Origin of the sequence: Kitasatospora sp. NPDC059146, from assembly GCF_042786665.1 — a bacterium.
In the GTDB taxonomy this organism is placed as follows: domain Bacteria; phylum Actinomycetota; class Actinomycetes; order Streptomycetales; family Streptomycetaceae; genus Kitasatospora.
The window spans coordinates 1-48,235 of sequence record NZ_JBHZCY010000030.1 but is presented as its reverse complement, the minus strand read 5'-3'; the positions used below and the strand labels follow the sequence as shown (position 1 = coordinate 48,235).

41 protein-coding genes are annotated in these 48,235 nt (G+C 73.6%); 21 read left to right on the top strand and 20 right to left on the bottom strand.

What is annotated here, in order from left to right; all coding sequences use genetic code 11:
- Nucleotides 1-379: 379 nt before the first annotated feature.
- From ACFXPX_RS15940 to ACFXPX_RS15930, 3 genes are read right to left on the bottom strand one after another with little or no spacing between them, the layout of a single operon-like run.
- A complete protein-coding gene (locus ACFXPX_RS15940) occupies nucleotides 380-2,152 on the bottom strand; it encodes a trypsin-like serine protease (protein ID WP_380589831.1) in 1,773 nt (590 codons plus the stop codon).
- 46 nt (nucleotides 2,153-2,198) lie between these two features.
- Complete coding sequence (locus ACFXPX_RS15935; protein ID WP_380589834.1) at nucleotides 2,199-2,720, bottom strand: hypothetical protein; 522 nt, start codon at nucleotides 2,718-2,720, stop codon at nucleotides 2,199-2,201.
- Between the two features lie 43 nt (nucleotides 2,721-2,763).
- A complete protein-coding gene (locus tag ACFXPX_RS15930) occupies nucleotides 2,764-3,258 on the bottom strand; it encodes a hypothetical protein (protein WP_380589836.1) in 495 nt (164 codons plus the stop codon).
- A gap of 418 nt (nucleotides 3,259-3,676) precedes the next feature.
- Here ACFXPX_RS15930 and ACFXPX_RS15925 point away from each other — a divergent pair, with 418 nt between their 5' ends.
- The 4 genes from ACFXPX_RS15925 to ACFXPX_RS15910 all read left to right on the top strand — a co-directional run bounded on the left by ACFXPX_RS15925 (nucleotide 3,677) and on the right by ACFXPX_RS15910 (nucleotide 10,298).
- A complete protein-coding gene (locus ACFXPX_RS15925; protein WP_380641669.1) occupies nucleotides 3,677-7,939 on the top strand; it encodes a polymorphic toxin-type HINT domain-containing protein in 4,263 nt (1,420 codons plus the stop codon).
- Nucleotides 7,918-8,421 (top strand): Imm1 family immunity protein, encoded by a 504-nt coding sequence (locus tag ACFXPX_RS15920; protein WP_380589841.1) that lies wholly within the window; start codon nucleotides 7,918-7,920, stop codon nucleotides 8,419-8,421. The genes ACFXPX_RS15925 and ACFXPX_RS15920 overlap by 22 nt, the downstream gene beginning before the upstream one ends.
- A gap of 187 nt (nucleotides 8,422-8,608) precedes the next feature.
- Entirely contained in the window at nucleotides 8,609-9,502 is an 894-nt protein-coding gene (locus ACFXPX_RS15915; RefSeq protein ID WP_380641667.1) for a hypothetical protein, read from the top strand.
- Nucleotides 9,503-10,010: 508 nt separating this feature from the next.
- Nucleotides 10,011-10,298, top strand: coding sequence for a hypothetical protein (locus tag ACFXPX_RS15910; RefSeq protein ID WP_380641665.1), 288 nt, complete (start codon nucleotides 10,011-10,013; stop codon nucleotides 10,296-10,298).
- A gap of 44 nt (nucleotides 10,299-10,342) precedes the next feature.
- On the opposite strand, the gene ACFXPX_RS15905 is transcribed toward ACFXPX_RS15910, so the two are convergent.
- From ACFXPX_RS15905 to ACFXPX_RS15895, 3 genes are all read right to left on the bottom strand, one after another.
- Nucleotides 10,343-13,333, bottom strand: coding sequence for a BTAD domain-containing putative transcriptional regulator (locus ACFXPX_RS15905; RefSeq protein ID WP_380641663.1), 2,991 nt, complete (start codon nucleotides 13,331-13,333; stop codon nucleotides 10,343-10,345).
- 161 nt (nucleotides 13,334-13,494) lie between these two features.
- Nucleotides 13,495-14,661, bottom strand: a complete 1,167-nt coding sequence (locus ACFXPX_RS15900; RefSeq protein WP_380641661.1) for an alanine--tRNA ligase-related protein — start codon at nucleotides 14,659-14,661, stop codon at nucleotides 13,495-13,497.
- 127 nt (nucleotides 14,662-14,788) lie between these two features.
- On the bottom strand, nucleotides 14,789-15,826 hold the full coding sequence (locus ACFXPX_RS15895) for a helix-turn-helix transcriptional regulator (protein ID WP_380641659.1): 1,038 nt from the start codon (nucleotides 15,824-15,826) through the stop codon (nucleotides 14,789-14,791).
- A 184-nt stretch (nucleotides 15,827-16,010) separates the two neighbouring features.
- Here ACFXPX_RS15895 and ACFXPX_RS15890 point away from each other — a divergent pair, with 184 nt between their 5' ends.
- From ACFXPX_RS15890 to ACFXPX_RS15880, 3 genes are all read left to right on the top strand, one after another.
- Complete coding sequence (locus ACFXPX_RS15890) at nucleotides 16,011-16,928, top strand: MBL fold metallo-hydrolase (RefSeq protein WP_380641657.1); 918 nt, start codon at nucleotides 16,011-16,013, stop codon at nucleotides 16,926-16,928.
- A gap of 123 nt (nucleotides 16,929-17,051) precedes the next feature.
- The gene (locus ACFXPX_RS15885) at nucleotides 17,052-18,491 is read left to right on the top strand and encodes a carboxylesterase/lipase family protein (protein ID WP_380641655.1); all 1,440 of its coding nucleotides are present in this window, start codon (nucleotides 17,052-17,054) and stop codon (nucleotides 18,489-18,491) included.
- A gap of 82 nt (nucleotides 18,492-18,573) precedes the next feature.
- Nucleotides 18,574-19,440, top strand: coding sequence for an NAD-dependent protein deacetylase (locus tag ACFXPX_RS15880; RefSeq protein ID WP_380641653.1), 867 nt, complete (start codon nucleotides 18,574-18,576; stop codon nucleotides 19,438-19,440).
- 22 nt (nucleotides 19,441-19,462) lie between these two features.
- On the opposite strand, the gene ACFXPX_RS15875 is transcribed toward ACFXPX_RS15880, so the two are convergent.
- Nucleotides 19,463-20,296, bottom strand: coding sequence for a hypothetical protein (locus ACFXPX_RS15875; RefSeq protein WP_380641651.1), 834 nt, complete (start codon nucleotides 20,294-20,296; stop codon nucleotides 19,463-19,465).
- A gap of 181 nt (nucleotides 20,297-20,477) precedes the next feature.
- On the opposite strand from ACFXPX_RS15875, the gene ACFXPX_RS15870 reads away from it, so the two are divergent.
- On the top strand, nucleotides 20,478-21,905 hold the full coding sequence (locus ACFXPX_RS15870) for an amidase (protein ID WP_380522667.1): 1,428 nt from the start codon (nucleotides 20,478-20,480) through the stop codon (nucleotides 21,903-21,905).
- 24 nt (nucleotides 21,906-21,929) lie between these two features.
- On the opposite strand, the gene ACFXPX_RS15865 is transcribed toward ACFXPX_RS15870, so the two are convergent.
- The 5 genes from ACFXPX_RS15865 to ACFXPX_RS15845 all read right to left on the bottom strand — a co-directional run bounded on the left by ACFXPX_RS15865 (nucleotide 21,930) and on the right by ACFXPX_RS15845 (nucleotide 24,734).
- Entirely contained in the window at nucleotides 21,930-23,045 is a 1,116-nt protein-coding gene (locus tag ACFXPX_RS15865) for a mechanosensitive ion channel family protein (protein WP_380641649.1), read from the bottom strand.
- Nucleotides 23,046-23,095: 50 nt separating this feature from the next.
- Nucleotides 23,096-23,305, bottom strand: coding sequence for a hypothetical protein (locus ACFXPX_RS15860; RefSeq protein WP_380594533.1), 210 nt, complete (start codon nucleotides 23,303-23,305; stop codon nucleotides 23,096-23,098).
- A 63-nt stretch (nucleotides 23,306-23,368) separates the two neighbouring features.
- Nucleotides 23,369-23,764: an SsgA family sporulation/cell division regulator gene (locus ACFXPX_RS15855; protein WP_380522664.1), complete on the bottom strand. Its 396-nt coding sequence runs from the start codon at nucleotides 23,762-23,764 to the stop codon at nucleotides 23,369-23,371.
- Between the two features lie 99 nt (nucleotides 23,765-23,863).
- Entirely contained in the window at nucleotides 23,864-24,232 is a 369-nt protein-coding gene (locus tag ACFXPX_RS15850; protein ID WP_375891607.1) for a PRC-barrel domain-containing protein, read from the bottom strand.
- A gap of 55 nt (nucleotides 24,233-24,287) precedes the next feature.
- Nucleotides 24,288-24,734, bottom strand: a complete 447-nt coding sequence (locus ACFXPX_RS15845) for an SRPBCC family protein (protein WP_380594537.1) — start codon at nucleotides 24,732-24,734, stop codon at nucleotides 24,288-24,290.
- A 208-nt stretch (nucleotides 24,735-24,942) separates the two neighbouring features.
- Between ACFXPX_RS15845 and ACFXPX_RS15840 the strand changes: the two genes are divergently transcribed.
- The 3 genes from ACFXPX_RS15840 (at nucleotide 24,943) to ACFXPX_RS15830 (ending at nucleotide 27,121) form a co-directional block, all read left to right on the top strand.
- Nucleotides 24,943-25,866, top strand: coding sequence for an RNA polymerase sigma factor SigF (locus tag ACFXPX_RS15840; protein ID WP_375891604.1), 924 nt, complete (start codon nucleotides 24,943-24,945; stop codon nucleotides 25,864-25,866).
- Between the two features lie 151 nt (nucleotides 25,867-26,017).
- A complete protein-coding gene (locus ACFXPX_RS15835; protein ID WP_380641647.1) occupies nucleotides 26,018-26,461 on the top strand; it encodes an STAS domain-containing protein in 444 nt (147 codons plus the stop codon).
- Between the two features lie 186 nt (nucleotides 26,462-26,647).
- Nucleotides 26,648-27,121, top strand: coding sequence for an ATP-binding protein (locus ACFXPX_RS15830; protein ID WP_380641645.1), 474 nt, complete (start codon nucleotides 26,648-26,650; stop codon nucleotides 27,119-27,121).
- Between the two features lie 76 nt (nucleotides 27,122-27,197).
- On the opposite strand, the gene ACFXPX_RS15825 is transcribed toward ACFXPX_RS15830, so the two are convergent.
- Together ACFXPX_RS15825 and ACFXPX_RS15820 are read right to left on the bottom strand one after the other, a co-directional pair.
- Entirely contained in the window at nucleotides 27,198-27,899 is a 702-nt protein-coding gene (locus ACFXPX_RS15825) for a hypothetical protein (RefSeq protein WP_380641643.1), read from the bottom strand.
- Nucleotides 27,896-29,140 carry a 2-isopropylmalate synthase gene (locus ACFXPX_RS15820; RefSeq protein ID WP_380522659.1) on the bottom strand — a complete coding sequence of 415 codons (1,245 nt, stop codon included), beginning with the start codon at nucleotides 29,138-29,140 and terminating at the stop codon, nucleotides 27,896-27,898. The genes ACFXPX_RS15825 and ACFXPX_RS15820 overlap by 4 nt, the downstream gene beginning before the upstream one ends.
- A 294-nt stretch (nucleotides 29,141-29,434) precedes the next feature.
- Here ACFXPX_RS15820 and ACFXPX_RS15815 point away from each other — a divergent pair, with 294 nt between their 5' ends.
- Both ACFXPX_RS15815 and ACFXPX_RS15810 read left to right on the top strand, forming a co-directional pair.
- Nucleotides 29,435-30,109 carry a hypothetical protein gene (locus ACFXPX_RS15815; protein WP_380641641.1) on the top strand — a complete coding sequence of 225 codons (675 nt, stop codon included), beginning with the start codon at nucleotides 29,435-29,437 and terminating at the stop codon, nucleotides 30,107-30,109.
- 95 nt (nucleotides 30,110-30,204) lie between these two features.
- Entirely contained in the window at nucleotides 30,205-31,836 is a 1,632-nt protein-coding gene (locus ACFXPX_RS15810; RefSeq protein WP_380641639.1) for a multicopper oxidase family protein, read from the top strand.
- A gap of 49 nt (nucleotides 31,837-31,885) precedes the next feature.
- On the opposite strand, the gene ACFXPX_RS15805 is transcribed toward ACFXPX_RS15810, so the two are convergent.
- Nucleotides 31,886-33,616 (bottom strand): methyltransferase, encoded by a 1,731-nt coding sequence (locus tag ACFXPX_RS15805; RefSeq protein ID WP_380641637.1) that lies wholly within the window; start codon nucleotides 33,614-33,616, stop codon nucleotides 31,886-31,888.
- Between the two features lie 51 nt (nucleotides 33,617-33,667).
- The gene (locus ACFXPX_RS15800; protein ID WP_380641635.1) at nucleotides 33,668-34,936 is read right to left on the bottom strand and encodes a 4-hydroxybenzoate 3-monooxygenase; all 1,269 of its coding nucleotides are present in this window, start codon (nucleotides 34,934-34,936) and stop codon (nucleotides 33,668-33,670) included.
- Between the two features lie 221 nt (nucleotides 34,937-35,157).
- Between ACFXPX_RS15800 and ACFXPX_RS15795 the strand changes: the two genes are divergently transcribed.
- The 6 genes from ACFXPX_RS15795 (at nucleotide 35,158) to ACFXPX_RS15770 (ending at nucleotide 41,034) form a co-directional block, all read left to right on the top strand.
- Nucleotides 35,158-36,030, top strand: a complete 873-nt coding sequence (locus ACFXPX_RS15795) for an SIS domain-containing protein (RefSeq protein WP_380522654.1) — start codon at nucleotides 35,158-35,160, stop codon at nucleotides 36,028-36,030.
- Between the two features lie 79 nt (nucleotides 36,031-36,109).
- Complete coding sequence (locus ACFXPX_RS15790; RefSeq protein ID WP_380641633.1) at nucleotides 36,110-36,976, top strand: ketose-bisphosphate aldolase; 867 nt, start codon at nucleotides 36,110-36,112, stop codon at nucleotides 36,974-36,976.
- A 147-nt stretch (nucleotides 36,977-37,123) separates the two neighbouring features.
- On the top strand, nucleotides 37,124-37,882 hold the full coding sequence (locus ACFXPX_RS15785; RefSeq protein ID WP_380522652.1) for a DeoR/GlpR family DNA-binding transcription regulator: 759 nt from the start codon (nucleotides 37,124-37,126) through the stop codon (nucleotides 37,880-37,882).
- Nucleotides 37,883-38,156: 274 nt separating this feature from the next.
- Complete coding sequence (locus tag ACFXPX_RS15780; RefSeq protein ID WP_380641631.1) at nucleotides 38,157-39,245, top strand: N-acetylmuramoyl-L-alanine amidase; 1,089 nt, start codon at nucleotides 38,157-38,159, stop codon at nucleotides 39,243-39,245.
- A gap of 222 nt (nucleotides 39,246-39,467) precedes the next feature.
- Entirely contained in the window at nucleotides 39,468-40,190 is a 723-nt protein-coding gene (locus ACFXPX_RS15775; protein ID WP_380522649.1) for a peptidoglycan-binding protein, read from the top strand.
- Between the two features lie 79 nt (nucleotides 40,191-40,269).
- The gene (locus tag ACFXPX_RS15770; RefSeq protein ID WP_375891571.1) at nucleotides 40,270-41,034 is read left to right on the top strand and encodes a D-Ala-D-Ala carboxypeptidase family metallohydrolase; all 765 of its coding nucleotides are present in this window, start codon (nucleotides 40,270-40,272) and stop codon (nucleotides 41,032-41,034) included.
- A gap of 172 nt (nucleotides 41,035-41,206) precedes the next feature.
- Here ACFXPX_RS15770 and ACFXPX_RS15765 read toward each other — a convergent pair whose 3' ends face one another.
- Nucleotides 41,207-41,755 (bottom strand): helix-turn-helix domain-containing protein, encoded by a 549-nt coding sequence (locus tag ACFXPX_RS15765; protein ID WP_380641629.1) that lies wholly within the window; start codon nucleotides 41,753-41,755, stop codon nucleotides 41,207-41,209.
- Between the two features lie 375 nt (nucleotides 41,756-42,130).
- Here ACFXPX_RS15765 and ACFXPX_RS15760 point away from each other — a divergent pair, with 375 nt between their 5' ends.
- Complete coding sequence (locus tag ACFXPX_RS15760; RefSeq protein ID WP_380641627.1) at nucleotides 42,131-43,186, top strand: DUF2690 domain-containing protein; 1,056 nt, start codon at nucleotides 42,131-42,133, stop codon at nucleotides 43,184-43,186.
- Between the two features lie 54 nt (nucleotides 43,187-43,240).
- Here the strand turns inward: ACFXPX_RS15760 and ACFXPX_RS15755 are convergent, their stop codons facing one another.
- The 3 genes from ACFXPX_RS15755 to ACFXPX_RS15745 form a co-directional block, all read right to left on the bottom strand.
- Complete coding sequence (locus ACFXPX_RS15755) at nucleotides 43,241-44,197, bottom strand: phosphatidylinositol-specific phospholipase C (RefSeq protein WP_380641625.1); 957 nt, start codon at nucleotides 44,195-44,197, stop codon at nucleotides 43,241-43,243.
- A 97-nt stretch (nucleotides 44,198-44,294) separates the two neighbouring features.
- Nucleotides 44,295-45,038, bottom strand: a complete 744-nt coding sequence (locus tag ACFXPX_RS15750) for a class I SAM-dependent methyltransferase (protein ID WP_375891563.1) — start codon at nucleotides 45,036-45,038, stop codon at nucleotides 44,295-44,297.
- A gap of 186 nt (nucleotides 45,039-45,224) precedes the next feature.
- The gene (locus tag ACFXPX_RS15745; RefSeq protein WP_380641623.1) at nucleotides 45,225-45,473 is read right to left on the bottom strand and encodes a hypothetical protein; all 249 of its coding nucleotides are present in this window, start codon (nucleotides 45,471-45,473) and stop codon (nucleotides 45,225-45,227) included.
- Between the two features lie 535 nt (nucleotides 45,474-46,008).
- On the opposite strand from ACFXPX_RS15745, the gene ACFXPX_RS15740 reads away from it, so the two are divergent.
- The coding region (locus tag ACFXPX_RS15740) for a hypothetical protein (RefSeq protein WP_380641621.1) at nucleotides 46,009-48,235 on the top strand (2,227 nt) is incomplete at its 3' end.

Here is a 48,235-nt window from a genome sequence, read left to right as displayed (position 1 = left end):
CGGAGCGGCGAGGAGCGGGGTCAGCACGCCGGTGACCACGGCGACTGCGACCGTGTTCGTGCGCCAGGAGCGGGGCGAAGGCTGGTGAGACATTGCTTGGAATTCCCGTCAGATGAATGGGGATTGAAAAGGCGGGTCAGGCGGTGACGTGCCGGTCGGGGCCCAGTAGCCCAGGCCCTCGCCACCGCGCCCATCCGTCCGCGGCCGGGGCGGCCAGCGGCCCGGCACCGAGTTGGACCGGCGAGGCGGCGAAGCAGCGGGAGTAGGACCGCTCCTGGGGCGGGGCGGGCGAGTTCGCCTGGCCCCTGTTCTGGAGACCGTCTCCGATGGCGTCCTTGCCCGCCGGGTCACGGGCGGGCAAGGACGGGTGTCGAGGTTGTTACGGGAGCTTGGTCCAGGGGCTCCAAGCGGAGGTGCCGGTGGTGTACCAGGCGTGGTAGACCTGCTGGTCGTCTCCGACGGCGATGGTCTCGACGGTGTTCTTGTCGGCGTGGTAGAGCGTGGTGGGAACGGTGGCGAACTTGCCGGGGGCCACAGGCGCGACGGGGGTCCAGGAACTCCAGCCGGTGGAGCCGGTGGTGTACCAGGCGTGCTTGATCTGCCGGTTGTCGTCGAGTGCGACGACCTCGATAGTGTTCTTGTCGGCCTGGTAGACGCTGCTGAGCGCGGTGAAGGTGCCGGCGGCGATGGGCTGGAAGTTGCTCCAGGTCCAGGTCGCATCGCTGTACCAGGCGTGCTTGATCTGCCGGTTGTCGTCGAGTGCGACGACCTCGATGGTCTTCTTGTCGGCCTGGTAGACGCTGCTGAGCGCGATGTACCGGCCGGGGGCCAGGAGCCGCCACGGGGTCCAGCCGGTGGCGCCGGTGGTGTAGTAGGACTGGTAGATCTGCCCGTCGTCGCCGATGGCGTAGATCTGGCTGGTGCGGCGGTCGCCGACGTACTGGGCGTTCAGCGTGGTGAACTTGCCGGGCGCTACCAGGCTCCAGCCGCTCCAGGAGGTCTCGCCGGTGGTGTACCAGGCATGCTTGATCTGCTGGTCGTCACCGAGCGCGATGACCTCGATGGTGTTCTTGTCGGCGTGGTAGACGGCCTGCAGGGGGCCGATGACCTTGCCGGGGGTGAGGAGCTGCCAGTCGGCCCAGGTGTTCGAGCCGGGGGTGTGCCAGGAGTGGTAGACCTGCTGGTCGGTGCCGATCGCGAAGACCTCGGTGGCGTTCTTGTCGGCGTGGTAGACGGCGGTGGGGCCGCTGACGAACTCGCGGGGGGCCAGGAGCTGCCACGGGCTCCAACCCGTGCTGCCGGACTTGAAGGACGACCCGTAGATCTGCCGGTCGCTTCTGAGCTGGAAGACCTCGGAGGTCTGGGCCGCCGGCTCGTAGACCGTGGCCGTGCGGTTGTCCGGCGTCAGGGTGAGGATCTGCTGGATCCATCCGGCGATGTCGTCGACGCGCGTGCTGTAGGCCCCGGTGCGGGTCTCGGAGGCGGGGACCCCGAGGCAGCCGCCCTGCCAGGAACGCGAGGCCACCGCGACGAGTTCGGCCTTGCCGTTGGCCTCGCGGATGGTGGGGGCGCCGGTGTCTCCCTTGCAGACCGCGGCGCCCCCGGTGCCGGTGATACCGATCCCGCCCGTGCTCACCGTGTCCAGGGTGAAGGCGTTGGTGTGGGGCTTGTCCGGCACCCACTCGTCCTTGGTGCGCCCGTAGCCGTTCACCCGCACGCTCTGCCCGGCGGTGGGCGTGGTGGTGGCGATGGGGAGCGGGGTGATGCCGGTGACCGGGGTGGCCAGGCGGGCCATGACGAGGTCGCGGTCCTGGCGGGGCGCCAGCTCGGCGACGTCGACGCTCTTGCCGGCGATGGCCGCGGTGGTCTTCCACTTCGGCGCCCCGGCCGCGAGCGCCTGGGGCTGGGCGGGGTCGTCGGCGAAGCAGGACGCGGCGGTGAGCACCCAGTACCGGTCCACGAGGGCCCCCGTGCAGGCACGCACGTTGTCACCGATGGCGAGCCGGGCGGTGTAGGCATAGGAGCCGTCGGCCGCCGAGGCTCCGGCCACGGCGCTGGCCGGAGCGGCGAGGAGCGGGGTCAGCACGCCGGTGACCACGGCGACTGCGACCGTGTTCGTGCGCCAGGAGCGGGGCGAAGGCTGGTGAGACATTGATTGGAATTCCTGTCGGAGGGGAAGACTCGGGGGCTTGGGGGCGTCAGCCGGTGACGGTCAGCTCGACGACGTTGGTCGGGGCGCTGCCGAGGCCCTCGCCGACGCCCTTGAAGCCGTCCTTGGGGACATCGAGGGTCTGTGAGGCGGTCCCGGCGGTGAGGGCGACCCGGACGGCACGGCCGCTGGTCTGGACCCCGAACACGTCGGGCAGCTGCAAGACAAGCGATCCCGTCGCGCCGGTGGCGGTGAAGCAGATCTTGTTGTCCGGGTTGCCCGGAGCGCGGGTCCAGACCTGGATCTGGCTGGGCTTGGCGCAGTCGCTGAGCAGGATGTGCCCGTCGCCGCGCACCAGCTTGACGCGGGTGATGGAAGCGGCGGCGGGGTAGCTGAAGTCCTCGACGGCCGAGGGCGCGGTGGAGTTGTCGGAAGGTGGCGGCGTGGTGTCGGCCGCCGCGAATACGGTCGCGCCGACGAGAGTTGCGGCAGCGGCGACGGCGATGGCTGGCCACCGGCGCAGTGCCGCATGGCCCGTCTTTCGCGCCTTGGCGAGGGGGGTGTGGATCACGTGGGCTCCATGGGGAAGGGTGAGCGGGGCTCTCTGGCGGGGGTCAGCCGATGACGCGCAGTTCGAGGAGCGCGGCGGGTTTGCCGGTGCCGGTACCGCTGCCGATTCCGACGCTGGCGCCGCCAGAGCCCTTGGCGACGTCGATGGTCTGGGAGACGCCCTCGCTGGTGAGCTTGGCGCTGACCGCGTAGTCGTCCGTCCGGATCCGGATCACGTTCGGTACCTCCATGGTGAGGTAGCCGGTGTTGGTGGTTGCGCGGAAGCAGATCTGGTTGCCGCTCTCGTTGGGCAGGTCCATGCTCAATATCTTGATCTGATCGTCGACGGCGCAGTCCGACAGCAGGATGTGGCCGTCGCCGCGCAGCAGCTTGACGTTGCTGAACGGGGCCGAACCCGGGTAGCTGAAGTCTTCCACCACCGGGGGCGCGGCCGAGTTGTCCGCTGGAGTGGTTCCGGCGGAAGCGAGTGCGGTGGCGCCGAGCGTCGCCGCCAGGGCGACGGCACCGGCGGCAACCCGCCAGCACACAGGGTTTGCCATAACTATCCCTCTCTTTTGATCACAGATTGCCTGACGTGGCGAATGTAAAAGATCTTGATGAGCTGGCCTACCTTGCCCATCAGTCATCACTCCTGATGATTCGTCAGAAAATCATTGGGCGGCAGATTGGAGCCCAACCCCCCTTTGAATCTCGGGCTGAATCCGCCCCATCGAACCAGAAGGACCAAGAGTGCTACAACCGCGAACCTGTGGCTACCAGGATGAATGTCATGATTTATGTGGAACAATCCACCTGCCGGAGCCTCAGCCGGCCTCCAACTACGTCTCATGAACGGCAGGATGATTGCTCTCTGCATACCTTGAGAAGGCTGGTCAGCATGCTTACTGTTGTGGCGTAATATCTGGGTAAACTCCCCGTCGCGGCCGAGACTCGGCCGACGTTGAAGGGGAGGTTTTGGTGTACCACTCGATATCCCGCTCACGCCGGGGCGGGAGGCGGGACAGACCGCTGCTGGGCAGGCTTTTCCTGAGCCTGCTGCCGATCGCCATGGTGACCGGCCTGCTGGGAACCGGGCTGCCCGATGCCGTCGCCGCTGAACAGGTCGGCGAACAGGTCCAGCTGAGTGACCGTGAACGAGTGCTCCGGGCCTGGCTCAAGGGCGGCCCCAGTGTCCACACGCTCGCCGAGGTCGCGCTCGCCGGCGACGACCGGGACGTGAAGCGGTTCCTGGAGAACGACCTTGCCGGAGCGGAGCACGCCGACGACCTGCTCGCGGCCACCCAGATCGCTAGTCTCGGAGGACCTAAGGTCCGCGACGCCGCGGGCAAGGCCATCGACGGCTCCGCGGCCGAGCTGAAGACCTTTCTGCAGAGCGGCTGGCAGCAGGCGCTGGCCGCAGACCAGCGCCTCTGGACGACCCGGATCATCGACCCCGCCACCGGGACAGGCCGCGGACTGCAAGCCGCCGGTGACGCCGCCCTGCGGGGCTCCACCGACGACGTCCAACAGTTTCTGACGGAGGGGCAGTTTAAGGCCAAGGACACGGACGACCGGGTCAAACTCGTCCAGGTCCTCAGCGCCGGCGGCGCCAACACCCAGGCGGCAGCCAGGGTCGCGCTCAACGGCACGATCGAGGACGTCCGGGAGTTTCTCAAGGTCGGCCAGTACATCGCACAGAGCCGCGACCAGGAACGCGCCAGCATCGCACAGCTGGCCCAGCAGGCGAAGGACGCCGGGGCGCAGGCTGCTCAGGAAACCTCAGCGGCGATCGAGGCCAAGGACAAGGCGGTCTACAACTCGCAGAGGGCAAAGGAGGACGCTGCCCGAGCGGTGGCCGAGACTCAGGCTGCGGGCAGTGACACGGCCAAGGCCACGGCTGCCGCGAACAACGCGGCAACGGCTGCGGAGCGGGCGGGTGATGCGGCGAAAACGGCGATCACGGCCGCGCGCGCGGCCAATGCCTCCGCCCGCGCCACAGCCTACGCAGCCTCGAACGCGGCCGCCGCCGCAGCCGGGGCCCAGCGGGCCGCTGCCAGGGCCCGAACGGCCGCTTCCGCCGCCGCCGGTGATGCAAGCAAGGCCCACGAGGCCCGAGTGGCCGCCGATGAGGCGGACGCGGCGGCAAAGCTTGCGGTGGATGCGAAGGCAACGCTCGTCGAGGTGAAGAGGGCCGCCTCGAACAGCAAGGATGCGGCCGGAGCCGCCACCAGCGCCAGGGGCAACGCGGACGCTGCGGCCGGTTCCGCCTCCCAGGCCGGTGCCTACGCGGACAGCGCCGGCGGCCAGTCTGCGAAGGCCAAGCGCGCCGCGGAGGCGACCCGCCGTCAGGCCGCGGAAGCAGGTCGTGCCGCCACCGCCTCACAGAAGCTGGCCGGCGAAGCCGCTGGCCAGGCTGAGGCAGCGATGACCTTGCTGACCTCAGCCGCCACGCACGCCTCCGCAGCGGCCCAGGCAGCCCGGGATGCCGCCGACCGGGCCGGACAAAGTTCCAACGCTGCCCAGGAGTCGACCGACCACGCCAACGCGGCCTCCGGCTTCGCCACGGACGCACAGGCCGCGGTCGACAAGGCCGGCGACGTACAGGAGCTGGCCCGCCGTACGGAGGCCGAGGACCTGACCAACCGCACCGCGACCGCTGTCGAGACCGCCCGCAAGGCCAGCGCCGACGAGGCGGACAAACAAGCGGAGACCGACAAGGCCCGCCAGGAGGTCAAGAAGGCCAGAACCGAGGCAGACCGTCTCGCGCAGGCCGTCAGCCAGCCCGGTACCACCCCGCAACAGGTCGCCACCGACGGCCGTAAACTCGCCCTCCTGTCCCGCAAGATCTCCGGGACCTGGGGATCCGAGGCGGCCGAAGCAGCCCTGACCGGCCCCGACACCGCGGTCTTCTCTTACCTGAAGACGGGACGACGGGCGGGTGAAGAACACGACGCCCGCGAGCGCGCTACACAGATCTACACGGACTCCGAGAACCAGGCCGTCCGGGCCGCCGCCTACACCGCGCTCCAGGGCGACACTGCAACGATCGAAGCCTTCCTCTCCGCCGGTCAGTACGAGGCCGCCGCGCCCAACAACCGGCTGACCATCACCCGCCTCATCGACAAGGCGGGCCCCGCTGTCAGGGCCGCCGGCGACGCCGCCCTGCGGACCAACACCCCCGCAGCGCTGCGCGACTTCCTCGACAAGGGCCTCGCCGACGCCCAGGCGGCGGACGACCGACTCACTACCACCCGGCTCGCCGACGCCCCAACCACTCAACCCGAGCTCAAGGCTGCCGCACGAACTGCGCTTGAGGCCCCCGTCCTCCAACTGCGCGCCTTCGTTGCCGAAGAGCAGTACACCGCCCAGCGCAAGGACCAGCTGACCGCCGTCCACGTCGCGGACGTCACCGCTCTCATCGCCCAGGCCACCGCGGCCGCCGCCACCGCGCAGAAGAACGCCGCGGAAGCCCAGCGCGTCGCGGCCATCGCCCGCGGGGCAGCCAACGAAGCCGCCGGTTTCGCCAACACCGCCCAGCAGTCCGCCAACACAGCGGCCGACCACGTCACCAAGGCCCAAACCGCCGTCGAAGCGGCCCAGACCAGCGCTACCAACGCCGCCCAGTCCGCCAAGAGCGCGAACACGGCCCAGGCCTCCGCCAAGCGGGACGCGGCCAGTGCCGTGAACTCGTCCAGGCGTGCCGCCCAGTCGGCGTCACTGGCGAAGTGGGCGGCGGCGAACGCCTACGAATCGGCCCGAGAAGCCCGCGCTTCCGCAATGGCCGCCGGCAAGGACGCCAGAGCAGCCCAGGACGCCGCCGACGACGCCCACGCCAACTACGAGGACAAACTCGCCGCGGAGGAGAAGGCCAGGCTCGCAAAGCTCGAAGAGGACCGTCAGAAGGCGGAAGAACTCCGCAAACTGCACGACAAGACACAGCAAGCCGCAGACGAACTGGCAGCCAAGCAGAAGCAGGACCAGGTAGCGGCGATCGAGGAGGAGATCAAGAAGCAGAAGGAGGACAACGACAGCCTCAATGCCCTCTACCACATCTTCTCCGAGAGCGTCCACCTCACCCTCGACATCATCGGAGGCGCCGGCGGAATGATTGCCCCCGGCCTCGCCGACATCGCCGACCTCATCAACTGCGCCTACTACGCGGTCGAAGGCCGTACCGCCGAAGCCATCACCTCTTGCATCGGCGCGATCCCGTTCATCGGTGACGGTGTTGCCGTCGCCAAGTTCGGCCAGTGGGCGAAGAAGTTCGGGAACTATGGCGACAAGGCCGCCGAGTTCATCAAGAAGCTGGTCACCCGAGTTCCCACGTCGTGCCCGACGATTCCCAACAGCTTCCCCGCCGGCACCCGGGTCCTCATGGGCGACGGCAGCAGCAAGTCCATCGAAGAGGTCAGACTCGGAGACAAGGTCCTTGCCACCGACCCGGTCACGGGCGACACGTCGCCTGAAACAGTCGAGCGGCTCATCCACTCCCCGGACGACCGCGATTTCACCGACCTGACCATTGCCGGCGAGACCAAGAGCGGCAGCCTGACCGCAACCGACCGGCATCCCTTCTGGGCCGAGAACAAACACGACTGGGTCGAAGCCGCCGACCTCGCCGCCGGCGACCGGCTGCGAACCCCTACCGGATCTACGGCGACGGTCTCGGAAGTCCGACACAGGACCGATCTGCAGGCTGCCTACAACCTGACGGTCGAAGAACTCCACACGTACTACGTCCTGGCCGACGAAACACCTGTACTCGTCCACAACGACAACTGTTTCGATCCCCTGGTTCAGGCCGCGAAGTCCAAGCTTCCGGAACGGAAGGACGGGCAATGGACAACGGGCTTTGCCAGAGGCGATGGCGGAAACAGGAACGGGTATAACCTGCAAAGCGGTATCGACAATGTGGATGATAAAAGGTTTGCCGACTGGGTGAATGCGAAGCTCAAGGAGGGAGGAGTCCCTTTGGGTAATGCCACCTCCGTGCGTGCCACAGACGTGGAGCAGAAGTTTGTGGCCAGGATGTACGAAGAAAACATCACGATGGCGGAACTTGCTATTAATCACAAGGGAGGCCCTTGTGACGATGCCCTGCTAGGGTGTGATGCGGTGCTTGACTATCTGTTGGGAGACAAGGACCTGCTGGTGCACTGGCCCGATCCGAAGTGCCCAGACGGCTGGCGGAGCAGGGCGTACGGAAAGAACAAGGCGACGTGGAAGCAGACATGCCAGTAGAGGGCATTAAGTCAAACTACAAGGTAATCCCTGTTGCGGGGGATGCAAAGAGCATTCAGGCCAGATACAGGAAGGGGCACGGAAAGAATCCAGTCGTTATCACCAGCCTGGATGAGGTGGATGCGTTCATCGACGATCTACTGGATGGCGAATCCGACTACAACACCCTTGCCGAGGTGTACTCGCAGGATCGGGAGGTGACAGCTTTGGGGTTCCCCGATCATCAGCTCATGGTCTGCGCAAGCAAGAGCCTCGGGCTCGGGCTCGTCTCTTACATGGATGCGAACGGAAACTTTACCTCCCTGGGATCACCGGAAACCCGAACCAAACCCACATACCACTTCGTGTGGAATACGACCCAGTTCGCCGACCATTCAGAGATTCCAATCCCTCTCCTGCGCCAAGCGGTGAAGGAGTTCCTCATCTCGGGCGGGAGGCAGCCGACCTGCCTCGAATGGCAGCCCGAGACCTTCGGAGCATAGACACCCGAAACTGATCCCCGAAGAAGCGGCTTAGCCGTCCGATCCGGCCTCCGCCCCGAACGGGCGGGGGCCGATCACCTCCGCCCCCGAAGGAACCCGACACCCGAGGCAGGCACCGAGCCGCCGAATCGACCGTCGAACGTATCGAACGTCGCCTCGCCCCTCACTTCTACCGCGCGCGTGCCGAGTGGCTGCGCCCCACCAGGAGGTGGTCACGGCGCTGGCGGGCCTCGGCGACGAGCGGGCCCTGCCCGGCCTGCTGACGGCGCTCGACACCGGCGTCGACGACTGGCGGGCCGTGCGGGCCGCCGGGCACCTGCCCCAGGCCGCCGGGGAGCTGCTGCCGAGGCTGACCCGTCGTCTGGCCGACGCGGACTTCTCCTCGCCCTGGGGGTCCGCGACCGGGCTGATGGGCGCTCTCGGCCGGCTCGGCGACCCGGCGGCCGTGCTCGCTCTCGTCACGGCCCTCAGCACGGCAGTCGAGCAGGAGCAGTGCCGCACCGCCGCCGCGGCCCTCCGCGTGCTCGGCGCCTTCGGCAGCGGTGCCGCACCCGCGCTGGGGGCGGTCCGCCCGCTCACCGACGCCGACGACCCGCAGCTGCGCTTCGCGGCGGTGACGGCCCTGTGGCACATCGAGGGTGACCCCGCCGATGCCGTGCCGCAGCGGACCGCTCTGGTCGACACCGACAGCCACCAGGCCGCGGACGCCCTCGGCCGGATCGGGGCGTCGGCCGCAGCGGCCCTGCCCCGCCTGCGGCAGCTGCTGGACGCCGGACATGCCTGGACCCGCACGCACGCCGCCGCCGCGATCCACGACATCGCCGGCCCGGCCGAAGCCGCCGTCGTCCTGCCCGTGCTGCTGCGGGGGTGGGAGAGCAACGACTCGACCGCCCGCCACGTCCTGGAGTGCCTGCAGCGGATGGGCCCCGCCGCCGCGCCCGCCCTGCCCCGGGTCCGCGCCGAACTCGCCCTCACCCGCCGCAGCGGCGGCTTCTGCGACGGCATCGAGTACGACGAGGCACTGCTGCGTGCCTGCCGGGCCGTCATCAGGCAGCCCGCCGGCCCCGGCACGCGCACGTAGCCCGGAACGGTTCCAGCTAGACGAGTAGAACCCCAGCTCGCCCGCGAGCGGCCCGGCCTGCTGATCCTCGCCGACAAGGGCTACGTCTCCGCCGAACTCGACCGCTTCCTCGACCAGTACGGCATCGGGCTGCTGCGGCCCTCCTACCGCGACCGGACTCCCGTCCTGGCGAGGGCCTGCCGAAGTCCGTCCGTCAGCTGATCGAGTCCGTCCACGACACCCTCAAGGGCCGGCTCGGCCTCGAACGACACACACGATTCGGCCAGCGGCTGCTGGCGCTGACCTGCGCGATCTGGCACAACCGCACCACCGGCCGACCAGTCGCCCGCTCACTGATCGCCTACGACCGCTGACCCAACCTCGGAACTACTCGTCCAGACCCTGGCCCCTGCGGGACGCCCGCGAGGGTGCGTTGATCATTTGTCTATCGGCGGCTGCGAAGCTCACCGAGTCGGCACACACTCCGGTGGGCCAGCGCAACTGCCTCCGCAACGAACTGGAGTCCCCCATGAACCGTGTTCCGAACGCCGCCAAGCGCGCCGCAACCCTGCTGGGCCTCGCCACCGGCGCCGTGCTGCTCGCGGCTACGGCCGCACAGGCCGCCCCGGCCGCTCCGGCTGCGGCGGAGGGTTCCGCCCTGTCGGCGTCGGTGTCGGCGTCGGTGTCGGCCGTCACGCTCCAGCCCGGGGCGGCGGCCCCGGCCGGCGTGAACGGTGACCCCAGGGCGCACATCGACGACACCAGCGAGTGGAACACCATCGCCTCCAGGCCGCTGCCGTCCGGCGGGCAGCTCTGAGCCGCCCGGCCCCGACCGCGGCGGATCCCCGGGGGGTCCGCCGCTCAGACCTCGGAGCGCAGCCGGTCGAGGAGTTCCCGGGCGTCCGCCGCCTCCGGCAGTCCCAGGGCGGCCAGCGAGGCGTACGCCCGGGCCGCGTGCTCCTCGGCCGCCGCGCGGTCGCCGAGGCCGGCCTCGGTTCGGGCCAGGATCTGGAGGGCGTAGGCCAGGTCGCGTTCGCCGTCGCGCGCGCCCTCCAGGTGGGTCACCGCCGCCCGGGCCTCCGTCAGGGCCTCGGCGGGCCGGCCGGTCACCCGCAGGGTGTCGGCGCGCCGGTAGCGGGCCATCGCCTCCTGGCGGGGCAGACCGGCCGTGCGGCACAGCTCCAGGCATTCCTGGTAGGTGGCCAGGGCCTCGTCGTGGCGGCCGAGTTCGTGCAGTGCGCGGCCGCGGATCCCGAGCGCGTGGGCGGTCCCGTGGCTGTCGGGGACGTCCCGCAGGGCCAGCAGCTCCTCGTCGCAGATCGCCACCGCCTCCTCGGCGGCGCCGCTGCGCAGCCGGGCGACGGCGGCGTTCAGGGCGGTGGCGAGCGCCCCGGAGCGGTGGCCGAGGAGGCGGGCCAGCGCGAGGGCCTGGTCGAAGTTGCGCACCGCGTCGGCGTTCCGCTGCTGGAACAGCGCGATGACGCCGAGGTCGTTGCAGGTCTGCCGGAGGATCACGGTGTCCTCCGCGCGTCGGCAGGAGTCCGCGGCCCGGGTGGTGTGCTCGCGGGCCTCGTCGAGCCGGGTGGCCTGGACGGCCACGTTGCCGCAGACGAAGCGGGCCCGGCCGGCCGCCCGGTGGTGGCCGAGCGACTCGGCGGCCTCGGCGGCCTCGCGGGCGACCGAACCCAGCAGGGTTGAGGAGATGTCCCGGCCGAAGGCGCTGCACGCGACCAGCAGATCGGCGGCGACGTCGAGCAGCGCGGGGTCGGGGGCGGAGCGCACGGCCGCGCCGACGGCGTGGGCGATGCCGTCGAACTCCCGCACCACCCAGGCCCTGGCCCCGGCCAGGTCGGCGAAGCGGGCGGCGCCCGCGACGGTGAAGGTGGTGCCGACCGGATCCCCCGGGACCGCCCGCTGGAACGCCGCGACGGCGCCCGCCAGCAGGAAGCGCAGCAGCCGGGCGGCCACCGGCGGCCGTTCGTGCGGGAGCAGCCGCTGCTCGGCGTAGTTGCGCAGCAGTTCGTGGTAGCGGTACCGGCCGGGCTGCGGCGACTCCAGCAGGGCCGCGTCCACCAGGGACTCCAATACCTCCTCGGCGTCCTCCGGGCCCAGGCCGAGCGCGGCCGCCGCCGCGTCCAGGGCGATCGTCGGCCGGGTGAAGGGGGCGAGGGTGCGGAGGGCGTACGCCTGGACGCCGTTGAGCTGCCGGTAGCCGAGCTCGAACACGGTGGTCACGGCGAGGCCGCCGACGCGCAGCTGGTCGAGCCGGTGGCGTTCGTCGGTGAGCGCGGTGACCAGCCGGGCCAGCGCCCAGCGGGGTCGGGCCGCCAGCCGGGCGGCGACGATCCGCACGGCGAGCGGCAGCCGGCCGCAGAGGCCGACCACCTCGTCGGCTGCGGCGGGCTCGGCCGCCACCCGCGGTCCGCCGATGACCTGCCGCAGCAGGTCCAGGGCCTCGTCGACGGCGAACACGTCGAGGTCGAGGTGGGCACGGGAGGACAGGCCGGGGACCCGGGTGCGGCCGGTGACGATCACCGCGCAGTCGCCGGAGCCGGGCAGCAGGGGGCGCAGCTGGGCGAGGTCGCGGGCGTCGTCGAGCAGGAGCAGGACCCGGCGGCCGTCGAGCAGGCTGCGCAGCAGCCGGGAGCGGTCCTCGACGCCGCGCGGCAGGTCGGCGGCGGCGACGCCGAGTGCGCCGAGGAAGCTGCCCAGGACGGCGGCGGCGTCGGCCGGTTCGCCGCTGGTGCCGCGCAGGTCGGCGTAGAACTGGCCGTCGGGGTAGTGGTCGCGGACCTGGTGGGCGACCCGGACGGCCAGCGTGCTCTTGCCGATGCCGCCCATGCCGCTGATCGAGGCCACGCCGAGGACGGACCGGTCGGCTCCGGTCAGGCCTTCGGCGAGCTGCCGGACGGCCTCGGTGCGGCCGCTGAAGTCGGAGATGTCCGGCGGTAGTTGGGCCGGGCGGACGACGCCCTCCGGCTCCGGGGTGAGGACCGCCGCCGGGGCGGGTGCCAGCAGGCCCGGGTCGCCGGCCAGGATCCGGCCGTGCAGCCCGCACAGCTCCGGGCCGGGGTCGATCCCCAGCTCCTCGCCCAGCGTGCGCCGGGCCCGGGCGAAGACGGCGAGCGCGTCCGCCTGTCGGCCGGCGGCGTACAGGCTCCGCATCAGGAAGCCGTAGCTCTGCTCGCGCAGCGGGTGCTGCTGGACGAACGCGGTGAGGTCGGACACCAGGGCGTGGTGCCGGCCGCGGGCGAGCTCGGCGGCGAAGCGCTGCTCGGTCAGGGTCAGCCGCAGCTCGGCGAGGCGGGAGCGCTCGGCCTCGGCGAGCGGCCCGGGCACGCCGGCCAGCGGCTCCCCCTGCCACAGGGAGAGCGCCTCGGTGAGCAGCGTGGCGCACTCCTTCCGCCGCCCCTTGCGCCAGGCGCGGGCTGCGGTGGCGGCCAGCCGCTCGGCCCGGTGGACGTCCACGGACTCCGGCGGTACGGACAGCCGGTAGCCGTCGCCCACCGAGCTGAGCAGCTGTGCCACGGGCGTACCGCCGTCGGGGCCGGTCACGCCGGTGCTGGTGCCGCCAGCGTCGCGTCCGCCGCCGTCAGGGCCGGCCAGCCGCTGGCGGATCCGCCAGGCGTAGGTGCGCAGGACCATCACGGCGGACGAGGGCGGTTCGGCACCCCACAGCGCGTCGACGAGCTCGTGCAGGGTGACGGGGCGGTCGGCCCGCAGCAGCAGCGCCGCCAGCACGGCCCGCTGCTGGGGCGGGCCCGCGGGCACGGCCCGTCCGTCGGCCTCGATGCCGATCGGCCCCAGCAGGCTGAACCGCAGCCGCGTCGGCGCACACTCGTCCTGAACCACGTTCCGTTTCCCCCGCCCCCCGAAAAGTCGACTTACCTTACATGCACCAGCCCGATCCACCAGGGCCGCCGAGCGAGGTCCGGTCGGCGACCGGTGGGAGGCGGAGAGCGGTGCCGGGGCCGGAACGGTACTGCCGACCGTCCCGCCCCCGCCACCGTCCGTCACTGCGACCGCAGTTCGAGGACCAGCTCGCGCGGCAGGCCGTGGGTGTCGTGGAGGTAGCGGAGGTCGTCCTCGCCGAGCGGGCCGCGGAAGCGGGGGCGGGAGAGCAGCCGGCGGCCGCGCTCCAGCAGGCGGTCGAAGCGCTGCTCCTCGTCGAGCAGCACCCGGCGTACCGACTCCGGGTCCACGTCCTGGCCGAAGCGGTCCAGGGTGTGCCGCACCAGCTCCGGCGGCAGGTCCCCGAGCCGGCGCTGGGGGTCGTCGCGGCGCAGGACGGTGAGCACCCGGCGGACCAGGCGGCGCAGCACGTAGCCGCGGCCGGTGGTGCCGGGGCGGACGCCGTCGCCGATCACCACGACCGACGAGCGCAGGTGGTCGCAGACCAGGCGCAGGGACGGCTCGTCCAGCTGCCACAGCGGCGGCACCAGGCGGCGCCAGGGGTCGAAGACGTCGCACTCGAAGACCGAGGAGCGGCCCTGGAGCAGCGAGGAGAGCCGTTCCAGGCCGAGTCCGGTGTCCACGTTGCGCTGGGGGAGCGGCACGAGCGAGCCGTCGTCGAGCCGGCGGTGACGCATCATCACGTGGTTCCACACCTCCACCCAGCGGTCGTCCCGGGTCGGGGTCGACCGCGGCGGGGTGTCGCCGGTCCAGAGGAAGATCTCCGAGTCGGGGCCGCAGGGGCCGGTCGGCCCGTTGGACCACCAGTTGTCGTCGACGGTCAGCTCGACCGGGACCCCGCGGTCCTGCCAGAGCTCCAGCGAGCCGGTGTCCGGCCCGACCCGGTCGTCCCCGCCGAAGACGGTGGCGTGCAGGCGGCCCGGGTCGATGCCGAGGCCGTCGGTGAGCAGGCCGTAGCCCCAGTCGAGGCTCTGCGGGCCCTCGTAGTCGCCCAGCGACCAACTGCCCAGCATCTCGAAGACGGTGAGGTGGGTGCGGTCGCCGACCTCGTCCAGGTCGGTGGTGCGCAGGCACCGCTGCCGGTTGACCAGCCTCGTCCCGAGCGGATGCGGACGGCCCTCCAGGTACGGGGTGAGGGGGTGCATGCCGGAGGTGGTGAACAGCACCGGGTCGCCGGGCGGGGGCAGCAGGGTGGAGCCGGTGGTCCGGCGGTGGCCGCGCTCCTCGAAGTACTCGGTGAAGACGCGGACGAGCTGGTCGGTGTTCATGGCGGTGGCTCCTTCTCGGGGGAGGGAGGCGCCGGAGAACGAGCCGCGCGATCATCGGGACCGGGGGAGGGAACGCCCCGGGAACACCACCGGCGGACCGTTTCCGGTCGCCGGGGGAGGGGGTACGTCAGGCGGCGGCAACCGGCGAGCTGGCGGCTCGCGCGGCTGCGCTGGTGCTTCGGTCCATGACGTCCATGTCCCCGAGGTTAACTCCGGCGGCACCCGCCGGGCCACCGGTTTTGCGGGCCACCGGTCTGTGGGTGCCCGGCTTGCGGGTGTCCGGCTTGCGGGCGCCCGGTGCGGCCGAGGGGCCGAACTCGCCCGCCCGGCCGAGCAGGGCCAGGGCCTCCTCGGCGGGGGAGCCGGCCGGCGCGGTGTGGACGATGAGTGCCTGCTCCGGCGAGCCCGCGATCGACAGCAGCTGCTGGTGCACCCCCAGCGCGCCCACCACCGGGTGGTGCAGCAGGTGGGCGGCGGTGTCGCAGGGCGCCACCCGGTGGTCGGCCCACAGGGCGACGAACTCCGGGCTGCCCATGGTCAGTTCGCCGATCAACTCGGCGAGCAGCCGGTCCTCCGGGTGTCGGCCGACGGCTCCGCGCAGGTTCCCGACCACCCCGCGGGCCTTGCGCGGCCAGTCCGCGTACAGCTCCCGGCTGTGGGCGTCCAGGAACAGCATCCGGCCCAGGTTCGGGCGCCGCGCCGGGTCGTCGGGGCTGTCCCGGTCCAGGTGGCCGGCCAGCAGGGCGTGGCCGAGGGGGTTCCAGGCCAGGACGTCCATCCGGCGGCCGAGCACCACCGCCGGGACGCCGCCGACGGAGCGCAGCAGGTCGCGGGTCTCCGCCGTGAGCCGCTCCGGCCCGGGGCGGCGCACCCGGGGTGCCCGGCGGGCGGCGCCGGCCAGCCGGTCGAGGTGTTCGCGCTCGTGGCCGCCGAGCAGCAGGGCGCGGGCGATCGCGTCCAGCACCTCGGGCGAGGCCCTGCGGGACAGCCCCTGTTCGAGCCGGGTGTAGTACGAGACGCTGACGCCGGCCAGCTGCGCCACCTCCTCCCGCCGGAGCCCGGACACCCTTCTGCGGGGCCCGAGTTCGCGCAGTCCGACGTCCGCGGGATGCAGCCGCGTCCGTCGGGCCCGGAGGAAGTCGCCGAGGGGTCCTGGTCCGTTCATCCCCCCAGTATTCGACGGCCGGCCGGGCGCGGCCACACCCTGCGAGGGGTAGGAACGGCCGGGTCTGGTCCGCGCCTCCCGGACCGCCGAGGCTCGGTGCCAGGGCCCGTCCGGCACGATCCGCCGGACGGGCCGCAGCCGGCCGCCCCGTCCCGGGGCGCGCCCCGCACCGGAGGACGGACCCATGCACCACGCCCCGGACCAGCTCACCCTCGGCGACGTCACGGTCACCCGGGTCAAGGAGTACTACGGCCCGGCCGGGCTGACCCCCGGGCAGTTCTTCCCGGACAGTCCCGACGGCGCGTGGCAGGAGCACCGCGACTGGCTGGCGCCCGACTTCTGGGATCCGGGGACCGACCAGTGCCGCACCGCGATCCAGACCTGGCTGCTGCGCAGCGAGGGCCGCACGATCCTGGTCGACACCGGGGTGGGCAACCACAAGGACCGGCCGTACGCGCCGGTCTGGCACCGGCTGGACACGGAGTACCTGGACAACCTCGCCGCCGCCGGGGTGCGGCCCGAGGACGTCGACCTCGTGGTCAACACCCACCTGCACATCGACCACGTGGGCTGGAACACCCGCCTGGAGGGCCGGGAGTGGGTGCCGACCTTCCCCAATGCGACGTACCTCGTCCCGCGCCCGGACTTCGAGTTCTGGGACCCGGCCAACGGCCACCGGAGCGTGCTCGGCGAGGGCAACCGGAACGTCTTCGAGGACAGCGTCGCGCCGGTCCACCGGGCCGGGCAGGTCCGGCTGTGGGACGGCGGGCACCGGATCGACCGCAACCTGCGGCTGGACCCCGCGCCCGGGCACACCCCGGGATCCTCCGTGCTCACCCTGGACTCCGACGGCGAACGCGCCCTGTTCGTCGGGGACCTCGTGCACACCCCGCTCCAACTCGCCGAGCCGGACACCAACTCCTGCTTCTGCGAGGACCCGGCGCAGTCCCGCGCCACCCGGCACCGGCTGCTCGGCGAGGCCGCGGAGCGGCACGCGCTGCTCTTCCCGGCGCACTTCGGCGGCAGCGGCGCGGTCGAGGTCGCGCGCCGCGGCCCGGGTTTCGCGGTCGAGGAGTGGGCGGGCTTCCCGCGCATCTCCTGACGCGCCGCCGACACCGGTCGGCCCCGGGGCGGCCCCGGGTCAGCCCCCAGTTCAACCGGTCCAGCCAGTCCAGCCAGGTCAGCCGGTTCGCCCGGTTGACGCAGTGGAGAGGAACCGATTCACGTGCCCCGACAGGCAGAACCCGTCGTCACGACCCCGGCGGGAGCCGTCCGCGGCGCCCGCGCCCGCACCGGCGAGCGCTACCGGGCCGTCCCCTACGCGGCGGCGCCGGCCGGCGCCGGCCGGTTCGCCCCGCCCCGGCCGCACCCCGGCTGGTCCGGCGTCCGCGACGGCACCCGGCCCTCGCCCACCGCCCCGCAGCCGCCCCGCGCCTTCGACGGGCTCGACGTGAGCCCCTACTTCGGGCCGGGCTGGGTGCCCGGCCCGGAGTACCTCACCGTCGACGTCCACACGCCCGCCGCCGACGGCCGGCGCTGCCCGGTGATGGTCTTCGTGCACGGCGGCGGCTTCATCACCGGCTCCAACCGCGCCGCCCTCTACGACGGTTCCGCCTTCGCCCGGGACGGCGTGGTGCTGGTGGCGGTGAACTACCGCCTGGGCATCCCCGGGTTCCTCGACCTGCCGGGCGCCCCGCCCAACCGGGGCCTGCTGGACGTGCTCGCCGCGCTGCGCTGGGTGCGCGACTCCGTGGCGGCCTTCGGCGGCGACCCCGGCAACGTCACCGTGTTCGGCGAGTCCGCGGGCGCCACGCTCGTCTGCGCGCTGCTCGCCACGCCGCAGGCGCGCGGGCTGTTCCGGCGGGCCGTGGTCCAGAGCGGCAGCGGGACGGGCGCGTTCACCCCGGAGCAGGCACGGCGGGTCACGACCGCCGCAGCCGCCGCCCTGGGCGTCGAGCCGACGGCCGGGGCGTTCGCCGCCGTGCCGGACGAGCGGCTGGTGGCGGTCCTGCCCGAGCTGACCGGCCTCGACCTGCGCACCGGCACCGCCGTGGACCCGCTGGCCGGGCTCAGCCCGCTCGGGCTGGTCCTGCCGGTCCAGCCCGCGGACGCGCTGGCCGCCGGCCCGGCCCGGGACGTCGACCTGCTGATCGGCACCAACACCGAGGAGGCGAACCTCTACCTGGCGCCGCAGGGGGAGCTGGAATCCACCACGGAGGCGGGGCTGCGCGCGGCCGCCACCGGGTTGCTGGCCGACCCGGAGGGCGTGCTCGCGGCCCTGCGCGCCGGCCGGCCGCGGGCCACCCCGGGCGAACTGCGCTCCGCCGTGCTCGCGCACGCCCTGTTCGAGGCCGGCACCGAGCGCATCGCCCGGGCACACGCCCGGATCTCCGGCGGCCGCACCCACCGCTACTCCTTCGGGTACCGGTCCACGGCCCTGGACGGGCGGCTCGGCGCCGCCCACACCGTCGAGCTGCCCTTCGTGTTCGACGTGGCGGACGAGCCCTGGCTGCACGGGCCCGAGGGGCTGCTCGGCCCCGACCCGGCGCCGGCGGGGCTGGCCGCCCGGGTGCACGGTGCCTGGACGGCGTTCGCCCGGAGCGGCGAGCCGGGCTGGGCGGGGTACGACCCCGAGCACCCGGCGGCCGAACCCCTCGGCGGCTGAGCCCCGGCCGCCGTGCGCTGCTGTCGCCCCGCGCCGCCCCGGCCCTCGCTCCCGCGCCCGGCCCGGTCCTACCCTGGACGGCATGGACGCGCTCGCGGCGACTCCCGGCGGTACGGCGGCCGATGCGGCCGGCCTGGCGGCGCTGGTGCGCCTGCTGGCCGGGCGCGGGGCGGTGGTGCTCAGCGGGGCGGGCCTGTCCACCGAGTCCGGGATCCCGGACTACCGGGGCGAGACGGGCAGCCGGCGGCGCGCGGCGCCGATGACCTTCCAGGAGTTCACCGGGAGCGCGGCGGCCCGGCAGCGGTACTGGGCGCGCAGCCACGTCGGCTGGCGGGCGATCGCGGCGGCCGAGCCGAACGCCGGGCACCGGGCGGTGGAGCGGTTGCGGCGCTCGGGGCACGTGTCGGCGGTGATCACCCAGAACGTGGACGGCCTGCACCGCGCGGCCGGCACCCGGACGGCGGTGGAGCTGCACGGCGGGCTGCACCGGGTGGTCTGCCTGGACTGCCGCAGGACCAGCCCGCGCACCGAGCTGGACCGCCGGCTGGAGGAGCTGAACGGCGGCTTCCGGGACGGCCCGGCCCGGGGCAACCCGGACGGCGACGCCGAGTTGGCGCCGGAGTCGGTGGCCGCCTTCCGGGTCGCCCCGTGCGCGGTGTGCGGGGGAGTGCTCAAGCCGGACGTGGTCTTCTTCGGCGAGAGCGTGCCCAGGCCGAGGGTCGAGCGCTGCTTCGAACTCGTGGACGCGGCCCAGGGGTTGCTGGTGCTGGGTTCCTCGCTCACGGTCATGTCGGGGCTGCGCTTCGTGCGCCGGGCCGCCCGCGCGGGCACCCCGGTGGTGATCGTCAATCAGGGCGCGACCCGCGGGGACGAGCTGGCGGCGGCCCGGGTCGGCCTGCCGCTGGGCGCGGTGCTGACCGAGGCCGCCCGGCGGGTCAGGGCGTCGTAGCGAACGCGTGCCGCCCGGCGGGTCAGGGCTTCGTGGCGAGCGCGTGCAGCGCGGCCTTGAGGGCGTCGACGAAGCGGTCCCGGACGGCCGGGTCGACCAGGTCGAGCGAGAGGTAGGGGTTGAGGTCCTCCAGCTCGACCAGGAGCAGCGCGCCCTCGGGGGTGCGGCAGGCGTCGACCCGCTGGATGCCGTGCTCGACGGTGTTCCAGGCGATGAAGCGCCGGGCGAACTCCAGGTCGGCGGCGGTGGGTTCGTACGGTTCGAGGTGCCAGCGCCGCTCCGGGTCGGGGGCGTGCAGGGCGTACTGGAAGGCGTCGTCGACGAAGTAGAACGAGACCTCGTAGCGGAACGGGACCAGCGGCTGGACCAGGACGTCCTGGTCGTACGCGACGGTGTCGAGCTGCTCGCGGGGGACGATCCGCAGGCCGATGGAGTCGGCGCCGAGCTTCGGCTTGACGACGTACTCGGGCGCGACGGGCAGCCGGTCGAGGTCCGCGGCCCGGTCGACGGTGGGGATGACGGGGTACCCGGCGGCGGTGAGGTCGAGCAGGTACTGCTTGCCGGCCTGGTCGGCGCGCCCGGTGAGCTGGGTGTAGACGCGGGTGCCGCGTTCGAGCGCCCGGGCGCGGAAGTCCCGGTACGCGGCGAGGTGCTCCAGCACCGGGCCGCTGTTGCGGACCAGCACCAGGTCGAAGGAGTCCATCAGCGCGGCGGCGTCGCGCGGGTGGCAGAGGGCGACGTCGAAGTCCTCGCGCAGGCGGGCGGAGAGCTGGATGTCCTCGTCGCAGTAGCGGCGCCCCCGGGCCTGGTAGGCGAGGTCGGTGACGAGCAGGACGCGGGGCTTGGCGGGGGTCATGGCTCTCCTGATGATCATTCGATCCGTTCACCCTAACGTCGACCGGCGCCGACCGGTGCCGACGGAACGGGCGGATCCGCCGCGGGATCGTAGTAATGCACTTGCATCGGTTCCCGGGGTGCGGTGTGATGGACCGCGATGCGATGCAAGCGCATCGGAACGAACCGGAGGGGAAACCACGATGAGTGCCGCACCGACCACCACCGCCCCGTGGCAACTGGGCGCGACCGAACTGGGGGCCGCCGTCGCCCGTGGCGAGCTCACGGCGGCCGAGGTGGTGGAGAGCCATCTGGAGCGCATCGCGGCCGTGAACCCGGCCGTCAACGCCGTCACCCAGCTGATGGCGGACGCCGCCCGCGAGGCCGCCCGCGAGACCGACCGGCGCCGCGCGGCCGGCGAGCCGCTCGGCCCGCTGGCCGGGGTGCCGTTCACCGTGAAGGAGAACATCCGCGTCGCCGGCTGGGCGACCACCCACGGCGTGCCCAGGTTCCGCGACCACGTCGCCGAGACCGACGCCCCGCCGGTGCGCCGCCTGCGCGCCGCGGGCGCCATCCCGATCGGCCACGCCAACATGTCCGACCTGTCGATCTCCTCCGACGCCGAGAGCCAGCTCTACGGCCGGACGTACAACCCGTGGGACCGGACCAGGAACCCGGGCGGCACCAGCGGCGGCGACGGGGTGGCCGTCGCGGTCGGCATGGCGGCGCTCGGCCTCGGCAACGACTCCGGCGGCTCGGTCCGACTGCCCGCCGCCTTCAACGGGGTCGCCGGGCTCAAGCCCAGCTACGGCCGCTTCGCCGCCGACCACCGCATCCTCGGCCAGGAGCCGATGCTGGCCTCCCAACTCATCCCGGTCGACGGCCCGTTCGCCCGCTCGGTCGCCGACCTGCGCGCCGCCTTCGAGGCGCTGGCGGGCGCCGACCCGCAGGACCCGAGGGCCGTCCCGGCGCCGCTCCGCGGACCACGCCCCACGCGCCCGATCACCGTCGGCGTCGTGGTCGACCCGGCCGGCATCGGCGTCCACCCCGAGATCGGCGCCGCCGCCGTCGACGCCGCCGAGGCCCTGGTCGAGGCCGGCTACGAGGTCGAGGAGGTCAGGATCCCCCGGCTGTCCGAGGCCCTGGAGTGCTACGGCAAGCTGATCATGACCGAGTTCGGCCTGAACTGGTCCCGGGTCCGGCAGCTGCTCACCGAGAAGGGGGCCCGGAACGTCGACCTGTTCCTGGAGCGCACCCCGCACGAGGACCTCGGCGAGTTCCTCCGGCAGACCGGCGTCCGGCTCGGCCTCCAGCGCGACTGGGCCGCGCTGATGGAGACCCACCCGCTGCTCCTCACCCCCACCTGCCCCCACCCCGTGCCCGGGGTCGACGTGTTCTCCGAGGACACCGACGCCGAGGGCCACGCCCGGCTGACGCTGCCCAGGGCCGTGTGCGCGGTGACCTCGCTGATCGGGGTGCCCGCGGTGAACGTGCCCAGCGGGTTCGCCGACGGGCTGCCGCAGAGCCTCCAGCTGATCGGCCGGATGTACCGCGAGGACCAGTGCCTGGACGCCGCCGAGGTGCTCGAACGCCGCTTCGGCGCGCTGACGCCGATCGACCCGCGGCCGTAGCGCGCGGGCCGACCGGCCGGGACCCTACAGCGGAGGCGTTCGTGGTGGAGGGGTGCGTCGGCCCGGGGTCGGCCGGGGGGTACGGGGGTCCCCCCGGTCGTCCGGGTCCCGCGCGGGCGCCTCCGCCACCGGGAGGCGCGGCAGCGCGTACGGGTGGCGGTCGCGCAGGTAGCCGATCAGGTGCTCGCGGAGCCGGCAGCGCAGTTCGAAGGCGTCGCCGCCGTCCGCCGCCGTGGCCAGCACCCGCACCACGATGGTGGTCGGCGTGGTGTCGACCACCTGGAGGGCGCTGCCCCGGCCGTCCCAGAGCTCGCACTTGGCCAGGTAGTCCTCGAACTCCTCGCGCAGCAGCCCGATCGGGGCGTGGTGGTCGAGGTGGAGCAGCGCGGTGCCGGTGATCCGGCTGGAGCGGCGGGACCAGTTCTCGAACGGCCGCCCGACGAAGTACGACATCGGCATCATCAGCCGCCGCTGGTCCCAGGTCTCGATCACCACGGCGGTCAGGGTGATCTCCTCGACCGTCCCCCACTCCCCGGCCACCACCACGACGTCGCCGATCCGGGCCAGGTCGCCGAAGGCCAGCTGCACCCCGGCGAAGACGTTGGCGAGGGTGCTCTGGGCGGCCACGCCCGCCACCACGCCGACCAGCCCGGCGGAGGCCAGCAGGCTGGTGCCGACCCCGCGCACGGCCGGGAAGGTCATCAGCACCGCGCCCAGGGTGACCAGGCCGACCACCGCCTGGCCGATCCGGCCGAGCAGGACGGCCTGGGTCCGGGCCCGGCCCGCCCAGGCCGGCTCGCGGCGGTGCACGGCGAGCCGGGCGGCGCCCTCCGCCAGGATCGCCACCAGCCGGCCGCACAGCCAGCCGCCGGAGGTGATCGCCAGGATCACCGCCAGGTGCCGCAGCCCCGCGCGGGCGGCGGGCGGGGCGGCGATCCACGGCAGCGCGGCGGAGAGCAGCAGGCAGGCCGTCAGCGCCAGCACCGGGTGGCGGCACCTGCGCAGCACCTCCGGGACGTCACCGGCACCCCGGGGGGCCGCCAGCCGCCGGGCGGCCGACCGGACGGCCCGGTCCAGGCCGTAGGTGAGGAGGGCGGCCGCGGCTCCGACGACGGCCAGGCGGAGCAGGCTCCACCACATCTGCGGCTCTCCTTTCCGCTGCTGGCACGGTGGTCGGGGTCAGGGCCGGTTCAGTCGGGCGGCTCGACCGGGTGGGGCCGGCCCGGCTGCGGGGCGGCCGGTTCGGGGGCCGGCCGGTGCACCGGGCGCGGGGCCGGCGGGGGGACGGGCGAGCCGGGCGGGGGCGGCGGGTCGGGCAGCAGCGGCCTGGTCCGCGGCGCCGGGGGCTCCGGCGCGGGCGCGGGCGGCGGCTGACCGGGGCGGGCGGGGGAGGTGGTCATAGGCGGGTGCTCCTCTCGGTGCGGTGCGGTGCGGTGCCGTACGGCCCGGCGGGCCGATGGGTTTCAGGCCGCCAGTAAGTCGTGCAGGCCGCGGTCCCAGTCGATCCGCTCGTGCTCCCGCCCCGGCGGGACGAGCCGTACGGTCCGGGCCAGGAACCGGGCGACCGCCGCCGCGGGGGCCGCGAGCAGGGCGACGCCCTCGGTGCCGGCCAGCGCGATCAGCACGTGGGCGTCGTCGAACGGTGTGACGTGGACGTCGCCCTCGCCGGCGGGCGCGTGCAGCCCGGCGAGCAGCAGGTCGCGGGAGAGCGACCAGACCGCGTTCGGCTGGTAGGAGGTGAAGTCCAGCTCCGCCGCGTGGGGTTCGTCGTCCCGGTAGGACCAGTCGACGTCCAGGTCCCGGCTGCGGTCGTCGCCGGTCATCAGTCGCATGGTGATCCGGGTGGTGAGACGTTCCATGGGAGGTTTCCCCTTTCCCGGGTGGTCCGGACGGGGGGAGCCGGCGGCCCGCCCCCGTCCGTCGTCGCTGACTGTCGGTCTGTGCTTCCGGTGGCCCGGTCAGAGGATCCGGCCGCCGTAGTACGGGTCCCAGTAGGGCCCGAAGCGCCCGCGGGTGTCGGCCTCCTGGTCGGGCCCGCCGGCGTCGAGGTCGGGGCTGTCGCGGATCTCGGCCCTGGAGCGGTCGACGTAGACCTTCTGCTCGCCGATCTCGATCCGGGTCACGGTACCGGCCGGGAGCAGGACCCGACGGCCGAGGATCCACGGCCCGGTGTCGACGACCAGGTACTGCTCGTCGACCTCCTCGGACAGCTTGTCGACCTTGCCGATCGCGCCGTCGGTGGCCTCGACGTGGAAGCCGATGAGGTCGGTGCCGGCGGTGTGTCCGGCGGAGGTGCGGAATTCCCAGATGGTGCGGCGTGCGGTCATGACTGCCTCCGTTTCGTCTCGTCCGGTAGGGCTCGGCTGCCCCCGATGCGGGAGTTCATGCCCCCGGGGTGGTGCCGGGGGCGTCGTCGTCCCGCTCGACGTGGTGCTTGAAGTCGTTCAGGTCGTCGATGACCCGGCGGTCCACGAAGCCGAGCGCCTCGGCGAGTTGGGCCCAGAGCCCGTGCGGTTCGACCTCCAGCTGGAGCATGACCCGGGTGGTGCGGTCGTCCACGTGGTGGAAGGTCACCACGCCGCTGTGCCGCACCGGGCCGCTCCCGCCGTCCCAGGCCACCCGCTCGCCCTCCACCACCTCGGTGGTCACGGCCTCGAACTCCCGGCGGCCGCCCGCGGTTTCGACCACCCAGCTGCTGGCGCCGCCACCGGTGACGTCCACGCTGACCACGCCGCGCATGAACCGCGGGAAGTCCTCGCAGTGCACCCAGTGCCGGTAGACCTCGTCGAGCGGCGCGGCGACCTCGACCGATTCCTCGATCCGTCCCATCGTCCGGTCCTCCTTCTCCTCCTCGTGCTCCGGCCCCGTACCCGGTCCGGGTGCCCCGTTCCCCGCCCGGCATGCGCGGGGTGTGGCGGGCGTCACCGTGTCGGCGCCCGGGTCGTTCGCTCACGCAATCCTCACAAGGGGAACCGGCATGGAACGGGCCACGGCGGGTATCCGGGGACGGACCGTACGCCGAGGGGAAAGGACCGACATGGCCACGACCAGTGACGAACTCCTCCACCGCGTGACCGCCCCGGCCCCGGACGAGGCCGCGCCGGCCGCCCACCGGGCCGCCGGGCACGGGCTCCCGGGGCAACCGGGGCACCCGGAACTGCCGGAGCTCGCCGGCATCGAGGACCCGAAGCAGGTGGCGCCGGGCGACGCCCGGGAGCTGACCAGGGTGCTGCTGGCCCGGCTCGCGACGCTGGAGGAGGGCACCCCCGAGTACTCGTACGTCCGGGCCACGCTGATCGAGCTCAACCTGTCGCTGGTGCGCTTCGCGATCCGCCGGGTCGGCAACCGCCGGGAGCCCGAGGAGGACCTGCTCCAGGTCGGCTCGCTCGGGCTGATCAAGGCGATCGACCGCTACGACCCCGACCACGGCGCCGAGTTCGTGACCTTCGCGCTGCCGACCATCCTCGGCGAGATCCGCCGCCACTTCCGGGACTCCACCTGGGCCGTGCACGTGCCGCGCCGCCTCCAGGAGCTGCGCATCACCCTCGCCAAGGCCCGCGACGTGCTGTTCCAGCGGCTGGGCCGGGCGCCCACGGTGGCCGAACTGGCGGAGCACCTCGACCTGTCGCCGGAGGAGGTGATCGAGGGCCTCGCCGCGGCCAACGGCCACACCGCCGGATCCCTGGACGCCCCGGTGACCGAGAGCGAGGAGGACCGCGGCCCGCTCGCCCAGCGGCTCGGCGAGGAGGACCCGAGGTTCGACACGGTCGAGAACCTGATCGTCCTCAAGCCGCTGGTCGCCGCGCTGCCGGAACGCGACCGGCGGATCCTGTCGATGCGCTTCGGCGAGGAGCTCACCCAGTCGCAGATCGGCGCCCGCCTGGGGCTGTCCCAGATGCACGTGTCCCGGCTGCTCAGCCGGACCCTGAAACACCTGCGGGCGGACCTCACCGCCGACTGAACCGCCGCACGGTCACCGGGCGCACCGCCGCACCGCGCACGCCACCCGCCGTCACCCACCGCCACCAGGCCGGTCCGCCCCCGGCCTGGTCCTGGGCCGGGTGGCGTGCGTACGCTCGTGGAGCACACCCGTTGAGGGGAACACGACGACGATGCCAGCCGAGAAGACGATGCCCGCAGAGAACGAGTCCGTGACCGTGCCGCTGACCACCGCACCCTCCGACGCCCCAGGGGCGGGTGCCCCGCTCGGGCCCGACCTGGCCGTGCACACCTGGTGCACCGACGCCGGAGCGGCCGTCTGCGCCCTGGCGGGCGACCTCGACATCGAGACCCTGGCCCCCGCCCGGACCACCCTCGACGCCCTGGTGGAGCAGCGCCCGCCGCTGCTCGTCGTCGACCTCGCCCAGGTCGGGTTCTGCGACTCCTCCGGCCTCAACCTGCTGCTGCAGACCCGGATATCGGCCGCGGCGGCGGACGTCGACTTCCGACTGGCGGCGCCGTCCGGCACGGTGCGGCGGCTGCTGGAACTGACCTGCACGGACACGGTGTTCTCGCTCCACCCGACCGTGGAGGCCGCGGCCACCGGACCCCGGTGAGTGCCGCGGCCGCCCGTCGGCACGCATAATTCGTCGGTGGTCGGGAAACCGACCAGACGACAGCGCAACGACGTGGCACACAGCGGCACACCGCGCTACGCAGTGGCACACAGCGGTACACCGCGCCGGGAGCACGGCGCCGGAACCGCCACGGGAACCGAACCGGAACCGAAGGGGAACCCGCACATGACGACCAGCCGGGCCACCCTGGACGGCGACCGGCCGGGCACCGGCCCCACCCTGCCGCCCGGCGGCCAGCGCCGGCGCCTGCACCTGGCCGGGCAGCCCAAGCCCGTCGCCCGGGCCCGGGCGTACATCGCGCAGGCCGTCGCCGACTGGTCCTGGCCGACCGGCCCGGCCGGGGCCGAGGACGACATCGTGCTGCTGGTCGCCGAACTCGTCGCCAACGCCATGCTGCACGCGGGCGGCCCCGTCGACCTCGTCCTGGACGCCTCCGCGGCCCGGCTGCGGATCGAGGTCAGCGACCGCTCGACCGACCTGCCCGAGCCGCGCCGGCCGCACCGCCCGGGCATGCCGGGCGGGCACGGCCTGTTCATCGTGCAGAAGGCCGCCACCCGCTGGGGCGCGGTGCCGCACGACGACGGCAAGACGGTCTGGGCCGAGATCGACACCCGGCCCCCGCAGGAGCCCGGCAACTGACGGCCCGGCCCCGATCCCTCGGCGCGCGGTTTCCGAATGGACGACCGGGCGCCGCGCGCGTTCATGGGCGCCGAGCTCACGGCAGGAACGTGCTGCGAACGTGCGCCAGGTAGGCCTCGGGCCCGGGGTACGGCCGGTCCTGGGCACCGGGCCGGTGCAGGTCGAGCCGGCCGTCCGGGTGCAGCCGCAGGGTCGTGGTGGCCGCCCGGTCGTGCGTGGGCCCGTCGTGATCGTCGGGGGAGAGCGGGCCGAGGACGGGCACGGCGGCCGGGAACATCGCGCGGGCCCCGGCCGCCGTCGCCGCGGGCGGGTGGCCGGTGCGGTTGGCGCTGCTCACGTACAGCACCGGGTGGTCCGCGAGCAGCGGGAGCAGGGGGTCCCAGCGGGCGCCGAACAGCAGGGTCCAGCCGTCCCGGGTGGCGGGGGCCAGCCAGTCGGGCCGCGCCGCGCCCGGGAGCAGTGGGAGCAGCGGGAGCAGCAGGGTCACCCGCTCCTCGGTGAGCAGCCGGCGGGCGGCGGCGGCCAGGGCGGGGGAGAGGTCGAGAGCGGCGCCGAGCCGCGCCAGGGTGCCCGGGTCGTGCGCCCAGAGGGCGACGGCCTGCTCGGCGGGCCGGCCCTTGGCGGTGTTGACGGCCCGTGGGTCGGTGCCGGCCACGACGTGGGTCAGCGGGGCCGGGTTGGGCAGCACCACCGCGGTGCCGCGCCGCAGGGCCGCCCGGGCGCCGTCGAGGTCGACCGTGCCGGCGGCCCCGCCGGTCCCGACCGTGCCGGCGGTCATGCCGACGCCCCGGTCGGTGCCGAGCGGAGGCCGACCAGGTAGGCGGCGAAGGCCGCGTCCTCGACGACGGCCCGGCCGGTGCGGTAGGCCCGGGACTTCACCCAGGCCAGCGCGGCCCGGGCCTGCTGCTCGTCGAGCTCGTGGCCGAGCCGGTCGGCGACGGCCCGGACCACCCGGAGGCTGGCCAGCTGGGTGAGCACCACGCTCGGGGCGATCCCCAGCACGGCCTCGGGGTCGAAGGGCTGGAACAGCTGCGGGTGGACGAAGGGCGTGCCGGTGGAGATCGTGCCGACCCCGCTGCCCACGACGGGGGTGGTCACGCCCAGTGGGACGCCGGTCTCCCCGGAGACGGCCCGGGCGAGCTGCGGCAGTGCGGTGAGGTCCGGGGCGGTCCACCAGGCGGGGGTGTCGTCGCCCAGCAGCCGCGCCGCCCGGGCCGGGTCGTGGGTGAGCAGGAACAGCAGCTGTTCGGTGGCCGCCATGCCGCTGCGTTCGGCGATCCCCAGCCAGGAGGCGGACACCACCCGGACGCCCGCCCGCAGTGCCTCCAGGGTGTTGGCCAGGCCGAGGCCGAGGTCGTTGTGCAGGTGGGCGCCCAGGACGACGTCGTGATCGGCCGCCGCCCGGACCCGGCCGAACAACTCGGCCGCCTCGTGTGGGAGTTGGATGCCGACGGTGTCGGCCAGCAGGATGGTCCCGGCCCCGGCGGCGGTCAGCGCGCCCGCGTGGTCGGCCAGCAGGCCGTGGTCGGCGCGGGAGGCGTCGGCGAGGCAGAGGTCGACGGCGACCCCGTCGTCGAGGGCGCGGGCCTCCTCGATCAGGGCGGCCGCCGACTCCAGGGCCTCCCGGGCCGGGCGGTGGGTCATCGTCCGGGCCATCGGCTCGGAGGCGGGGACGACCACCATGACCCGGGCGTGCGCGGTGCCCCGCACCGAGGCCACCGCCTGCCGGACGTCCGCCGCCCGCCCCCGGCACACGGCGGCGACGCTGACCGTGCCCTCGGCCTCCACGGCGACCCGGCGCACCGCTTCGTACTCCTCCTCGCACACCGCCGGGAAACCGGCCGCGAAGACCACGTGCCGGGGCCCGTCCGCGCCGAACATCCGGCCCTGCTCGCGGGCCAGCCGGACCCGGAACGCGGCCGACATCAGCGTCTTGGCCTGGGCACCGTCCCTCGCCGACTCCTCCCAGAGCACCACCCGGCCCGCCCGCGCGGACTCCCGTATGACGTCCCGCTCCATCGCAACCCCCGAACCCGCCCGGCCCTCCGCCGACGGAGGGCAACCGGGTCGGGACTCTAGGCGGCGGGCGGGGCCGGCGGGGGCGGGCCGGGAAACTGCCGCCGTTCCGGCACGGAGTTCCCGGATCCGCTTGTCAGGAGGGGAGTTCGGGGGTAGGGGGGCTCGGGCGGGCTCAATGGGGTTGGACGGGCTCAGGGGTGGAGCGGAACCGGCAGGAAATGTCCTGTCGTGATGTCAGATTCCTTGTAGCATCTGCGCGTTCGAGGTCGGCTGCGCAGGCGGGGGACGGGGTCCGTGGCAGGAACCATCACGTTGTGGGTGTTCGGGTTGCTCTGCTTCGTCGTGGCCTTCGCGAAGGAGACGGCGAGCGGGGCCGGGATCAGCCTGCCGGGGCCGAAGAGCGGGGGTGCCCGGGTCGGGGTGGTCGCGGTCGGGGTGCTGGCGCTGATCCTGGGGACGGCGATCCGGCCGGGAAGTGACACGCCGACGGCGCCGCCGGTCAGCGCGGTGACGGGTGGTGCGGTGACGGGTGGTGCGGTGACGGGGACGGCCACGGCCGTGCCGAACCCGCCCGCGCCGCCCTCCTCGGCCGGGCCCGCCGTGGTCTGGAGCGGCCAGGTCGCCATCCCGATGGACGGCGGGGCCGACTTCGACCTCACCCCGCCGGGCCGTCACCCCGGCGTCCCCCAGGGCATCTACGCGGCGGGCTTCACCGCCACGACGGCCGTGGTGCGCGAGGAGATCACTTCGGAGCACAACAGCTTCGGCATCTGGACCGGCCAGGCGCCGCCCTCCGGCGCCGCCTGCGCGGACTGGGCCGCCAGTCACCCGGGCGACTCGGCCCATGTGAGCGTCGGGACGCTGATCTGCCTCAGGACCCCCGGCGGCCGCACCGCGCTGATCAAGGTCGACTCCATCGCCCCGGCGGACTACCAGCTGGAGGCGACGGTGACCGTCTGGTCCGGCTGAGGGACACGAGCTGACGGTCATGACGGGGTGACGGCCGGCGGGTGCCCGGTGTGCTTTCCGGTCCGCCCGGGCTGGTTGACCTAGATTGCCCGACCATGAGCGAAAATGTCGGAATCAGTCGTCGGTCGCTGCTCAAGGCGCTGCCCACCGCGGTCCTGGTGGCCGCGTCCGACGGGATCCTCTCCCGGCGGTACGCGGCGGCCGCCGCCGGGCCGCAGCCGTTCCCCCAGCCCGCTCTGCGCACCGCGCGGCCGGTGCCCGGCCGGGCGGGGGCGGTGCTGGAGCAGACGCTCGACGTGCGGTTCACGGACACCGTCGTCCCCGGCTACGGCACGGTCACCACCCGCACCTACAACGGGACGATCCCCGGCCCCACCCTGCGGCTGCGCGCCGGGGACACCCTGCGGCTGACCCAGGTCAACGGCCTGCCGCCGAACGAGCCCCACGACGGCGACCACAACCGGCCGCACGGCTTCAACAGCTTCAACCTGCACACCCACGGCCTGCACGTCGACCCGACCGGGGAGGCCGACAACGTGCTCCGGGTGTTCGAGCCGCGCACCGCCGAGGAGGTCGAGGCCGGTGCCCCGGAACCGCAGTACGTGACGACGATCGACGTCCCGGCCGGCCACCCGGCCGGCACCTACTGGTACCACCCGCACCTGCACGGGGCCACCTCCGTGCAGATCGTCGGCGGGATGGCCGGGGTCCTCGTCATCGAGGGCGACGTCGACGAGGTCCCCGAGATCGCGCCCGCCGCCGACCTGGTGGTCTGCCTCAACGAACTGCGGCTCAAGGACGGCAAGGTCCCCGACTTCACCTCCGGCAACGCCCTGGCCGCCGTCCCGGCGGTTCTGACCGTCAACGGCGCGGTCAACCCCACCGTGACGCTGCGCCCGGGCGAGGTGCAGCGCTGGCGGCTGGTCTGCGCGACGGCCTTCACCGCGCCGGTGCTGCGGCTCACCGGCGGCGGGGACCTCACCCTCCACCAGATCGCCCAGGACGGCGTGACCTTCCCGGCTGTGGTCGCCACCGACGCGGTGCGCCTGACCATGGGCAACCGGGCCGACGTCCTGGTCCGGGCCGACACCCCCGGCAGCTACGAACTGCGGGCTGACGGGCGGACCGCGCCGCTGATGACGGTCGAGGTGACGGGCGAGGCCCTCGACCCGCCGATGGACCTGCCGACCGTCCTGCCCGCCGGCAAGCCGTTCCTCGACGAGGGCGACATCGCGAACCCGGACGCGGACCGCGAAGTGGTGTTCCACGTCGATCCGGGCGTCTTCCCCGCCCCCTTCCCCAACGCCTACCGGATGCTGGGCAGCAACCCGACCCCCGTCGCCGACCCCGTCGCCGACCCCGCCGGCGACCCCACCCGCGACCCGGCCTACGGCCTGTTCGACCCCGGCTACGTCAACCACACCCTGGAACTGGACCGGGTGGAGCGCTGGACGCTGCGCACCGCCGAGACCAACCCCGCCTTCCACCACCCCTTCCACCTGCACACCAACCACGTCCTGGTCACCCACCGCAACGGCGAGCGGCTGGACCCGCCGGTCTGGCAGGACACCGTCGACCTGGCCGGCGGCAGACCGGGCGACACCGTCACCCTGCTGGTCCGCTACGAGGACTTCACCGGCCGGGCCGTCGCCCACTGCCACCAGCTCCAGCACGAGGACCTCGGCATGATGCAGACCGTCGAGTACGTGGAGCCGCGCCGGTCCTGACGCGCCGTGGGGTGCCCCGCCGCCGAGGCGGAGGCGGGGCACCCGAGGGCTACGCGCCGGCGCGGGCCGGGGCGGGGGACGGGCCGGTCGGGGCCGGGACGGCGGCCCGGCGGGCGTGCAGGACGGCGGCGCCCAGCGGGAGCGGGCGGTGGTCCAGCAGGTGCAGCCCGGCGTCGGCGAGCAGCCGGCCGTAGTGGTCGGCGCGGCGCTCGCGCCCGCCGGTGTTGGCCATCATGTGCAGGTCCCACGCGGTGGCCAGCGAGGCCGAGCCGTCGGCGGGCAGCAGCCGTTCGACGATCAGCAGGTCGGCGTGGGCGGGCATGGCCCGGGCGCAGTGCCGCAGGATCTCGGCGCAGCGTTCGTCGTCCCAGTCGTGCAGCACCCGGGACAGCACGTAGACGTCGGCGTCGCCGGGGACGTCGGCGAAGTCGCCGGTCACGTAGCCGCAGCGCCCGCCGAGGCCGGCGGCGTCGAGGCGGCGGCGCGCGGCCTCGACGGCGTGCGGGCGTTCCAGCAGGACGCCGCGCAGCCGGGGGTGGGCGGCGAGCAGCCGGCAGAGCAGTTCGCCGTTGCCGCCGGCGATGTCGACGACCGTCCCGGCGGCGGCGCGGGAGCCCGCGGCGGTGACGACCGGGTGGTCCGGGAGCGGGTCGAACATCCGGGCGCTGGCGGCCATCGACAGGTCGAAGAGTTCGGCGAGTTCGGGGTCGCGGGCGAAGTGGTCGAAGTGGTTCTCGCCGAAGAGGTGGTCGAAGGCGGCCTCCCCGGTGCGCACGGTGTGCTCCAGCTCCGCGAAGGACCGGTAGAACGGGCCGCCGTACATCAGCGCCAGCGGCCGCATCGACGCCGGGGCGTCGGCGCGCAGCAGGGCGCCGGTGCCGGTGAGCCGGTAGCCGTCGGGGTGTTCGGCGACGACGCCGAGCATGGCGAGGTAGCGCAGCAGGGTGGCGAGGCTCTGCGGGTCGGCGCCGAGGGCGTCGGCGAGCTGCCGCGGCGCGGTGGCGGTGCGGGTGTCCAGGGCGTCGGGCAGGCCCATCCGGGCGCTGACCGCCAGGGCCTGGGTGGTCCAGGCGCCGGTGAGCTGGTGCAGCAGGGTCTCGGCCGAGCGCTGGGTGGGGTCCTCGCCCAGGTGGTCGGCGAGGACCGTGCGGTGGTCGCCGTGGGCGTGGAGCTCGACCCGCCGGTACCCGGTGCGGGAGCCGGCCGGGGTGGTGAAGTAGAGGACGGTGGAGTCCTCGTGGGGGTTGTAGCCGCCGCCGTCGGGGGCGGCGCCGTGCCGGGTGAGCAGCGCGCACAGCCCGCGCAGTGCCAGCGGGTCGGGGTGGGCGACGTCGAAGGCGAGGTGGGCCTCGTGCTCGTGGGCGCGCTCCTGGTCGGCGAGTTCGGCGAGGTCGGAGCCGGGCGGCACGGTGAGCACGAACACCTCGACGCTGCGTTCCCCGTCGGGGCCGGGCACCGGCGGGCGCAGGATGCTGACGTCGAGCTCGGCCTCGGCGCGTCCGTACCGGCGGGCGAGCCGGCTGCGGACCACCACGCTGGGTTGCGGGGGCGCGTCGGGTTCCAGTCCGCAGGAGGCGAGTCGGGCGCGGAGGGTGGCGTCGTCCGGGGGCAGGACGAGCAGGGCGGCGTGCGAGAAGCGGCAGCGTTCGGCCAGGGCCCGCAGTTCCGGTCCGTCGAGGTCGGGCAGCAGCAGCGGGAGCAGGGTCGTGGTGTCGTGCTCCCTGACGAACTCGGCCGTCGCCCGCAGGCGGGCGGTGTCGTCCGGGGGTGTCGCGGTCATGGGGAGGGAGTCCTTGGTGCGGGGGCGGGGGCGCCCGGTGGGCAGGGCGGGTCAGATGCCGACGTAGTTCTCGGCGAACCAGTCCTGGTGGGTGCGCGAGGTGCGCAGGGATTCGACGCGGGAGCGCCGCATGGCTTCGTGGAAGAACGATTCCTCTGCCGGGCCGGCTTGGGCACCGACCGCCGGGCCGACCGCCGGGCCGACTGCCGCGCCGCTCCCCGGGCCGACGGGGGAGTGCAGGAGCTGGATCATCCAGTGGGCGAACTCCTGGGCCCGCCATATGTGGGTGAGGCAGCGCGCGGAGTAGCCGTCGAGCGCCCGGGCGTCGCCCCGCTGGAGCTCGTCGATCAGCGCCTCGGCGAGCAGTTCCGCCTCCAGGACGGCCAGGTTGGCGCCCTTCGCGGCGGCCGGGGCGGGGAGGCTGGCGGCGTCCCCGGCCAACAGCAGTGAGCCGTACCGGAGTCGGTCGAGCACGTCCGACTCCAGGTGGACGACGGAGCGGTGGAGGATCCGGCCGTGGTGCAGCGGCCCGTGCTCGTCGGCGCGCAGCCGCCGGTCGAGGGCGGTCCGGATCCGCTCCTCCGACCAGGCGTCGGCGGGGGTGCCGGGCGCGCACTGGAGGTAGTAGCGGGTGACGTCGGCGGTGCGGGCCATGTGGCCGGCGAAGCCGTCGGGGTGCATCGCGTAGCCGACGGCGTCCATGCTCGGGGGCGCCTCGGCCAGCAGGGCGAGCCAGGAGACGCCGTGGTCGCGGTGGTACCGGCGGGTGTCGGGGGGCAGCGAGCGGCGGGCCGCGCCGTGGCGGCCGTCGCAGCCGGCCACGTAGCGGGCCCGCCAGCGGCCGGGGCGGCCCTCGGCGTCGCGCACGGTGACGGTGGGGGCGGGGCCGTCGATGCCCTCGACGGCCCGGGCCTCGGTCTCGAAGGCGATCCGGCCGCCAGCCGCCAGGTAGTGCGTCAGGAGGTCGGTGACCAGGTCCTGTTGGGGGTAGACGGTGTGGAGTTCGCGGCGGCCGAGGGCGCCGTAGTCGAGCCGGAAGCTGCCGTCCTCGGTGCGGAACTCGCAGGTGCCGTGCGGTTTCCCGTGGCGGTGCAGGCCGTCGGCGAGGCCGTGGCGGTCCAGGACGCGGACGGTGTTGGCAGCGAGGAACCCGGCCCGGGCCCTGGTCCGGACGTGCTCGGGGTCGGCCCGTTCGAGGACGACGCAGTCGATGCCGGCGGCTCGGAGGAGGTTCCCGAGGGTGAGTCCGGCCGGTCCGGCGCCGAGGATGACGACATCGGCGGTCTGCTGGGCTGTTCGGCCTGTCTGACGTTCAGTCACAGTACGGGGAGCTTAGCCACCGCTGGATACAAGGAAGCGCCGGAATCCCTCGGATCGGTGATAAGGGTGATGATCTTCACCAGTGCTTCGCACAATCGCCGACTCCCGGGCGCCCTGCTCGAAGATGATCGGGACTGCGCACTGTTGCGCAATGATGGAGGTCTCGACTATAAATCGATCATCTTCACGCACATTCGTGCAGTCTCGCGCAGGAGGACCTGATGGCCCACGTCGACGAAGAGATCGCCAGCCAGCCCGACTGCTGGCAGCGCGCCCTGGAACTGGCCCCGCAACACCTGCCCGAACCCGGTGAGCGGGTCGCCGTCATCGGCTGCGGCACCTCGCTCTACATCGCCCAGGCCTACGCGGCGCTGCGCGAATCCCTCGGGCACGGCGAGACCGACGCCTTCGCCGCCTCCGAGTTCCCGCTCGGCCGCCGGTACGACCGGATCGTCGCGCTCACCCGCTCCGGCACCACCACCGAGGTGCTCGACGCCCTCGCCCGGGTGGGCGGCACCGAGACGGTCGCGATCACCGCCGACCCCGGGACCCCGGTCGGCGCCGCCGCCCGCCACCTGGTGGCGCTGGAGTTCGCCGACGAGCGGTCCGTCGTCCAGACCAGGTTCGCCACCACCGCCCTCGTCCTGCTGCGCGCCCACCTCGGCGCCGCACCGGCCGACCTGCCCGCCCAGGCCCGTACGGCGCTCGCCGAGCCGCTGCCCCGGGGCGCCCTGGAGGCGCGGCAGTTCACCTTCCTCGGCACCGGCTGGAGCTGCGGGGTGGCGAACGAGGCCGCCCTCAAGGTCCGGGAGGCCTCCGCCGCCTGGACCGAGGCCTACCCGGCGATGGAGTACCGGCACGGCCCGATCAGCGTCAGCGGCCCCGAGGGCCTGGTCTGGTTCCTGGACACCCCGCCGGCGGGCCTGGCCGACCAGGCCGGGGCGACCGGCGCCGCGGTCAGCGTGCCCGGGCTCGACCCGCTGGCCGAACTGGTCCGGGTCCAGCGCCTGGCCGTCGGCCTCGCCGTCCGGCGCGGCCTCGACCCCGACCGGCCGCGCCACCTCACCCGCTCGATCGTGCTGGACCAGCCGTGACCGGCCGCCCGGCGGAGCGCCCGCCCGGCCCGGCCACCCGCCCCGCCCGTCCGCTGACGGCACAGCCCCAAGGAGCACCGTGACCCTGGTCGGAACCGGAGAGATCGTCGCGCCCGCGGTGGACGGCGGCCGCGGCGTGGGGGCGTTCAACGTCATCCAGCTGGAACACGCCGAGGCCATTGTCGCCGGGGCCGAGGCCGCCGGGGTGCCGGTGGTGCTGCAACTCAGCCAGAACGCGGTGCGCTACCACGGCGGCCTGGCGCCGATCGGCGCGGCGACGCTCGCGGTGGCCCGGGCCGCCGCCGTGCCGGTGGCCGTCCACCTGGACCACGCGACCGAGCGGCCGCTGGTGGCGGAGGCGCTCGCGCTGGGGTTCGGCTCGGTGATGTTCGACGCCTCGGCGCTGCCGTACGAGGAGAACGTGCGCACCACCGCCGAGGTGGCCCGGCAGTGCCAGGAGGCGGGCGTCTGGGTGGAGGCCGAACTCGGCGAGGTCGGCGGCAAGGACGGGGTGCACGCCCCCGGGGCCCGGACGGACCCGGCGCAGGCCGCCGAGTTCGTGGCCCGCACCGGCGTCGACGCGCTGGCCGTGGCCGTCGGCACCTCGCACGCCATGCTCACCCGCACGGCGGCGCTGGACCTCGACCTGATCACCGCGCTGCGGGCCGCCGTCCCGGTGCCGCTGGTGCTGCACGGCTCCTCCGGGGTCGCGGAGCCCGTCCTCGCGGCGGCGGTCGCCCACGGGATGACGAAGGTCAACATCGCCACCCACCTCAACAAGGCCTTCACCGAAGCGGTCCGCGACCGGCTCGCCGCCGAACCCGCACTGGTGGACACCCGGACCTACCTGGGGGACGGGAGGGCGGCGGTGGCCCGCGAGGTCACCCGGCTGCTCGGCGTGCTGACCGCGCCCCGGGCGGCGGACCGGGCCGCCGTCTCGCCCTGACCGGCCGTCCCGCCGTGAACCGGCGCCCGCCGCCGGGCTGCGCGGTTGGCTGCACTGTCGGCTGCGCGGTTCGCTGCGCGCGGGTGCGCGGAGCTGTCCGCGGGTGCAGTCACCGACCGTCGACCCGGGCTGAACTACACTCCGTCCATGCTCAAAGCTGATCGCGCCGCCAGGATCGTCTCGCACATCGCCGAGGCGGGGAGCGCGGACGTGCGGACGCTCTCCGACCTGCTCGGGGTGTCCGACGCGACCGTGCGCCGGGACCTCCAGGAACTGCAGGACCAGGGGCTGCTCCAGCGCACCCGCGGCGGTGCGGTGACCGGGGCGGTCAACCTGGAGATCCCGCTGCGGCACCGGAGCGACCAGCAGGCGGAGGAGAAGCGCCGGATCGCCCGGGCCGCCGCCGAACTGGTGCCGGAGGGCGCCGTGGTCGGTCTGACCGGCGGCACCACCACCACCGAGCTGGCCCGGGTGCTCGCCGAGCGCGGCAACCTCACCGTGGTCACCAACGCGGTGAACATCGCCGCCGAGCTGATCGTCCGCCCCGAGGTCCGCCTGGTCGTGATCGGCGGCCTGGCCCGCTCGGCCAGCTACGAGCTGGTCGGCCCGGCGGCCGAGCGGATGCTCGACCAGTACCACCTGGACCTCGCCTTCATCGGCGTGGACGGGCTGACCGTCCAGCAGGGCTGCACCACCCACGACGAGATGGAGGCCCAGACCGACCGGGCGTTCCTGCGCAGCAGCGCGCACACCGTCGTGCTCGCCGACCGGACCAAGGTCGGCCGGGTCACCTTCGCCTCGATCTGCCCGCTCACCGACGTCCACGACCTGGTGACGGACGCGGGGCTGCCGGACGCCCAGGAGCAGGCGATCGCCGAGAGCGGCGTCCGGGTGCGGCGGGCCTGACGAGCGGGCCTGACGGGCGGGCCTGACGGGCGGGCCTGCGGCGTCAGGGCACGCCCTGGCCGTCCCGGGACGGTGCTGGGACGCGGGAGGGGACGGCGAAGCGTGGCGGACGGGCGCGGGCCGCTCCTAGCGTGACTGCCGTCCGGTCCGCCGAGGTGCGGACGTGCGGACCCCCGCCGAGTCCGAGGCCACCCCTGCCCCCGTGCCGTCAGCAGGCCCGGGGGCAGGGGTCCTTCCGTCCCCTCCCGCTCCCCGAAGGACCAGGTCGCCCCCTATGAACGCCGTTGACCCGACCTCCGCCCCCGTCGGCCCCGGCCGCCGCACCTTCCTGGCCGGCGCCTTCGCCGTCGGCACCGGCGCCCTGCTGGGCTCCGCCCTGACCACCGGGGCGGCCGCCGCCGCTACCGGCCCGGTGATCGCCGACACCGGCGCCTGGGGCGCCCGCCCGGCGAGCAGCCCGCTCAACGTCGTCCCGGGCGCGCCGGACAAGGTGATCGTCCACCACACCGCCACGCCCAACGTGACGGACTACTCCCAGGCCGCCGCCTTCTCGCTGGCCCGCTCGATGCAGACCTACCAGATGGACAGCGAGCACTGGATCGACACCGGCCAGCACTTCACCGTCAGCCGCGGCGCCTACGTCATGGAGGGCCGCCACAGCAGCCTGGCCACCCTGCGCGGCGGCGGCCAGCACGTCGAGGGCGCCCACTGCACCGCGCAGAACACGGTGGCCATCGGCATCGAGAACGAGGGCACGTACAGCACCGTCGACCCGCGCAGCCAGCAGTACGCCGCGCTGATCGACCTGATCACCTACATCTGCCAGCAGTACGGGCTGCGCGCCTACCAGGTCTACGGGCACCGCGACTTCAACAACACCGAGTGCCCCGGCGACCGCCTCTACGCGCTGATCCCGCAGATCCGCCGGGACGTCGCCGCTCGGATCGGCGGGGACCCGACCGGCCCGGTCTGGCCGGTGCTCGGCAGCGGCGCCTCGGGCGAGAAGGTGCGGACGCTGCAGTACCTGCTGGTGCAGCGCGGCCAGTCGCTGACCGTGGACGGCTCGTACGGGCCCACGACCCAGGCCGCCGTCACCGCCTTCCAGAACACCACCCACGCGTCGGCCGACGGCGTCGCGGGCAACCAGACCTGGAGCCAGGCCGTGGCGCCGCTGGCCCGCGGTGCCTCGGGCAGCGCGGTGCAGGCCGTGCAGAGCCAGCTGGTCGCGCACGGCATCCAGGTGAGCGTGGACGGCGCGTTCGGCCCGGGCACCCAGACCGGGGTGACGTCCTTCCAGTCCTCCGCCGGGCTGCCGGCCGACGGCCTGGTGGACGCCCGGACCTGGAGCCGACTGCTGGCCTGACCCGGTCACCGGCCTCCCGAGCGCCCGTCGGGGCCGTCCCAGGCCCGTCCCAGGCCCGTCCCACGCGTCTCGGGGGCCCGTCCCACCGCCTCCGCCCACCGTCCCCGGCGCACCCGGGACGTCCCTGGTGCCGCCGACGCCTGGAGGGACGGGCGGCCGCCCCCCGAGAGTGGGCGGCACTGCTTGATCGACCGACAGGCACCCGACGGAATGGGATCGACCGTGAAGAAAACCTCGGCCCTGCGCGCGCTCGCCGCAGGCGTGCTCGCCGCCGCCGTGCTGGCCCTGCTGCCCGCACAGGCGGCCCAGGCCACCGACAGCACCACCTGGGTCCAGCGCAACCTGGTGGGTATCGGCTACCTCGCGAGCGGCGGCGTCGACGGCAACTACGGCCCGCAGACCACCGCTGCCGTCCGCAGCTTCCAGCACGACAACGGCCTCGACGAGGACGGCGTCTACGGCGGCCGCACCGAACTCGCCCTGCACAACAAGGTCGCCGAGGTCCAGCGGGTGGCCGGCTCGGGCGCCGACGGCGCCTACGGCGACGGCACCACCAGCGCCGTCAGCACCTGGCAGCACTCCCACAACCTGAGCAACGACGGCATCGCCGGCCCGGCCACCATGAACGCGATGGGCGTCGCCCGCACGGTGCAGATCACCGCCCAGTGGAAGTTCCCCGCCCACGGCTGGAGCGTCAGCGGCCAGTTCGGCTGCCTGGACCAGATCTACAACCACGAGAGCGGCTGGAAGGTCTACGCGACCAACCCCTCCTCCGGCGCCTACGGCATCCCGCAGTCGCTGCCCGGCGACAAGATGGCCGGCGCGGGCTCCGACTGGCGGACCAACCCGGCCACCCAGCTCCAGTGGGGCCTGGACTACATCCAGAGCCGCTACGGCTCCCCGTGCAACGCCTGGAGCTTCTGGCAGTCCCACAACTGGTACTGACCGGCCGGCCGGTCCTGACCGGCCACCCGCACCGCCCCGTACGACGTCCTCCCCTGTCGACTCCTCGAAGGAGCACGTGGTGAACAGCTCTTCCCTCAACCGTCGCGCCCTGCTGCGCTACGGCACCGGCGCGGTGGCCGCGGCCGGGCTCGCCGCGGTGGCCAACGTCGGCCTCGCGCGTCCGGCCGCCGCCTACGGCTGGTCCGGCAACCTCGGCCAGGGTTCCTCCGGTTCCGCCGTGACCGAGCTCCAGATCCGGGTCGCGGGCTGGGCGGCGGACTCCGCCTCGCAGACCTGCGTGGCCGTGGACGGCTCCTTCGGGCCCGGCACCGCGGCCGCGGTGCGCCGGTTCCAGGCCGCCTACGGGCTCAGCGCGGACGGCGTGGCCGGCCCGCAGACCTTCGGCGCGCTGAACGCGCTGGAGAAGTCGGACGGTTCCACCGCCCACTTCAACTGGTCCGAGTTCACCAGCCACGACGGCTCGGGCTTCGGCGGCGGCAACGTCGGCGCCGACGAGGTGAAGGAGAACGTCCGCCGCACCATGTACAAGCTGGAGGCGCTGCGGAAGAAGGCGGGCGACCGCGCGGTCACCATCAACTCCGGCTTCCGCAGCACCGCGTACAACGCCTCCGTGGGCGGGGCGGGCAACTCCATGCACACCTACGGGGTGGCGGCCGACACGGCGGTCTCCGGCCTGTCCACGCTGGACGTCTACCGGATCGCCGAGACCTGCGGCTTCTCGGGCCTGGAGACCCACACCGTCTCCTGGCAGCACGTGGACAGCCGGATCGAGCACTCCAACTACGGCTCGGGCTTCTGGTGGTGGCAGGACGGCGTCGCGTAACGGCGGACGCCACGGCCCTGTCCGGGCCACAACGGCGGCGGCACCGCGCCCTCCCCAAGGGCGCGGTGCCGCTCTGTCGTGTGCCGGTGGTGCCGGGTGGTTCCGGTGTCTCCGGCGGTGCGTCGAGGTTCCTGTGCTGCCCACAGGGACCAGGGTGGTCGGGCGCGGCCGGTCAGGCCCCGCGCCGCAGGGAGCGCCGTCCGGCGGCCGCCAGGACCCCGCCCGCGCCGACCGCGAGGGAGACCAGGGCCAGCCGCCGCAGCAGGGCGGCCTGCCGCACGTGCGGGCACTCCGGGTGGTCCTCCCCGTCCGGGGCGTCGGCCGCCGGTCCGTCGGCCGGCCCGGACGGGGAGGCGGTGCCGCCGGGCCCGGGGGCCCCCGGCGCGGCCGACACGAGGCGTCGGCTCTCCGCGAGGTGCCAGAGCTCCAGCAGGAGCTCCGCATCGCCCCCGCAGACGACCGCGATGCTCTGCACCGCGCCGCGCGGGGGGAACTGCTTCCCGTTCACCCAGCGCTCCCACGAGGACTTCGCGTAGTGGGTGCGTTCGCTGAGCCGGGCGTAGGTGAGGCCCGACCGGTTCTTCAAGGACTGCAGCTCGCCGGCGAGCCGGTCGGCGGGTGAGGCGGCTGCTACCGCTGCTGCGGGTGACGCGAGTGAGGTGAGTGACGCGAGTGACTCAGGTGATGGTGATGTGATCTCGGACGCGTGGTGGCGGCCCATGAGGTTTCCCCGAACTTCCTCTGAGATGACCGTTGTGGTGCATGGATCCGAACTGCACCGGGCGCCCCCCGTCCGTGCTGTCTGCGGCGAAGTCTTTAACCGGACCAGAACCGGTGTTGACTCCTGGGCTACCCGGCGCGGCCAACTCTGCGCGATCGGGCACCGATCTTCGACCGTCTCCGGAGCTTCTGAGACGCTGCGCGTCGTCCCCAGGGTCCTGAGCTGCGGGTTGGGACGCGGATCAGGAAACCCTTGAGACGATCTGCCCGGGTGCGGCGGAAACCGGATGGGAGCGCGAGGCGGGAGAGATTAAGCTGATCATCCGAAAGAAGATCAGTTCGAGTCTGCCGACGACCTGCCAGAGGTGCCCCACACGTGAGTCAGTCCTGGAAACCGCTCCCTGACGATCTTTCGGAACCCGCTCGACGCCTGGTCGAGGAACTGCGCGCCGTCAAGGACGCGCACCGGATCTCGCTCGCCGAGCTCGGTCGGCTGACCTACCTCAGCAAGGCGTCCTGGGAACGCTGGTTGAACGGCAAGCGTCTGATCACCTCCCAGGCCCTGGCCGGCCTGATCGCCGCGCTGGACTGCGACGCCGTGCTGCTCACCTCCCTGCTGCGGCAGGCCGAGGCCGCGCGCGACGCGGAGGCGACGCCCGGCGCCCCGGCCGCCGTGGCCCCGGCCGCCGTTGCCCCGACCGAGGCGGCCCCGACCGCCGCCGCTGAGCCCGCCGTCGTGCCCGTACCCGTCCCACTCCCTGTCCCACTGCCCGTCCCGGTGTCCCTCCCCCTCCCCCTCGCCCGCGTCGCCCTCTGGCGGCGGCCGCAGGCGCTGGTCGCGGTCGCCGCTGTCGCCGTGCTCCTGCTGGTCGCGGGCCTCTACCTGCACGGCCTGAACGGCGATGGCGGCGCCGCGGCCTCCCCCGGGCACGTGCCCGCGCTGATCGAGCCGACCGCCCCGATCGCCCCGCCCGCGGTGAGCACGGGCGCCCTGCCGCCCCAGCTCTGCCAGTCCGTCGGCTGCGCCGGCAAGGACCCGCAGGCCATGGGCTGCGAGGCCGACGACCAGACCGTGCTGACCGGCACCATCGGCAAGGTCGTGCTCTACCTCCACTACAGTGCGCGCTGCCGGGCCGCCTGGGCCGGGATCACCGACGGCTCCCCGGGGGACAGTGCCACCATCTCCACCGGCACCGGGGGGCACGAGACCGCCCTGATCCACTGGGGCTACGACAACTACTCGAAGATGGTGGACGCCGACGCGCCCAACACCGTCCTGCGGGTGTGCGGCCACCAGAAGGACGGCGACGACTGCACCCTGCCCCTGTCCGGCGCCGCCGCCCGCGCGCAGGCCCTGGCCACCACCCCTTCGCCCACCCCCACCCCAACCCCCACTCCCACCCTCGTGCCGACGGTGACGCCCTCCTCCTGACCCTCTTTCCGGTGGACGGGCCGGGGCCCCGGAGACCGGAACGGACACCGGTGCTCAGACGAAGTTCTTGTCGACGAGCATCTGCAGCACGTTCACGTGGAGGTCCGGGAAGTCCATCGGGACGATGCCGAACCGGGCGCGCTGCCGGGTGCGCGCGCTCAGGTACGGGTAAACCGCCCGGTCCATCACGGCCTGCGAGCTGTTCCGGGGCCAGTAGCCGCCCGCGTAACTGAGGAAGTTCACGAACATCCTCGGATTTCCCGGACTGGCGAAGGCCTTGTCGAACTGGGCGACGACGTACCGGCCCTTGTCGCCCAGGGGGTCGGTGCCGCCGGTCTGCCAGACGTCCTGGGTGTCGAACCAGGCGTTCTGGCCGCTGGACCAGTCGATCAGGCCCCAGGGGTTGGCGAAGTCGGCGAGCAGCACCACCTTGCCGCGGGCCGCGCCGAGGGCGGGCCAGCCGTAGAGGTGGAACAGGCCGCGGTAGCCCAGCGCGTCCAGGTAGTGGTCGACCCGCCGCTGGAACTCCTGGTCGTCGAGGGCCTGGCCGCCGGCCCGCTCGTTGCGCAGGCGCATCAGGAGCGTCTCGCCCGGGTGCGCCGCCAGGAAGGCGCGGCACTGGTCGAGCACGTCCTGGAGCCGGATGTGCTGGTAGGCGTCGGAGTGGTAGATCCCGAGTTCGTCGGGCGCCCCCTGGAGGCCGTTGCAGCGGATGTCGAGGAAGCGGACGCCCTCCTGCAACTGCTGGGGGATGCCCCAGTTCTGGGTGTGCGACCACTCGGTGCCGTACCAGGGGTTCTGGCAGCAGGAGTCGTGGGTGCCCGGGACGGTGAGGTCGAGCAGGGAGAGGCTCCCGTCCAGCCGGTCCATCCAGCTGTCCGTCGGCACCCCGCCCGGGGTGGTCGGGCCGCCCGCGGCCAGGGCGGCGGGCGCCCCGAGCAGAGCGCCGACGGCGGCCGCACCGCCCGCCCCCACGCCCCACCTGAGGAGTTCACGACGTGCGATGCCCATGGCCCGGCTCCCTCCGCCCCGCGCGCGGGTGCGACGACAAGTCCTGACGATCGGTCCGTCCTGACACTCGTCCAACGCCGCCGCGGCGTCAACGGGTTCAGCGCGGCTCGGGCAGCCGGCCGTCCGGGCCGACCGCCAGCCACCAGGCGGGCAGCTCGATCCGTTCGCCCTCGGGGGTGAACTCGGTCAGGGACAGCGGAAGTTCGCCGGTGGCGAGGACGGCGAGGCCGGCCGAGCGGAGCAGCCCGTCGAAGGCCGCGTCGGCCACCTCGGCGGGGGCGAGCCCGTGGGCGAAGACCGGGCGCAGCTTCGGGGGCGGACCGGCCGGGGACTGGGCGAGCCCCTTGAGCACCTCCTTGGCGGACTCGGCCAGTTCGACCAGGAAGGCCCGGCCGCGCGATCCGAGCAGGGTGGCGACGGCCTCGGCGACCGGCCGGCGGTCGGCCGGCTCGCTCTGGTGGATCACCCCGCGCACGTACACGTTGGCGTCGCCCAGGCGCTCGTGCAGGGCCCGGACGGCGGCCGGGTCGGTGGCGTCCAGCTGGGCGAACTCGGCGCGGCCGGACCGGTCCTGGCGCCGGGCGAGCTCGACGGCGGTGCCGGACAGGTCGACGCCGACGGCCCGGGGGAAGTGCTCGGCGAGGAAGCGGGTCTGGCGGCCGTTGCCGCAGCCCAGGTCGACCACCGGCAGGTCGGGGTCGTGCAGGTGGGGCCGGAACAGGGCGAGGTGGCGCTCCGCGGTGAGGGCCGGCTCGGCGTCCCAGATCACCGCGCCGGGCTGCTCGGGCGCCTCGCCCCAGAAGCCCTCCCAGGCGTCCCGGTACCGATTCGTCACGCTCATGGCGGGGGCCTCCGGAGGTCGCGCACGGCGTCGTCACGCACCGTGTCGGGACCGTGTCTACCGGTGCCCGATCCGGAAGGGCAAAATCACCGGCGCGGCCCGCCCGGTACCGGCGTGCGGCGGCCGCCCCGCGCCCCCTCGGTGAGCCCAGGGGAGTGCGGGACGGCCGTCGCGGTGCCGGTGGCCTCAGCGGCCGGGGCGCCAGTCGGCCTCCAGAGCCGTGCTCCCGTCCGCGCGGGTGACGGTGTGCCAGTGGGCGTGCAGTCCGGCGGCGGGGCGGTCGGTCGAGCGCGGCGCGCCCATCGCGCCCAGGACGGGACTGTCCAGGGGGCTGGCGGCCAGCCGCTCCAGCACCTGGGCGAACGCGGCGCGCAGCCCCTGGCCCCGGCGGCGGACGTCGGGCACGACGGAATGGAACGCAGCGACCACGGACATGCGACTCACCTCCGGAAGGACCTGCGGAACGTGCAGGTACGTCCCCCAGCTTGCGCCGGTCCGCCCTCGTGCCCGCGCGGATTGACGCACTGCTGACGCGCCGCTGACGGGCCCCTGACGGCCGCGCCGTTCCGGGGTTCGTACCCGATGGGCGGCGGCCTGCCGGGCCGGGCCCCGGCCGGGCCTCCGCGCGGGCGATCGAATTGACCTGACCGGTATTCCGGCGGCGGCCGGAGAAATCCCGGGAGGCACGCTCGGGCGAGGAATTGTCAGGCGCTCGCCAGAAGTGCGGGATCCGGGGTCGGCGAAGGGCTCCGGAAGGGCAAAGTGGCTGGTCAGGGCCGTGACGCAAGGCCTTCGTCAAATGTCGTCCCAGTGACCGGCATTGATGTGGAGCCGGTTCCTCCGAGGGTTTCGCCAGCAATTCCCCAGACCTTGGCAAACCTTGTTCCCAGGCTGCTGCGCCGGGCCCTTCCGGACCGGCATCATCGGCTGACATGAGTCGATTCACCGCAATACCGCAGGGGGCTCCCGCGTGAGGGCCTTTCGCTTCCTCCCCGTCGTCGCCCTGGCCGTCGCCACCACGGTGATCGGGCTGGCCACCGTCGTCCCGGCCTCCGCCACCAGCTCGCGGGTGGACCTGAACGTCCTGGTGGTCACCGACGGCAACCCCTGGGTCGAGGGCATCCGGCAGCAGTTGGCCGCCGAGGGCGTGCCCACCACCGTCATCGACCTGACCAGTGCCGGCCGGGCCACGATCACCGCGGGCTTCCTCGCCGACACCCTGGCCGACGGCACCCCGCACGGGCACTTCGAGGGCGTGGTGCTGCCCAACGACGCGCCGACCCAGCTCTCCGCGGCCGAACTGAGCACGCTGACCGGGTACGAGCAGACCTACCAGGTCCGCCAGGTGGACGCCTACGTCTGGCCCGGCGCCAACACCGGCCTGGCCGCGCCGACCTGGTCCGGCTCGCTGGACGCCACCACCGCCACCGCGACCGCCGCCGCCCGCGGCGACGCCTTCCACTACCTGAACGGCCCGGTCGCCTTCGAGGGCACCGCCGGCGGCAGCGGATCGTACGGCTACCTGCCGACCCCGCTGCCCGACAACCCGGCCACCGGCTCGCACTTCGAGCCGTACCTGACCGAGACCGTCCCCGGCACCGGCACCCAGGGCTCCCTCGCCGGGGTCTACACCTCCGGCGGCCGCCAGCAGTTGGTGCTCACCTTCGCCTACAACTCCTACCAGCAGCAGTTCCGGCTGCTCGCGCACGGCATCGTGGACTGGGTCACCAAGGGCGTGCACCTCGGCTACTGGCGCAACTACTTCTCCGCCCACATCGACGACCTCTTCAACGCCAACTCCCGGTGGAGCCAGAGCGGCGACTGCACCCCGGGCGAGGGCGACTGCGTCGGAAGCGTCCCGGCGACCACGCCGATCCGGATGACACCCGCGGACGTCAGCGCCACCGTCGCCTGGGAGCAGCAGAACGGCTACACCCTGGACTTCCTGTTCAACGGCGGCCCCAGCCTGGACTACGCGGACGCCAACGGCGGCACCGACCCGCTGACCACCGCCTTGCTGGCGAACAAGAACAGCTTCATGTGGCTCGACCACACCTACCAGCACCCGTTCCTGGGCTGCGTGCAGAACTTCACCGTGATCCCGTGGAAGTGCCAGACCGACTCCACCGGCGCGGTCCAGTACGTCGACCAGGCCACCGTCAACAGCCAGATCCAGCAGAACATCCAGTTCGGCCAGGCCAACGGGCTGCCGTTCCGGCCGGGCGAGCTGGTCGCCGGTGAGCACTCCGGCACCGTGATGCTGCCGCAGCAGCCCGCCGACAACCCGAACTTCCTCGCCGCGCTCAGCCAGAACAACATCCAGTGGCTCGGCGTGGACGCCTCCCGGGAGACCGGCCAACGGCAGATCGCCTCGGCGCTCGGCGTGCCCCGGCACCCGGTCAACGTGTTCTACAACGTCTCCACCGAGTCCGACGAGGTGAGCGAGTACAACTGGCTCTACGCCTCGAAGGCCAACGGCGGCAGCGGCAACTGCGAGGCCAACCCGACCACCACGACCTGCATCACGCCGCTGGACCTGAACCGCGGCTGGGCGGACTACGTGCTGCCGATGCAGACGAGGATCACCCTCGGGTACGTGCTGAGCAACGACCCGCGGCCGTTCTTCATGCACCAGTCGAACCTGACCGACGACCGGCTCGCCCTGCAGGCGCTGACGGACATCCTGTCGACGTACCGCGGTTGGTACACGGCCGACACCCCGATGGTCAACCAGACCCTCACCGACGCCGGCACCACCCTCCAGCAGCAGACCGCCTGGCAGCAGGCCCGCACCGCGGGCACCGTCAGCGGCTACGTCCAGGGCGGCGTGGTCACCGTCCAGGGCCCGGCGGGCACCGCCGTCCCGGTCACCGTGCCCACCGGCACCACCGTGACCGGCGGCGCCGCCTTCGGCAGCGCCTACGCCGGCGAGCAGTCCGGGTACACCACGCTCGGCACCGCGCCGACCGCGCTCACCGTGTCCAGCGCCCTCTTCGGGACCGCCACCGCCGGGGCGAGCCCCAGCGCCGGGCTCGCGCTCGCCTCGTACTCCGTCGGCTCGCCGCACCAGGTGCGCCGCAGCGGCACCGCCGTCACCGTCACCGACCCGTTCGGCACCCATGTGCTGCCCAGGCTCGCGGGCAGGCCCGACGAGGAGCTGCACATCGGCAGCACCCACCACCACCCGTACCAGAGCC

Excerpts from the sequence above, each read along its gene's own strand:
- ACFXPX_RS15820 (WP_380522659.1), bottom strand. The coding sequence starts at position 29,140 with ATGGAGCGGGACGTCATACGGGAGTCCGCGCGGGCGGGCCGGGTGGTG.
- ACFXPX_RS15850 (WP_375891607.1), bottom strand. The coding sequence starts at position 24,232 with ATGACCGCACGCCGCACCATCTGGGAATTCCGCACCTCCGCCGGACAC.
- ACFXPX_RS15865 (WP_380641649.1), bottom strand. The coding sequence starts at position 23,045 with ATGTGGTGGAGCCTGCTCCGCCTGGCCGTCGTCGGAGCCGCGGCCGCC.
- ACFXPX_RS15845 (WP_380594537.1), bottom strand. The coding sequence starts at position 24,734 with ATGGGACGGATCGAGGAATCGGTCGAGGTCGCCGCGCCGCTCGACGAG.
- ACFXPX_RS15895 (WP_380641659.1), bottom strand. The coding sequence starts at position 15,826 with ATGAACGGACCAGGACCCCTCGGCGACTTCCTCCGGGCCCGACGGACG.
- ACFXPX_RS15870 (WP_380522667.1), top strand. The coding sequence starts at position 20,478 with ATGAGTGCCGCACCGACCACCACCGCCCCGTGGCAACTGGGCGCGACC.
- ACFXPX_RS15765 (WP_380641629.1), bottom strand. The coding sequence starts at position 41,755 with ATGGGCCGCCACCACGCGTCCGAGATCACATCACCATCACCTGAGTCA.
- ACFXPX_RS15780 (WP_380641631.1), top strand. The coding sequence starts at position 38,157 with ATGAACGCCGTTGACCCGACCTCCGCCCCCGTCGGCCCCGGCCGCCGC.
- ACFXPX_RS15825 (WP_380641643.1), bottom strand. The coding sequence starts at position 27,899 with ATGACCGCCGGCACGGTCGGGACCGGCGGGGCCGCCGGCACGGTCGAC.
- ACFXPX_RS15795 (WP_380522654.1), top strand. The coding sequence starts at position 35,158 with ATGGCCCACGTCGACGAAGAGATCGCCAGCCAGCCCGACTGCTGGCAG.
- ACFXPX_RS15835 (WP_380641647.1), top strand. The coding sequence starts at position 26,018 with ATGCCAGCCGAGAAGACGATGCCCGCAGAGAACGAGTCCGTGACCGTG.
- ACFXPX_RS15900 (WP_380641661.1), bottom strand. The coding sequence starts at position 14,661 with ATGAACACCGACCAGCTCGTCCGCGTCTTCACCGAGTACTTCGAGGAG.
- ACFXPX_RS15810 (WP_380641639.1), top strand. The coding sequence starts at position 30,205 with ATGAGCGAAAATGTCGGAATCAGTCGTCGGTCGCTGCTCAAGGCGCTG.
- ACFXPX_RS15755 (WP_380641625.1), bottom strand. The coding sequence starts at position 44,197 with ATGGGCATCGCACGTCGTGAACTCCTCAGGTGGGGCGTGGGGGCGGGC.
- ACFXPX_RS15875 (WP_380641651.1), bottom strand. The coding sequence starts at position 20,296 with ATGACCCCCGCCAAGCCCCGCGTCCTGCTCGTCACCGACCTCGCCTAC.
- ACFXPX_RS15860 (WP_380594533.1), bottom strand. The coding sequence starts at position 23,305 with ATGACCACCTCCCCCGCCCGCCCCGGTCAGCCGCCGCCCGCGCCCGCG.
- ACFXPX_RS15745 (WP_380641623.1), bottom strand. The coding sequence starts at position 45,473 with ATGTCCGTGGTCGCTGCGTTCCATTCCGTCGTGCCCGACGTCCGCCGC.
- ACFXPX_RS15805 (WP_380641637.1), bottom strand. The coding sequence starts at position 33,616 with ATGACCGCGACACCCCCGGACGACACCGCCCGCCTGCGGGCGACGGCC.
- ACFXPX_RS15840 (WP_375891604.1), top strand. The coding sequence starts at position 24,943 with ATGGCCACGACCAGTGACGAACTCCTCCACCGCGTGACCGCCCCGGCC.
- ACFXPX_RS15910 (WP_380641665.1), top strand. The coding sequence starts at position 10,011 with ATGAACCGTGTTCCGAACGCCGCCAAGCGCGCCGCAACCCTGCTGGGC.
- ACFXPX_RS15785 (WP_380522652.1), top strand. The coding sequence starts at position 37,124 with ATGCTCAAAGCTGATCGCGCCGCCAGGATCGTCTCGCACATCGCCGAG.
- ACFXPX_RS15830 (WP_380641645.1), top strand. The coding sequence starts at position 26,648 with ATGACGACCAGCCGGGCCACCCTGGACGGCGACCGGCCGGGCACCGGC.
- ACFXPX_RS15750 (WP_375891563.1), bottom strand. The coding sequence starts at position 45,038 with ATGAGCGTGACGAATCGGTACCGGGACGCCTGGGAGGGCTTCTGGGGC.
- ACFXPX_RS15940 (WP_380589831.1), bottom strand. The coding sequence starts at position 2,152 with ATGTCTCACCAGCCTTCGCCCCGCTCCTGGCGCACGAACACGGTCGCA.
- ACFXPX_RS15880 (WP_380641653.1), top strand. The coding sequence starts at position 18,574 with ATGGACGCGCTCGCGGCGACTCCCGGCGGTACGGCGGCCGATGCGGCC.
- ACFXPX_RS15855 (WP_380522664.1), bottom strand. The coding sequence starts at position 23,764 with ATGGAACGTCTCACCACCCGGATCACCATGCGACTGATGACCGGCGAC.
- ACFXPX_RS15890 (WP_380641657.1), top strand. The coding sequence starts at position 16,011 with ATGCACCACGCCCCGGACCAGCTCACCCTCGGCGACGTCACGGTCACC.
- ACFXPX_RS15930 (WP_380589836.1), bottom strand. The coding sequence starts at position 3,258 with ATGGCAAACCCTGTGTGCTGGCGGGTTGCCGCCGGTGCCGTCGCCCTG.